We start from the raw sequence: 56,656 nt of genomic DNA on the forward strand, positions 1-56,656 counted from the left end.
CCGAGGTGGCCGCGCACGGCATCACGCTGTTCGTCGTCCCGCTGCGCACGCCGGGCGTCACCGTCCGCACGATCCCGAGCATCTCCGACGACGCCTTCAGCGACGTCAGCCTGGAGGGCATCCGGCTCACCCGGGACGACGTCCTCGGCGAGGTCGACGAGGGCTACCAGGTGATCAACCAGGTGATCCCGGTCGAGCGGACCGGCCTGGAGTTCCAGGCCAAGGCCCGCCGGCTGCTCGACCTGATCGTGCGCCGCCTCGACGAGATCGGCGAGCTGGGCGACCCGTGCGCCGCCGAACGCCTCGTCGACCTGCACGCGCAGGCCCGCGCCGCGGAGCTGTTCTCCTGGCGCGTCATCACCGAACTGCGCGAGGGCCGTCTCGACAACGTCGGGACCGCGATGGCCAAGTGGTACGCCACCGAGCTGTTCAAACGGATCACCCACACCGGGATCGACCTGCTGGGACTCGACGCGGTCCTGTCCGCCCGGGACGATCGGGCACTGTACGACGGCGTCCTGGAGCACGGTCACCGCGAGGCGACCGGCTTCACGCTCTCCGCCGGGACCTCGGAGATCATGCAGTACCTGATCGCCTCCGTCGGCCTGCAGCTGCTGACCTGACGCCCCACCGAGACGAGGAGGACCACCGTGCGGTTCGCACCGAGCGACCGGCAGCGCGAGATCCGGCAGCGCTTCGAGCGCCTGTTCACCGACGAACTGGCCCCCGCCATCCGCCGGACGGGCGGCCGGCAGGTCGGCGGCCCGCTGACCGAGCAGGACGCACGGGCCCGCCGGCTGATGTGGGAGGCGATGGTCGACCTCGGCGCGGTGCGCCTGGGCCTGCCCGCCGCCCACGGCGGCGAGGACACCGGGCTCTCGGACGCCGTCGTCCTGGCCGAACTGGCGGGCGCCGCGCTGTACCAGAGCCCGCTCCTCGACACGCTGTTCGCCGCCGACCTGCTGCGCGGCGCGGGCCCCGCCGGCGCCCGCGGCCTGGACCGCATCGCCGAGGGCGCGACGGTCGCGGTCGCGGCCCGGGACCGGGGCGACCGCACCCTCACCGAGCCCGCCCCGATGCCCACGGACGGCACCGTCGCGATGAGCCGACGGTACGTGCCCTTCGCCGCCGACGTCGACCTCCTGCTCCTCGCCGGCACGACGCCGAGCGGGCTGCGGTGCGGCCTCATCCCCCGCGACGACGCCGCCGTCACGACCACCCGGCACGAGGACATCGCCGAGGGCGACCTGTACACCGTGGACTTCGACCCCGTCATCGGGGCGACCGGAGACTGGATCGGCACGCCGGGCGCGCTCGAGGACGCCTGGGCCGCGGCGGTGTCCGCCGCCCGGATCCGGCACGCCGCCTACCTGGTCGGGCTGGCCCAGGGCGCGCTCGACCTTACGGTCTCCTACGCGCGCGAACGCCGCCAGTTCGGGCAGCCGATCGGCCGCTTCCAGTCCCTGGCCTTCCGGCTGGCCACGGCGGCCACCGACGTCGAGGCCGCCCGGCTGCTCACCCACCACGCGGCCTGGCTCGCCGACAGCGGCGGCGACGCCACGATGAGCGGTCTGGAGGCCGTCGCCACCGCCGGTGACACGGCGCGCCGCGCGGCCGCCGAGGCGGTGCAGATCCACGGCGCGATCGGCATGACCGACGACTGCGACGCCCAGCTCTTCTACCGCCGCGCCGCCATCGACGCCGCCTTCCTCGGCAGCCCCGCCCGCCACCGCCGCGAAGCCGCCCGCTTCCTCCGAGAGCAACCATCAGCCCCCGCCATCTGCCTCGACCGCGCGACGGCCTGACACCCGCCGGGGACATGGGGACCTTGCCGCCGCCGGCGACGGGCCAGATCCGACAATCCCGGCATTCAACCGGCCACACCGGCGGCAAGGTGGCAATGGCGACGGCTAGGCCGACACCCCCTCGCACCGCGTCGACGGGCTCTCACCGGCCCGGACAGCTCTCGTGGCCCTGGGCTTGAGCGGCAGTCGAACGGGCCGGTGGCGGCTGACGCGTCTGAGCACCGGCCTGATCGTGGAGCTTCCTTGCGCCTGCCCGGCCCGGGTCCCGAGACCCGGGTCGAGGCGCGCGGGGCGGTCTCGAACGTGCTGCGCACGGTCGGCCTGAAGCATCGGCCGTCCATCGAGACCGGCGACGCCGACTTCGACCGGCGATTCGCGATCGTCACCGACGACCCGGAATGGGCCGCCAAACTCTTCTCGCCTGGGCTCATCGAAGCGATCAGCGCGGACGACGTCCGCTCGTGGACCCTGCACGGTGACGAGCTGCTGATGGTCAAGGAGGAGCCGTTCGTCGTCCACGAGATCGACAGGCACACCACCGACATCGTCCGGACAGCGCAACTGATCCTGGAGTAGGAGCCATGGCGGTGGCGCCTCCCCGGCCTACAAAAGTCTCGGAGACCGCCCCAACAACCGCCCGACTTGATGCGCCTTGCCCTCTATGCGGGGCGAAACCCACGACGTTAACCGAGACTTCCGCACATCCGCCCCCGGCATCTCGGCGGCCCATATCGAAGAACACAGGACTCTGCGGCCGTTGGTGACGCGGCATATCAGACGATCCGGGCGTTCGTCCGGCCACACCGACGGCAAAGTGGCAACAGCGACGGTCGGGCCGCTCCCGAACTGGGACGCGCGGCGGCCTGACGCTCTTCGCAGTCGCCTCTACGCTCCGTTGTATGACGGAAATACGTGCAGGTGTCGACGGCCGTAGACAGTCGTGAGGCAGCGATCAGCCTGCTGAACTCGGCGGTCAAGGCGAAACTGGCCGCGTCCGGGCAGGTGTCCGGGCCGGTGGCCACCGCATTCTGGCATCTCGGCGAATTCGGGACCGGCGAGGAGTGGCAGGTCACCCTCAAGACGACCAAGGACCGCTATCCGGACCTGGAAGCGCATCTCATCGCCGCACACCCATGGGACAACCCGGAAGTCTCCTTCACTACCTTGGGAGGCTCGGAGGCGTACCTGGAGTGGGTGACCCGGGCGACGTCCTGAGAGCGCGATCGACCACGCGAGGCGTCGGTGCACACAGGGACCTCAACGTAGGGCGTCGAGCAAGACCGTGACGGCCGAATCAGTCGGCCATTTCTGGGACATTCGACTGTGAATACCGCGGAGCCTCCTCAACAGCGACTCAGAGGAAGTCGCGTGAGCGATCCTTGCCGCTTCGAGCACAGCCGCACCTGCGGCCTCGGCCTCCGACGCCTGGAAATGCGCGACTGCCTGGTGAGCGATGTACTCACCGGCCCACTCCGCGTTGCGCATTTCGGTGGGCAACTCGGCCAGGCCTCCCGTCAAATGCTCAACGGCCTGCGCGTTCCGCTTCGGATCGTTCCGGCCCAGGTAGACGTTCGTAACTCCTGCCTCGAGGGCGAAGAAGCCGGGTTCCAGGTAGTAGTACTCCCACGGCCGAGCACTCGCGGGTTCGGCGTCGGTCACGGCCGTCTGCGCCTCGCCGAGCAGCCGTTCCGCCTCACGTGTTTCACCAGCGAGGGCGTGGCCGCGTGCTTCGAGGAAGAGGTCGTACGCGTGGCCCGGACCGATGCGGTTGCGCTGCGCCGCTTGCGCCATTCCGACCATCGGGCCGATCTGTCCGATGCGTTCGGCGAGGTACGCCTTCCACGACAGCACCGTCCCGACCATGGCGGCGTCGCCGATCTCCTCGGCGTGCTCGGCCGCGCGGTCGAGGGACATGCGGGCCGCCGACGCGTCCCCTACGGCGATGTTCAGCCAGCCGGAGAACTGCGCCCATTGGGCCGCGACGTCGACCAGCTTCGGGCGTACCGGGCCTCGAGCCTCGGCGACGAGCTGCCGCACCATCGGAAGCTGCATCCGGACGACCTGCAGGACCGGTGCTGAACCGACAGCGTCTTCTAAACGGCGCTGCTCGGCCAGGATGGCGGCCAACGACTCCACGACACGCGAGTCGGGCCGTGTAGTGCGTCTCGTGGCCTGCACAAGCCGGTTCTCGTCGTCGAGCGTGAGCCGACCCGTCAGCTCAAGCTCGACGCCGGAGACGCGCCACAGTGATGCCTGCGCATTCCTGTCCTCACCGAAGAGGTCGTCTTCCGGCATGCCGTATACGGCCGCGTACAGCATCCGATAGCGCGGTCCGGGTGGATGCTCGCCCGCCTCGTGACCGCGGATGGTCCGGCAAAGGTCCTTCAGCTTAGGGAGGCGTTGCCGGTCGCGTTCGGTCGCGTGATCGCGGAACGCTTCGGCGACAGCCTGAACGGTCATCCGCCGTTTCTTGCGCTCAGCGCGCAGGCGAGCAGGGATCCGGGCGTTATCGGCTGACATTGCGTTCACCTCGGCGCGAGTCCGGGTCACGGGGGATGCGTACGTCCGCCGGACGGCACAATTCTTTGTAGGCCTCCCAAAGCTCGACCGACTCCGGGACGCCGGCGGTCTGCACCGCGCTGATGACCTCTGCGGCGCGCCAGTAGTTCGAGGGCACGAGCACGCCGCTCGTGACGGCCGTCAACGTCTCCTTCGCGGCTTCGTCCGGCCGATCGGCTGCTATCAGGGCGAGCGACAGATCCAGTCGTGCAGACGCCACACGGCGTGCCCGTACCTGGCCGTCCGCAGGTGCCTGCATCCTGGCGAGCACCTGCCGGGCATACGGCTCAGCAGCGGGATCACCGAGCCATGCCAGCGTCGTCGCGGTGTAGGCGTCGGCCTTCGCCGGGTCGTACTGATAGTGATGCTCGGGCCGGTCGGGCGCCGGCAGGTTGCTGGTCAGCACGGCGACCCGGTCGATCTGCGTATGCGTCTCACGGGCCGCTCCCAGCCGGGCCCAGGCCCGCCCCTCCTGCGCGGACGCTTGGATGTAGGCCGAGCTACCCACAGGTGCGACGGTCTGGGCGCCCTGGGCCAAGGTCACGGCCTCCCGGTAGTCGCCATCGGTGAGCGCCTGCCACGCCTGGGTCTCCAGGCACCAGGCCGCCATCTCGGCGTGCCCTGTGTTTTCGGCGAGACCGGCAGCCGTGCGCAGCCGGGCCTGGGCGGCTGAACGCTGGTGCAGGTCGATATGGCAGGTCGCCCCGAGCAGGGACAGCCAGCCGCCGACGACCAGAAGTCCTCGATGCTCGGTCAGGGTCTTGCGGGCGTCGAGCAACTGCGTGACATAGGCCAGGTGCTGTCGTATCCGCTCAAGCAACTCGGCCGGTGGCGTCCGCGGGTAGGCGACGGCCAGGCCATCAACGGCTTTCCGAAGCCGCCGGAGCGTCTCGGCACCGACATCGGTCGCCGCAGCTCTGCGCGCGAGCTCCAGCGCCTCGATCTCGTCGTCGGGTGCCCCGTCTCCGAGCGACTTCAGCCGCCCCGGGCCGGCCGGTTCTGCCCTCTTCGCCGGCTGCCTCGTACCGAACAATTCCTCTACGGGGAGGTCGAACACCGCGGCATACAGCATTTGGTACCGCGGGCCAGGTGGGTGCTCGCCGGACTCGTGGCCGCGGATCGTCCGCCGTAAATCCTCCAGCTTGGGCATGCTCCGGCGGTCGCGTTCGCTGGCGACATCGCGGAGTGCTTCGGCGAGCGCGGCGACGCTCATACAACGCTTGAGGCGTTCGGAGCGCAGGCGCGCGCCAATGCGTTTCGACTCGGCTGACATGTTGCGTGCACCTCGGCCGGGGGGATTCGCGGATACGAGCTCTCGTGTCCGTGTACGTCCCCCAGTATCACGGTGACGACGCCTGGCCCGCAGGTCTTCACTCTAAGTGACTGACCAACCACGGATTTCAGGAGGTCGGGTGCAAGCCCACACCACGCACACCCCATCGATCGACGTCATCAAGGCAGCGGTTCTACGGCTCGCACCTCTTCTCATACGGCAGGGCCTGAACGTCACCGTTGACCGAGATGGAACCGTCGAGGTGCGCAATCCTCGCAACACCCGGATGAGCCAGCCGCTTGTGCTCCGCGTGCACCAAGGCGGCCTGTGGTGGCACTGGCAGTGGTCCGGGACGACCCGCGACGCGCCATCCGAGTACGAGCCGATGGTGCCCGCAGAAGACGTCGATGAGGCGGGCCGCCGCATCGTCAACGTGCTCCGCACCGACGGGACGGCCGGAGCCGAGCAGTGATCCGGCGGATTCTCGCCGTCGTCGGCATTCTGGTTCCTGAACCCGACCGACCTGCGGCACCGCGGCCTCGTCGACGTGTGCGGTCGGACCCGTCCCCCGCCGAGCTCGCCGCGATCCAGGCCGCCGCGCCGAACTGGCTGGTCATGTGGTGCTGGTACCGGCGCGAGTACGCCGCTCTCGCCAAGTTCGGCGCGGAGCCCACCATCATCTACGACCGCGACCCACGGCAGCTTCTGCGGCACTGCCAGGAGGTTGAACTCGCCGCCGCGCACGGCGGTCCTGTGATTCCACGGACTTTCTCAGGTCCGAAATCCGCCCAGACTCCGTACGGCCGTTCACCCCCCTGAGAACGGTCGTGCGGGCAGGAAGCCTCGGGGCGGCTTGAGGGGGTCGCTCCCGAGGCCTCCATCTCCTTCACAACGAGGGCAGGGAGGAGGTGGAGTTCGTGAAGGAAGCGGTGTGGCGCAAGGCCGTGCGCCGGTGCGGTGGCTATACCGGCGAGGACGGTGAGGCCTGCGTCGAGATCGCCGTCATCGGCATGCGGTGAGTGATGGCGCGTCCCCCGAGGCGAAGTCGGGGGACGCACCCACGATCCTAAGGACTGACCAGTGCACTTCCACGCGTACCTGTACCGAGGCGCCGGCGAGGCGATCAAACCGTTCGACGACGCACGCCGCGCCGGCACCACCGAGTTCCAGACCGCCGTCGTCCCGCCCGAGGCCACCAGCGCCTGGCTCACCAAACCCGCACGGATGGTCAAAGGCACCTGGGACGACCCCACCGACGCGGTGGCCTGGCTGGCGCAGCAGTACGCCGACATCGCCGACCAGCGGATGCACCTCGAACAACAACGGCAGGCGCCGTCCCTGGAGACGATGACCGCCAACGCCCTGGACGCCTTGCACCGGGGCAACGACGTCGTGTGGGCCTGGTGGCTGCGAGGCGGCGGCTTCATCGACCTGACCGTGGCCTGCTGCCCTAATCGCGACGGCGAAGGTCGCTGTCCGCTCGGGCGCACCGATCGGCGGCCGGACGACCTGAGCCGTTGAGGTGCTGCGGCCAGGGGGCTGACGTCGTCTCGGGCGTACATAGGTCTCGGAGAACGCCAGAAGGGTCGCCCTGTTTGACGCGCTTTGTCCTTTCTGCAGGGCGGGGCGCGTGGAGTTCACCGAGCATTCCGCGCACCCGCGCCCCGTTTCACCACGGTGCACCGAAATCGGAGTGGACCGGTCCATTGACAACAAGATCGTCCGGGGCTTACTTTCCACATAAGCCACTTATATTGCTTGGCGATATAAGTGGATGGGCATGTCAACGAAAGGTGCATGCATGAAGAGACTCGCACTCTCCGCTGCGACGCTCCTGGCAGCGGGCGTCGCGACGGCGACACTGACGACCGCCGCTCACGCCGACACGTGGGTCACGGTCGGCGGGCCGTACGAGACGATTTCGTCCTGCCACGAGGCCGGGCAGGCCTATGCCGCGAAATACCACCCCCAGTACTGGACGTGTGACGGGGATTACCACACCGACTTCTACTTGAAGGTATTCGAGTAAAATTCAAGTAAAATCGGCGGTGTTCTGATAACGGCGGCGATAAGCCGGATTCCGCGTGAGCGCCGACGTCTTCTCGCCCGGCCGCGTACGCCGGGGTCGGCCCCGGCGTACGCGGCCGTTGGCTCAGGAGCGCTGGGGGGACTCGGCTTCCGAGTGATCGGTCTGTTCGTCGCCGGAGTCGCCGCGGCGGGCGGCGAGGGTGGCGAGGTAGAGGGCGACCAGGACGACCGCGCAGCCGCCGAGTTGCAGCAGCGTGGGGCGTTCACCCAGGATGACGGCGCCGAGGAGCACCGAGCCGACCGGCTGGAGCAGCAGGAGCGCCGCGCCGACCGAGGCCGACAGGCGGGGCAGCGCGCTGGCGATCAGCAGGTAGCTCGCCACCTGCCCGGCCAGGGCGATCGCGGCCAGCCAGCCGAACGCCGGCCAGCCCGGCAGCAGGTCCAGGCCGTGCCAGAACGGGCCGACGATGAGCGCCACGACACCGGAGGCGGCCGCCGACTCGGTGACGGGCACGACGATGTGGTCGGCGTCGCTCGCCTGGCGCAGGAGGAAGAGGAAACCCGCGTAGCAGAGCGCCGCGGCCGCGGCGAAGATCGCGCCCTGCGTCGGGTTCTTCCCGGAACCGCCGCCGACGATGCCCCCGGCGAGCGCCACCCCGGCGAGCATGACCGGCACCACCGCGGCGAACGCGGCGGTCGGCCGCTCCCGGAGGAAGATCCAGCCGAGGAGGGGCACCAGGATGACCTGGGCGTTCACGATGACGGTCGCGATGCCGGCGCCGCTGTCGGCGATCGCCTGGTTCCAGAGCAGGATGTCGCCCGCCAGGAGCACGCCGGCGGTGTAGGCCATCCACCGGGAGTTCGGCGGCCGCGCCGCGGCGGTCCGCGCCTCGGAGAGCGCCATCGGGATCAGGAACGGCATCGAGAGCAGGCTGCGGAATAAGGTGACCGTTCCGGTCGAGACGTGCGCGAGAGGCACGAAGACCGAGGACAGGGCGACACAGACGGCGCCCGCCAGCATGATCGGTACGGGCATCCGTGTGGCGGCCCGGTTGAGGAGGTCGACGACCGATCCGGACCGGGATCGCGCCGTGTCGGCGCGCTCCCGCGTCGCGACGTCATCGCGCCGGTCGAGCATCTCGCGGCCCTTCCGTGGTTGGGTTCGTCTGAGCACGCGCTTGCCTTACCCGCGTCCTGACAGGATTACCCGGGCGAAGTCACTGCCGGATGACCGCCTCGATGAAGTGCGGCCCCGACTCGGACAGGGCGGCTTTCAACGCCCCCGCGAGCTCCTCGGCGGTGGTGACGCGGATGGACGGGACGCCCAGCCCCTCTGCGAGCGCGCTCCAGCCGACCTCCGGCCGGTCCAGGCTCAGCAGCGACCGGGAGGCGTTGCCGAACGGCCGGTCCGCGTTCTTCATCTCCATCTTGACGATCTCGTAGCTCTGGTTGTTGCACAGCACGGTCGTGACGTCGAGGTCCTCGCGGGCCTGGGTCCACAGCGCCTGGATGGTGTACAGGGCGCTGCCGTCGGCCTGGAGCGTGATCACGGGACGGTCCGGGCAGGCGATGGCCGCGCCGGTGGCGAGCGGCAGCCCGTGTCCGATCGCGCCGCCGACCTGGGCCACCATGCAGGTGTGCTCGGGGGCGGGGATCGCGGCCTGGTGGTAGTCGAATCCGGCGGTGAGCGACTCGTCCACCACGATCGCCCCCTCGGGCTGCCCGGCGGCCACCGTGACCGACAACGTCTCGGGCGTGAGGACCCCGGAGGGGACGGTGAGCTGCCGGTCCCGCACGGTGCCGCGTGCGGGCGGCGGCCCTTCCCGGCCGGCGACCCGCTCGGCGAGGCGCTCCAGGGCGTTCACGGCGTCGTCGGACGAGTCCTGCGGGGCTCCGGCCAGCGACTGGACGGCGGCGTCGGCGGGAACGAGGCTGCTGGGCAGGCCGGGGTAGCCGAAGGAGCTGACGGGCTCGCGCGCGCCGACGAGGATGACCGTCTCCACCCCTTTGAGGGTGGCCGCGGCGTCGGCGTACACGTGCGGGAGGCGCATCGGCGCGGGCAGGCCGCCACCGCGTTCGACGCGCGCGGGGAAGGTCTCGTGCACCAGCCGGCAGCCGGTGGCGCGCGCGATCGCGTCCGCCGCCAGCAGGCCCGGCCGGGACAGCGCCCGACCGCCGAGGAACAGGACGACCGGACCGGCGCCGCGCAGCGCGTCGGCCGCGGCCGCGACGCGTTCCTCGTCGACCGGAGTCGACCCGGAGGCGCCGGCCGCGGAGTCCGGGGCCAGGACCGGCCGGGTGGAGTCGCCGGACTCGACCTGCTCGTCGGCGAGGTCGGCGGGCAGGATCAGGCAGACCGGGCCGCGCCGGGACCGTTCGACGGCTTCGGCGAGGTCGGCGGCCATTCCCGCCGCGGACGTCGACCGTCCTGTCCACGTGGAGAAGGCGGCGGCGACCGCCTCGAGGTCGGTGGTCAGCGGAGCGTCCGCGGCGAGGTGCCAGGTGGCCTGGTCACCGACCAGGGCCACGACCGGGGTGCCCGCGCGCCGCGCGTTGTGCAGGCAGGCCAGCCCGTCGGCGAGGCCCGGGCCGAGGTGCACGAGCGTCAGGGCGGGCCGGCCCGTCATCCGCCCGTACCCGTCGGCGGCACCGACGCAGACGGCCTCGTGGAGGCCGAGCACCGGCCGGATGCCGCCGACCCGGTCGAGCGCGCTCACCAGTGGTAGTTCGGTGGTTCCCGGATTCGCGAAGCAGACGTCGACTTCGTGGGCCGCCGCCGTACGCAACAGGCTCTCAGCGCCGTTCATGACCGTTCATTCCTCGTGTGGGTCGGGAAAAGTGATGACTCCGATCAGACGTGCCCTGCCCGTTATTCTCACGACCCCGCCCGCCGCGCCCAATCATTGTTTCAATGACTAGGAGAGCAGCATGTAAGCGTGATGATTACCGAAAATTCAACCCCTTAAAAACGCCGGAACGGGGCATTATCGGAACCTATGAAGGCACTACTGCTGCTTCCCCTCGCGGGAACGCTGGTTCCGGTGGTGTACGACCGCCGCGGCCCGGAGTTCTTCGGGGTCCCGTTCTTCTACTGGTACCAGCTGGCCTGGGTTCCGGTCACCATCGCGCTCATCGTGATCGTCTATCGCGCGACGAGGGATGATCCGCAATGAAATGGACCGAGCTGACGATCCTCATCGTGGTGTTCGCCCTCGTCACGGGCATGGGATTCGCGGCATCCCGGTGGCGGCGCGCGGAACACCTCGACCACCTGGACGAATGGGGGCTCGGCGGCCGGAATTTCGGTTCCTGGCTCACGTGGTTCCTGATCGGCGGCGACTTCTACACCGCATACACATTCGTCTCCGTTCCGGCCCTGGTGTTCGCGGCCGGCGCGACCGGTTTCTTCGCCGTGCCGTACTCCATCGTGGTCTATCCGATGGTCTTCCTGCTGCTGCCGCGGCTGTGGACCGTATCGCGGCGGCACGGGTACGTCACGGCGGCCGACTTCGTCCGCGCCCGGTACGGCTCGGGCCTGCTCGCGCTCGCCATCGCGGTCACCGGCATCGTGGCCACGATGCCCTACATCGCGCTGCAACTGGTCGGCGTCGAGGCGGTGCTGAAGGCCACGGGCGTGCACGGCGACTGGCCGATCGTCCTGGCGTTCGCCGTCCTGGCCGCGTACACGTACCAGTCCGGACTGCGGGCGCCCGCGCTCATCGCCTTCGTGAAGGACGCGCTGATCATCATCGTGGTGCTCATCGCGGTGCTGTACATCCCGGCCAAACTCGGCGGCTGGGGTCACATCTTCCACGCCGCCGATGCCAAGTTCGCGCACTCGAAGGGCACCGGCGACGGGACGCTGCTGCCGTCCGGCACCGCGCTCGGGTACTCGACGCTCGCGTTCGGTTCGGCGGCGGCCCTGTTCCTCTATCCCCACTCGGTCACGGGGGTGCTGGCGGCGAAGAACCGCGACGCCGTACGCCGGAACATGGCGGCGCTGCCCGCCTACTCCCTGATCCTCGGACTGCTCGCGCTCCTGGGGTACATGGCGGTCGCGGCCGGCATCAAGCCCGTCACCTCGGGCGGCAAGCCGGACGCCAACACCGTCGTCCCGCTGCTGTACGACTCGCTGCTGCCGCACTGGTTCGCGGGTATCGCCTTCGCGGCCATCGGGATCAGCGCCCTGGTCCCGGCGGCGATCATGTCGATCGCGGCGGCGAACCTGTTCACCCGGAACGTCTTCACCGAGTACGTCCGGCCGGACGCCTCCCCCGCCACCCAGGCGCGGGCGAGCAAGCTGGCGTCACTCGTGGTGAAGGTCGGCGCGGTGGCCGTCATCCTGCTCCTCAACCCGCAGTTCTCCATCGACCTGCAGCTCATCGGCGGTGTCATCGTCCTGCAGACACTGCCGGCGCTGGTGCTCGGGCTGTACGCCCGCCGGCTTCACCGATGGGCGCTGCTGGCCGGCTGGGCCGCCGGCATCGGCAGCGGTCTGTGGATGCTGTACGTCACGCCGGCCGTGAACGTCTCCACCGGACAGCAGATCCGCCCGCACTGGGGCAGCGCGCAGTACGCGCTGAGCCATCTGGGTCTGCACACCAAGCTGACGGTGTACACGGGGGTCCTCGCCGTGGCGGTCAACCTGCTCGTCGCGCTGGCGCTGAGCCCGGTCCTGCGACGCCTGGGCGCCCCGCAGGGGGAGGACGGCACGGTGGAACCGGCCGACGCCACGGACGCCGCGGCCGATCCGAAGGGGCCGGTGATCCGGCGGACGGCGGAGGCCGATGAGGCCGTTCCGGACGGCCCCGCCGCACCGGCGGAAGACCGGCGGTCTACACGCCGAGGCCCCGGCCGATGATCTCCTTCATGATCTCGGTCGTGCCGCCGAAGATCGTCTGGATGCGCGCGTCGAGGTACGCCTTGGCGATCGGGTACTCGCTCATGTACCCGTAGCCGCCGTGCAACTGCAGGCAGCGGTCGATGACCCGGTTGCACAGCTCGGTGTTCCACCACTTGAGCATCGAGGCCTCCTCCGCGCCCAGGCGGTCGGCGGCGTGCTCGACGATGCACCGGTCGGTGAAGGCGCGGGCCACCGTCAGCTCGGTCTTCATCTCGGCAAGGGTGAAGCGGTTGTGCTGGAACCGCCCGATCGGCCGGCCGAACGCCTCCCGGGTCTTGCAGTACTCCAGGGTCTGCTCGAAGGCCCGCTCCGCGCCCGCCAGCGCGCCGACGCCGATCGACACGCGCTCCCTCGAGAGGTTCTGCATGAGATAGATGAAGCCCTGGCCCTCCTCGCCGAGGAGGTTCGCCCGGGGCACCCGGACGTCCTCGAAGTACAGCTCGGCGGTGTCCTGGGCGTGCATGCCGATCTTGTCGAGGTTGCGGCCGCGCTCGAAGCCCTTCATCCCGCGCTCGACCACGATGAGGCTGATGCCCTGGTGCCCGGCGTCCGGATCGGTGCGCGCGACGACGATGACCAGGTCGGACAGGACGCCGTTGGAGATGAAGGTCTTCTGCCCGTTCAGGACGTAGTCGTCGCCGTCCCGTACGGCGGTGGTGCGGATGCCCTGCAGGTCGGAACCGGCGGCCGGCTCGGTCATGGCGATCGCGGTGATGATCTCCCCGGAGCAGTAGCCGGGGAGCCACCGCTGTTTCTGCTCGTCGGTGGCCAGGCGGTTGAGGTACGCGCCGTTGATGTCGTTGTGCACCGAGAAGCCAGGGCCGTGGATCCCGGCGCGGGCCAGCTCCTCGTTGAGGACGACGTAGTAGCGGTAGTCCGGGTCGCCTCCGCCGCCGTACCGCTCGTCCATGTCGATGCCGAGCAGTCCCTGCCGCCCGGCGGCGAGCCACACGTCGCGGGAGACGACGCCGTCCTTCTCCCACTGCTCGTGGAACGGCTCGATCTCCTTGGCGATGAACGACCGCACCATCTCGCGGAAGGCCTCGTGCTCGTCGGTGAAGATCTCGCGCCGCACTTTCGGCCTCCTCGGCTCGAACCAATCGACGTCAGTAATTTATCACTTACGCCCGAGCCGACAGAATGTGATTCGGTCCACTGCCGCTCAGGCCGGCCCGGCCTCGCCGCCCCGGTCGAGCCAGCTCTGGAGGCCGTCGAGGAGCCGCTCGACGGCGAAGGCGAACCCTTCGTCCTGCAGGCGGTCGGCGTCCAGATCCCGGTTCTCCCGCCACCAGCCACCGTAGTCCGGGTAGCGGGCGGCGACGTCGTCGATGTACGGCCGCATGTCCTCGACCGCCTCGTTCGCGGTCTTACCCGGGGCGAGCGACCTCCGCCACGCCGACTCCATCGTGGCGGAGCCGATGACGTGGGACATCAGCAGCGAACTGGCGTAGGCGACCGGCATGCCCGTGAAGCCCGCGGCGATCAGCACTCCGACCATGCGATCGCTCATGCGCATCGCGTTGGGCCCCATGGCGGGGCGGACGCCGAACAGGCCGGCGACCCAGGGATGCCGGAGGATCATCGCGCGCAGCCCGTGCGCCAGGGCGGCGGCCGCGGTCCGCCAGTCCGCGGCCCCGACCTCCGGGACCTCGATCTCCCCCATGACCTCGTCGAGGACCAGTTCGAGCAGCTCGTCCTTGGTCGCGACGTACCAGTAGGCCGAGGTCGCCCCGGCGGCCAGCCGACTGCCGAGACGGCGCATGCTGAGGCCGTCGAGCCCCTTCTCGTCGAGCAGCTCGATGGCGGTACGCACGATCTGCTCGCGGCTCAACGTCGGCTGCGCGCCGCGCGAGCGCGGCGGTCGCGTCCAGACGGAGTTCGCCAGGGGGTCAGCGTTCGACGACATTCGCGGTCCTTCAGCAGAGTCACTTGCAGCACCAGCCTATCGGCGCTCGCACGGTGTTCGAGTTTACTAGTACGCCGTTCGAGAGCAGTGGTACGGTGTGCGAGAAAAATCGAACACCGTACGAACGGACGCCCATGTCGACCTCTCATCCGCGCCGCTGGTGGATCCTCGGCGTGCTGTGCCTGAGCCTGCTGGTGCTGGTCATCGACAACTCGGTGCTCAACGTCGCCATCCCGTCGCTCATCCGCGACCTGCACGCGAGCAACTCCGACATCCAGTGGATCCTCGACGCCTACATCCTGGTCTTCGCCGGGCTGCTGCTGACCGCCGGCAGTCTGTCCGACCGCCACGGCCGGCGCCGTGGGCTGATCATCGGGCTGATCCTGTTCGGCGGCGCCTCGCTGGCCGCGTCGTTCGCCAACAGCCCCGGCCAGTTGATCGCGACCCGCGCGGCGATGGGCGTGGGCGGCGCGTTCCTGATGCCCGGCACCCTGTCCATCCTGACGACGGTCTTCGACGACGCGGAGCGCAAGAAGGCCATCGCCATCTGGAGCTCGGTACTCATGCTCGGCGCGGTGGGCGGCCCCACCTTCGGGGGCCTGCTGCTGCAGCACTTCTGGTGGGGCTCGGTGTTCCTGCTCAACGTGCCGATCGCCGTGCTCGGCATCGTGGCGGCGCTGCTCATCATCCCCGAGTCGCGTGGACCGGCCCGCCGCCCGGACCTGGTCGGCGCGATCCTGTCGATGGCCGGCGTGACCGCCCTGGTCTGGGGCGTGATCTTCTCCGCCAAGGACGGCTGGTCCACGCCACAGACGCTGGGCGGATTCGGCGTGGCCGCGGTGGCGCTCACCGCCTTCGGCCTGTGGGAGCGGCGGTGCGCGGAGCCGATGCTGCCGATGGCCCTGTTCCGCGACCGCAACTTCAGCGGCGCCAGCCTGTCGATCGTCCTGCTGTCCTTCTCCGCGGGCGGCTGCCTGCTGGCCCTCACCCAGTACCTGCAGTTCGTCCTGGGCTACGGACCGATGAAGGCCGGTCTCGCGCTCATCCCCCTCGTCGTCGCCGCGATGGCCTTCAACGGCGTCGGCGTCGTCGTGGACAAGCGGTTCGGCGCCCGTGTCGCGCTCGCCGCCGGGCTCGTCCTGGTCGCCGGGGGCTTCGCGGCGCTCGCCTCGATCACTTCCGGCGACGGGTACCTGAAACTGGCCGTCGCCCTGGTGATCCTGGGTGCGGGCAGCGGAACGGCCGGACCCGCCGCGTACGGGACGCTGCTGGCCGCCCTGCCCCCCGAGCGCGCCGGTGTCGGCTCCGCCGTCAACGACACCGTCCAGCAGGTCGGCCAGGCGCTCAGCATCGCCGTCCTGGGCAGTGTGCTCACGGCCGCCTACACGGCCGCGATGCCGGACGGCGCCGGGCCGGCGCGGCACTCGATCGGCGAGGCGCTGGCCATCGCGGCCGCCCGCGGCGACACCACGCTCGCCCGTACCGCCAAGGACGCCTTCACCCACGCCATGCAGACCACCTCGATCGTCGGCGTGGTCGGCGGGGTCGCCGCCGCGATCCTGGCCTTCTCGGTGCTCCGCCCGAAGGCCCGCCCCGCGCCGGAACCGGCTCCGGAACCCGTCACGGAGGCCGGTCACTGACCGCACCGTCGCAGACCCGTCGGATGGGCGCCGGGCCTGACCTGGTGCTGGCGGGCTTCATCTGAATCCTCCGAGGAGACCCCGCCCTTCAGGGCGGGGAGGAATCGGACCCCGGCGGAGCAGGGCAAGGATCAGCCGGATCGCCGTCACGGCGATCCGGCGTCCACCATCGGAAAACACGCGGCCGGTCACACGCTGACGCTATAGTTCACTGATTGTGACCCCCCGTGTGAAGCATGCGTTCAAGTACCGCTTCCATCCCACCGATGCGCAGGCAGCGGAGCTGTCGCGCACGTTCGGGTATGTGCGGAAGGTCTACAACCTTGCGCTGGAGGCCCGCAGCGAGGCGTGGTGGTCGCGGCGGGAACGCGTCGGTTACAACGACACCTCGGCGATGCTGACGGCGTGGAAGAAGACCGAGGACCTGGGATTCTTGAATGAGGTGTCCAGCGTTCCGTTGCAGCAGGCGCTGCGGCATCTGCAGACGGCGTTCGCGAATTTCTTCGCCAAGCGGGCGAGGTATCCGCGGTTCAAGGCGAAGAAGAAGTCTCGCAAGTCCGCCGAATATACGACCAGCGGATTCCGGTTCCGGGAGGGGGCACTCGCCCTCGCCAAGATGGCCGAACCGCTGAACATCGTCTGGTCTCGGCCGCTGCCGGAGGGGGCGAGGCCGTCGACGGTGACGGTGTCCCAGGATGCGGCCGGTCGCTGGTTCGTGTCCCTGCTGTGCGAAGACCCCGGCATCCAGCCGCTGCCTGCGAACGGCAACGCGGTCGGGGTGGATGCCGGGCTGGAGCATCTGCTGACCCTGTCCACCGGGGAGAAGATCACCAACCCCCGGCATGAGCGCCGGGACCGCAGGCGCCTGGCCCGCGCGCAGCGGGAACTGTCCCGCAAGGCCAAAGGGGATGGGGCCAACCGGGCCAAGGCCCGGCGTAGGGTCGCCCGGATCCATGCCCGGATCACCGATCGGCGCCGCGACGGTCTGCACAAGCTCACCACTCGACTCGTCCGCGAGAACCAAGTGGTCGTGATCGAGGACCTGACCGTGAAGAACATGCTGAAGAACCATGCACTGGCCCGCGCCATCTCTGACGCCGCATGGAGTGAGTTCCGCAGCATGCTGGAATACAAAGCCAAATGGTACGGCCGCGAGGTGATCGTGGTCGACCGCTGGTTCCCCTCCTCCAAACTGTGCTCGGCCTGCGGCACCGTGGCCGACACGATGCCGCTGAATGTCCGCACTTGGACGTGTGGCTGCGGCACGACCCATGACCGGGACGTGAACGCAGCGAAGAATCTTCTGGCCGCCGGGCTGGCGGTATCGGCCTGTGGAGCTGCGGTAAGACCTCGGTCGGGACTCTTCCCGGTCGGGGCTGTCGGCCTTGAAGCAGGAAGCCCTGCGGCGTGAGCCGCAGGAATCCCCCTCGTTCACGAGGGGGAGGAAGTCAAGACCCACATGTGCGTCCTTCACCGCGCAGGGCGCGTTCAACCTGGGCTACCGGCCCACCGTCGTGGCCGAGGCCTGCGCGACCCGGCCGCTGGCGGGCCCGGACGGCGCCCCGATCGCGGCGGACGCCCTGCACGCCGCCGCCCTGACCACGATCGGCGACCTGTTCGGCCCGGTCGCCGCCCGTGTGGCCGACCTGCCCGACTGATCCCGTCGCCCCCCGACCGAGGTGTTCCCGTGCGGCGCGCCGTCTCCCGCTGCCGCAGCCCCATCTCCGTCGGCTCAGCCACGGGTGGAGATCCCGGCGGACCGACGGCGCGGCTCCGGCGCAGCGCATGCGGCGCGGTCCGGTCGGCGCGTGCGGATCAGGTGGTGAGGCGGGCGACGGCGGCGTCGACGCGCTCGTCGGTGGCGGTAAGGGCGACGCGTACGTGCCGGGCCCCCGCCGTGCCGTAGAAGTCCCCGGGCGCGACCAGGATGCCCAGCTCCGCCAGTGCCTTCACGGTGTCCCAGCAGGACTCGTCACGGGTCGCCCAGAGGTAGAGCCCGGCCTCGGAGTGGTCGATGCGGAAGCCGTGCGCCTCCAGGGCAGTACGGAGGACGGCGCGCCTGCGGGCGTACCGCTCGCGCTGCTCCTCGACGTGCGCGTCGTCGCGGTAGGCGGCCGTCATGGCGGCCTGAACCGGCGCGGGAACGATCATGCCAGCGTGCTTGCGCACCTCGAGGAGCGCGGTGATCAGGACCGGGTCCCCGGTGATGAAGCCGGCACGGTATCCGGCGAGGTTGGAGCGCTTGGACAGCGAGTGCAGCGCGATCAGGCCGCGGTGGTCTCCGTCGCAGACGTCCGGGCGCAGCACCGAGACCGGCTCGGCCTCCCAGCCGAGCTCGATGTAGCACTCGTCGCTGATGACGACGGCGCCGCGCTCCCGCGCCCACGTGACGACCTTGCGCAGATGGTCGGCGGGCAGCACCTTGCCGGTGGGGTTCGACGGCGAGTTGATCCAAACGATCTTCGGAGTCTCCGGCCCGAGGGAGAACAGTCCGTCGACCGCCCGCGGCGTCGCGCCTGCGAGCCGCGCGCCGACGTCGTAGGTCGGGTACGCCAGCTCGGGAAAGACCACGGGGTCGCCCGGTCCGGCGCCCAGCAGCGTGGGCAGCCAGGCGACGGCCTCCTTGGTGCCGATCACCGGCAGGACGGCGGCCGGATCGGCCTCGACGCCGAGCTTGCGGGTCAGCCAGCCCGCCACGGCGTCGCGCAGTTCGGGGGTGCCGTACGTGGCGGGGTAACCGGGCGCGTCGGCGGCGTCCATCAGCGCCTGCCGGACGATCCGCGGCGTCGGGTCGACCGGCGTGCCGACCGACAGGTCGACGATGCCGCCGGCGTGTTGCCGCGCCTGCTCCTTGTACGGAACGAGCAGGTCCCAGGGAAAGTCGGGCAGCGTCCTGATCAAAGTGTGTCCCCCCAACGTCCGCGCGCCGTCTGCCGCTCACCGACAGACGGCGCGCCTCGGCCTGTGCTGAGCTCTCGCGTCCGGAAGCACCGGGCGGCGTGGGCTCAGGCCTCCTCGCCCTGCGGCGGCAGCGCCGCCACGATCGGGTGATCCTTCTCGATCTTGCCGACCTTGGAGGCACCTCCCGGCGAGCCCAGATCGTCGAAGAATTCCACGTTCGCCTTGTAGAAGTCCTTCCACTGATCCGGCGTGTCGTCTTCATAGAAGATCGCCTCGACCGGGCACACCGGCTCGCAGGCGCCGCAGTCGACGCACTCGTCCGGGTGGATGTAGAGCATGCGCTTGCCCTCGTAGATGCAGTCGACGGGGCACTCCTCGATGCATGCCTTGTCGAGCACGTCCACGCAGGGCTGCGCGATGACGTAGGTCACGTGCTACTCCTCAACGTCTGTGGCCATCGCCACGCTCGCAGCGGTGTCATTGCCTAGTATTGCCGCTGTCAGCCAACGCTTTCACCATGGGGGGCGTCACATCGGCCCGCGTTTCTCCGCCCGGTATGTCGTTTCGATAACTCCGTCCGATATCGGACGCCGAGTGTCCCTACGACGCCGTGTTCCCAGCGGAGCGTACAGCGACGTCGTCGGCGAGCTGCAGGGGTGGGCCGACGGCCGGCTGACCGTGCGCCGCCGCGACGGCTCCGTCGTCGAGGTGGCCGAGGCCGACCTGGTGGCGGGCAAGACCGTCCCCCCGCCGCCGCCACGCCGAGCACCCCGCTCGTAGCGTCCGGCGCCGCCGGTCCCCGACCGGGCCGGGCAGGGCGCGGACACGGGTCCCGGCCGCCGGAGGCCATGAACCGGGCTGGGTCACCTGATGGAGCCCGCCGCCAGGCGGGCGCGGTCAGGGCGACGGCCAGTCGGGGACCTCCGTGGGCAGGTCCCGGCTGACCTTCATGGGGAACTCGGCCGGGCGCTTCTCCAGGAACGACGTCACGCCCTCGGCCGCGTCCGGGGCGGAGCCCAGCGCGTACATCAGGTGGGAGTCGGCCCGGTGCGCGTCCCACGGCGAGGACGCGCCCAGCCCCGACCACATGAGCCGCCGCACGGCCGCGACGGCCACCGCGGAGGTGTTCGCCGCGATCTCCCCGGCCAGCGCGTACGCCGCGTCGAGGAGCTCGTCCGCGGGGTGGACGTAGGACACCAGGCGTCCGCGCAGCGCCTCCTCGGCGTCGAAGACCCGGCCCGTGGCGGCCCACTCCATGGCCTGGGCGATGCCGACGAGGCGCGGCAGGAACCAGCTCGACGCGGCCTCCGTGACGATGCCGCGCCGGGCGAAGACGAAGCCGAACCGCGCGCCCTCCGCGGCGAGTCTGACGTCCATCGGAAGGGTCATCGTGACGCCGACGCCGACCGCCGGGCCGTTGATCGCTCCGATCACCGGCTTGAGCGAGCGGGCGATGCGGAGCGCGACGGTGCCACCGCCGTCGCGTGGCGCGCCGTCCTCGAAGGTGTCCTCGCCGCCGAACATGTCCCTCGCGGCCTTGTAGTCGAACGTCGAGCCGCCGCGCTCCAGGTCGGCCCCGGCGCAGAAGGCCCGGCCCCGGCCGGTGACGACGACCACCCGGACGTCGTCGTCCGCGTCCGCGCGGTCGAAGGCGTCGATCAGCTCGCCGCGCATCACGAGCGTGAAGGCGTTGAGCCGCTCGGGGCGATCCAGCGTGATGGTCGCGATCCCGTCGGCGACGGTGTAGTCGATCTCGGTGTACGTCACTGCTGCTCCTCGCGCCCGCGGACGGATACAGACGAATACAGAATCGGATTCTAGAGGCGGGTCACGCTCCGCCCCCGGCGGACCGCGCGTGCGCCGTGTCCTCGTCGGCGGGGCAGCCGACGAGCGGCGGCAGGGCGGGGGCCAGCACCTCGCGGCTCCAGTCGGCCACCGTGCCGGCATAGCCGTCGGGCGGAGCCACCTCCAGGGTCCCGCCCGAGGTCGCCGTCAGCCGGGTGACCACCGGAGCGCCGTCCAGGAAGGGAGTGGCGCCCCAGAAGGCCCAGAAGTCGTCCGGCTCGATCCGCGGATGGTCGTCGAGCCTGCGCGTCGGCCGCGCCGGATGCTCCCGGCACCACCGCCACTGGTCGGTGAGCAGCCGGGACGCGACCGCGCGCAGGAGGTTGAGCGCGGGCAGGTCCTGCGTGCAGGCGACCTCGTCGATCACGAGGTCCGGCAGGCCGAACCGGCGCAGCCCGAGCAGCGTGATGCGCAGGCACGAACACCCGGCCGCGCCGCCCGGGCCGGGGCGGCGTGCCGCCTCGTCCGCCTCGTAGCGGGTGCCGAACCACTGGTCGCCCATCCGGAACCAGCCGCGCTCGGCGCGCGCCAGGCCGTCGCGCAGAAGGACCTGCCGGGCCTGCGGGTCGATGAGGACGCCGTTCGTCGCGTCGGCGAGGGCCCGGGCCACGGCGCGCGCGACCTGCTCGCGGTGCGGCTGCTCGACGGTCAGCGCCTGGTGCACGAGCAGGATCTGGTGGGAGGACTCGCGGACGCGCCGCCGGTCCTCGTCGGAGGCCAGGACGTCGTCGAGACGCCAGGTCGCCTCGCCGGCGTCGATGGTGAAGATGCCCAGCCGCGGGGTCTTGAGCGCCTCGATGGCCGGTTTCCGGAACGGCTCGGGCACGCGCCACGGGACGACCGCGTAGGGGTCGACCGGCGGCTCGCTGGTCGCGATCACATAGTGCGAGGTGACGACCTCGGGTACGGACAGCAGGAAGGGGGACATGACCGCCTCTCTGACGTTCGGGACGGATGGGGCGCCGGCTCAGGCGGCCGTGCGGCGTGGCGCCTCGGGGACGTAGGGCATGGCCAGGTCGACGACGTCGTTCCACCACAGGGCGGCGGGGGCGTCGAAGTCGGCGGGCGGCCCGGCGACGAGGTAGGGCAGGGTGTCGGCCCCCTCGGGCGGGGCGGGACTCAGGCGGACGCGCACGGGCGCACTCGCCGCGCCGGTCGGCGCGGCCGCCCAGTAACGCCAGACGTCGGTGCCGTCCACCGTCCTCTCGGCCGGGACGCGGCGGAGCCGGGCGCCGGGGTTGCAGGTCAGCCACGCCCAGTGCTCGTCGAGGAGGCCGACGGCCAGGGAGCGCAGCAGTGTGACCGCCGCGAACAGGTTGCCGCCCGGAACCGCGACGGCCTCCAGCTCGGGGAACCCGAAACGGTGCAGCCCGCACGTCACCAGGTGCAGCTCGCCGCCCTCCCCGCCGGTGACGAACGTCGCGAGCCAGTCGTCGGCCAGGCAGAACTCCGGGTGCTCGGGGCCGAACCGGAAGGCGTGCGGCAGCACCTGGTGCGACCACGCGTCGTACACGACCCCGTCGCAGGCCTCGGCGACGACCCGGGCGATCTCGCGGGCCGCCTGGGCGTGCTCGGGCTGGGAGACGGGCGGAGCCTGCCCGGTGATCACGATGTGCCGCCGCGCCTTGTCGAGGAGGTGCGCCTCGTCCGGCCGTGCCAACGCGGCGGAGCCGATGAGGTCGGCGTATCCGGACTCGGCCGCGGGCCGGTCGCGGAGCCGAAGGAGCGGCGAGCCGAGCAGCTCGGCCGCTAACGGCAGGCGCACCCGGCCGCGCGCCACCGCGGCCGGATCGTCGAGGGCATGCGCGGTGGCCACCACGAAGGGGGCGGCGACGGACGCGGGAACGGTCAGGTCGATCATGGAGCTGCCTCCGGGAGCCGGTCTTCCTCCGAATCGGTCTCCCGAAAGCCTCGCCCGGCGCGTACTCCCGCCGTAAGGCCCGTCCCCAGGTCTGTGGATAACCGCGCCGGGAGTCGACGCCGCTGCTGACGGATCGTGACGCTGATCACGGCGAGCGATCCAGGATGCGAGACGTTACGGCAGTTGGCGGCTATGTCCTATATGTTGCGCTCATGCAATGGGCCGTGGCGACGTACGACACCGCGTTCGGGTACGTCTCCGCGCACGGGGCGCCGCTGCTCGACCTGCTCGATCCTCAGCCCGACGAGCGCATCATCGACCTGGGTTGCGGAACGGGCGTTTCGACCGCCGAGATCGCCGCGCGCGGCGCGGAGGTCGTCGGGATCGACGAATCACTCGAGATGGTCAACGCGGCGCGCTCCCAGAATCCGCACCTGTCGTTCGCCGTCGGCGACGCGCACGACTTCACGCTCAGCGAGCCGTACGACGCCGTCTTCTCCAACTCGGCGCTGCACTGGATGACTCGTGACCCCTCCGCGGTCATCTCGCGGGTGCACGCCGCACTGCGGCCGGGCGGCCGCTTCGTGGCGGAGATGGGCGGAGCGGGCAACTGCGCGGAGCTGATCACCGCCGTGCAGACGGCCTGGCGCGTCTTCGGCCTGCCGGAACCGGAGCTGCCCTGGTACTTCCCCACCCCCGCCGAGTACGCGACCCGGCTGGAGGAGTGCGGCTTCGTCGTACGGCTCATGGAGTACTTCGACCGGCCGACGCGCCTGACCGAGTGCCCGGAGGGCGCCGCCGACTGGGTCCGGCTCTTCGCCCCCGAGCTGATCGCCGAGGTTCCCCCGGAGCTCGCCGGACCGCTCCTCGACCGGGTGAACGAACTGGCCGCGCCCGCCCTCCGCCGTGAGTCCGGATGGATGGCCGACTACGTACGGCTCAGGTTCGCGGCCGTGCGCCAGCCGGGCGGCGGCGACGAGCTCGTCCAGCCGCCGGCCCCGAAGGCACCGCCGACCCCGCACACGCCGCCCGACCCGACGGGACCGTCGGGGCCGCACCTGTCGGACCTTCCGCACGCGCCGTCGGCCCCCCAGGCGCCCTCGGCGCCGTACTCGCCGTCCGCCCCGCAGACGCATTCGGCACCGCAGGCCTGAGCGTCCCGCCGGCCGCACGCCGGTCACGCAACATCCCCCGCCCGCCCGGCCGCACGCCGAAAGGCAGGACGGCGACACCCCCGCCCGGCCGTACGCCGGGAGGCGGACGGCGGCAGCCCCGTCCGGCTGCCGGGAGACGGCGCAGTGCGCTCCCGGCGGACGCCCGATCGCGGCGCGACGGTGCGCTTCGCGGGCTTGTGGGTAGGGTCGTCCGCATGCTGCGCCTGTACGATCCCGGAACCGGGCGCCTCACGGAGATCGTCCCGGCTCGCCCCGGAGTCATCCGGGTCGCCTGCTCCGATGAGCTGCGCGCCCAGGTGGTCGCCGACCTGATCCGCCGGCTCGCCGTCCGCCACCGGCTGCGCGCGCTGGGGATCTGGAACACCGTGCCGGGAGCGTCGGACCTGGGCGTACGCCCGGCCGAGCTGACCTCCGGCCCCGCCGACGTGCACGTCGGCGCGACGGTCGGCCGCTGGGTCCCGGTGCCGTGGGACGGCCTCGACCCGCTCGCCGTGCGCCTGGCGCTGCTGGAGACCCACTACCGGGCGGACCTGCCGCACGGTCGTACGGACCTCGCCGCGGCGGCCGCCTCGCTCACCGAGTGGCGGCGTCGCGTCGCCGGCTGGGCCGAGTCCCCCGGGCGGCCGCCGGAGCGCTCGTACGTCACGGAGGCGGTCGCGCACCTGGACGCCGACCTCGACACACCGGCGGCGTTGGCCTGCCTGTCCCGGCTCGCCGAGGACGACTCCGTACCGCCCGGCGCGAAATTCGAGACGGCGGTCGAACTCGACATGATTCTGGGCCTCGACCTGGTCCGGCTGGTCGGTCGTCTCTAACCGGGGATAGGGCCGCGACCGATTCACCCGTTCTTGGGAACCTCTTTTCTTGCCCCTACCGCCTCAGTAAGCTCATGAGGTAATTTCCCCCGATGCCCGGGAATTGACGATGCGATTCCGCATGTGCGTCGGTTCGCTCCTCTTGGCGAGCCTGCTCACAGCCTGTGGCAGCCGCGCGACCGGTGGCTTCCACCCCAGCGGGCAGGCCCAAGGGGACGATTCCCCCGTGGCGTCCTCATCCCCTGATACGACGCCGCAGCCGGACGCGCCGGTGAACACCGCGGGCGGTCCGGCGAGCAACGGCCCGCTTCCCCGGACTCCGCAGTCCGCCGTCGTCGCCTACCGCGAGTACCAGCGGATGTACGAGCAGGCGTACGAGACGAATGACACCAGCCGGCTCGACACGGTCGCCATGGATCCGCTTTTGTCGATCATTGAGAAGGACGTCGCGAAGATCCAGCGGCAGGGCGTCTTCTGGCGATTCCACAATGTCCTCAACCCCCAGGTTCAGGGCGGCTCCAAAGACGACTCGGTCGTCGTGATCCTCGACTGTGTGCGGACCCTCGGGTCGTACCGCTTCTCCGCCAGGACCGGGAAGCGGCTCGCCGCCTGGCGTGACGGCAGTCACCTCTACCAGGCGGTCATGCGCTACAGCGACGGCACCTACAAGATCTCCGACGCGACGGAGGGCAGGAAATGCTGACCAGACGAACCTCCATCGCCGTCCTGCTGACCCTCCTCCCGGGCGCCGCCGTGGGCCTGGCGTCCGGCACGGCGGCCGCGGCCCCGCTCTGCCTGCCCAACGCCTGCGCGCACAGCAACCGCACCCTCCCCGGCGAAGGCGGCACCAGCGGTGAGAGCGGCGGCGGTGGTGGTGGAGGGGGTGGCGGGACCGGCCCCGGCATCGGCTGCCCGACCGTGGGCGGCGATCTCGCCTGCACACCCGGCACCGCCGCGCCCGCGGCCGCCCCTCACATCCCCACGATCGACGTCGCCTACGACGCGCGGGACAACCTCCAACTGCCCGTCCCCGGGATCGGCACGGCGCCGAGTCCGCGGTCCTACATCCGGATCACGACCGGCCTGTGGGTCGACGACGTGGGGAACAAGACCGCGGTGGCCGACGTGCCGGGCCAGCACGTGACCGTGACCGCCGACCAGCCGGTCGTCACGTGGAACATGGGGGACGGCAACGGCCTCACCTGCGCCGCGGCGACGGCGGGCACGCCCGGCGGCACGGACTGCGGCTACACCTACCAGAGGTCGTCGGCGAGCCGCCCGGACCACAAGTACACGATCACCGCGACCATCACCTACCGGATCACCTGGGCCTGTCAGGGCAACGACTGCGACACGGCGGGCGGCGCGTTCGGGCCCATGACGGGTCCGCCCGGAAACCTCGGCCTCGCGGTCGGCGAGGTGCAGACCCAGTCCCAGCCCGGCTGATCCACGGCCCCGAGGAGGAACGCCACGTGTACCGCCCCCGTGCGTACGTCCCCGTCCTGCTCGCCGCGGGCGTCCTCCTCGCCGGATGCGGAGGTGGCGGCGGTCACAAGGCGACGCCGTCCTCCTCGCCGCCCGGCCGTACGACGGCGAGCCCGTCGCCCACACCGAGCTACGCGGCCGATCGGGTGGCCGCGGCCTTCCTGTCGGCCCGGGACATCGACCCGCGCATCAAGGAACAGCCGCCGAGCACGCCGGCGCTCAAGGAGCACGCCGTCCCGTCCTGCTCGCTGTCGGCGATCAAGCCGGCGGGCGGCCCGGACGTGAAGGTCCGCGAGTTCAACACCAGCCAGTACTACGGCGCGAACTACGGGGAGATCGCGCTGACCTACCCGGACGCCGCCACCGCGGCGGCGATGTTCGCGACCATCCGCACGAAGGTCATGGCGTGCCCGGCGAAGAAGCACATTCCGCAGAAGCGCCTCCCCGGGAACCGGATCGCCCTGGCCCATGACGACACCTGGCACACCACCGATGAGACCACGCCCGGCTGGTCGCACGTACGCGGCTTCGAGAAGGCGCTGTACGCCCCGTCCGCCAGCATCATCAACGTCATCTACCGCTCGTTCGACTACGTGAACCGCGGCAACGTCGTGCTGGTCTCGATGTACTGGGAGCGCGTCGCGCCGAAGGCGTCCGGTGACGCGATCACCAAGAAGGGGACGTCGCTGCTGACGAAGCAGCTCGGCCGGCTGCCCTGAGCCGGACCGCCGGCCGAGGCCCGGCGGAGCCTTCAGCGGAGCGCGCCGGGTCCGGACGGCGCCCGCCGCCGGCGCGTGTCCGACGAATTCCGTCCGCGCAGCCGGACGGCGGATTCGTCCGACACTCCCCAGCCCTCAGCGGGATTCCGCATCCAGGCGGCGGCCCGCCACGACGATGCCGTCCTCGTCGGCGTACAGCCAGGCGCCGGGCCGGAACTCGGCGCCGCCGAACACCACCGGAACGTCGACCTCACCGGCGCCGTCCTTGGCGCTCTTGCGGGGATTGGAACCCAGCGCCCGGATCCCCAGATCGAGTTCGCGCAGCGCCACCACGTCACGGACCGCGCCATTGATCACGACTCCGGCCCAGCCGTTCGCGACCGCCGATCCGGCGATCATGTCGCCCATGAGCGCGGTGCGCAGCGAGCCGCCGCCGTCGACGACGAGCACGCGGCCCTCCCCCGCGGTGGCGAGCACCTTCTTGAGCAGCGCGTTGTCCTCGTGACAGCGGACGGTCGCCACCGGCCCCGCGAAGCGTGCGCGCGCCCCGTACGAACGGAACTGCGTCTCGCAGCTCGCCAGCTCGGCGCCGTACTCGTCGAAGAGATCAGCCGTCGTGAAGTCCATCTACCGGATGGTAACAACGGCTGGCTCAGACGTCCGGCCCGCCGGTCGGGCGTTCGGCCCACCGGTCAGGCGTCCGGCCCGCCGGTCGGGCGGCCGAGCAGCCGGGACAGGACGATGGAGGTCTTGGTCTGCACGATGTTCGGTTCGTTGCGCAGCCGCTCGAGGGCCTCCTCGAGGGCCTGGATATCGTGGGCACGCAGGTGGACCAGCGCGTTCGCCTCCCCGGTGACCGTGTAGGCCGCCACCACCTCGGGATGTCGGCGGATGCTGGCGGAGATCTCCGCAGGGGACGTACGGCCCGCGCAGAACAACTCCACGAACGCCTCCGTGGTCCAGCCCAGCGCCGAGGGGTCGACGACCGCGGCGTACCCCGTGATCACCCCGTCGTGCCGGAGCCGGTCGACCCGGCGCTTGACCGCCGGAGCCGACAGTCCGACCTCGTCGCCGACCTGCGCGAAGGACGCACGGGCGTTCTCCAGCAGACACGCAACGATTCGCCGGTCGATGTCGTCAAGACGCAATGATTGGACCCTTTCAAGCGCACATCCGTTATTGGTGTTGCGGACAAGCCGACCTTACGCTGCGGGTGGTGCCTCACCAACCCACTGGGCGCGTAATCGGGCCCGCATTGCCAGGAGCACAACATCGATGACGATGCAGACCCTTGCCCGCGATGGCGCGGGCATCTCGGCGGGGCAGCCGGCACGGACCTACCTGATGTGCCCGCCGACCTACTTCGACGTCCAATACGCGATCAACGCGTGGATGGACCCGACCTCCCCGGTCGACCGTGACCGGGCCCGCCACGAGTGGGAACGCCTGCGCGCGACCTACGCCTCACTCGGCCACACCGTGCACGTCCTCCCCCCCGTCCCCGGCCTGCCGGACATGGTCTTCGCCGCGAACGGCGCGACCGTCGTCGGCGGCATGGTGCTGGGCGCGAGGTTCCGCCACCCCGAGCGCGCCGCCGAGGCGGACGCGCACCGGATATGGTTCGAGGAGCACGGCTACCGGCGCATCCGCACCGCCGAGCACGTGAACGAGGGTGAGGGCGACTACGCCTTCGCCTACCGCGCGATCGTCGCGGGCCACGGCTTCCGTACGGACCCGGTCGCGCACAACGAACTGCACGACGCGTTCGGGCTGCCGGTCGTCAGCGTCCGCCTGATCGACCCGCGGTTCTACCACCTCGACACCGCGCTGTGCGTGATCGACCCCTTTACGGCGGCGTACTACCCCGGCGCCTTCGACGAGGACGGCCTGATCAAGCTGCAGGCGCTCTTCCCCGAGCTGATCGAGGCGACCGAGGAGGACGCCCTGGCGTTCGGGTTGAACGCGGTCAGCGACGGCCGGAACGTGATCGTTCCGGACGACGCCATGACGCTGATCGCACGGCTCACGGAGCGCGGCTTCCACGTCATTCCGATCGAGATGACGGAGCTGCGCAAGGCGGGGGGCGGCCCGAAGTGCTGCACCCTCGAACTACGCCCGTAGCAGGGACAATGGGACTCGGGAGACCCCGCGGGTCCGAGAAGGAGCACTGTTGAACACGCAGGAGCTGCGGGCGCTGTCGGAACTGCACAGCGCGCACAACTACCACCCGCTGCCGATCGTGATCGCCGACGCCGAGGGCGCCTGGGTGACCGACGTCGAGGGCAAGCGGTACCTCGACATGCTGTCGGCGTACTCCGCCGTCAACTTCGGGCACCGCCATCCGCGGCTGGTCGAGGCCGCGCGGCGGCAGCTCGACCGCGTCACGCTGGTCAGCCGGGCGTTCGACCACGACCAGTTCGGGCCGTTCGTCGCCGAGCTGGCCGAGCTGGCCGGCAAGGAGATGGTCCTGCCGATGAACAGCGGCGCGGAGGCCGTCGAGACCGCGCTGAAGACCGCCCGCAAGTGGGGGTACGAGGTCAAGGGCGTGCCCGCCGAGCAGGCGAACATCGTCACGTTCGAGGGCAACTTCCACGGCCGGACGACGACGATCGTCAGCTTCTCCACCGACCCGGACGCCCGCAACTCCTACGGCCCGTTCACGCCCGGGTTCCGCACCGTGCCCTACGGCGACGTCGAGGCGCTGCGCGCGGCCGTCGACGAGAACACGGTCGGCGTGCTGATCGAGCCGATCCAGGGCGAGGCCGGCGTGAACGTCCCGCCGAGCGGGTTCCTGGCGGCGGTGCGCGAGATCTGCACCGCCCGCGGCGCCCTGATGATCGCCGACGAGATCCAGTCGGGCCTGGGCCGTACCGGCACGACGTTCGCGGTCGAGCACGAGAACGTCGTGCCCGACGTCTACATCCTCGGCAAGGCGCTCGGCGGCGGCATCCTGCCGGTCTCCGCCGTCGTCGCCGACCGCGACATCCTCGGCGTCTTCAAGCCCGGCCAGCACGGGTCGACGTTCGGCGGCAACCCGCTCGCCTGCGCGGTGGGCCGCGAGGTCATCGCGATGTTGAAGACCGGGGAGTTCCAGGAGCGCTCCCGCACGCTGGGGGCGCACCTGCACGCCCGGCTCGGCGCGCTGCCGCCGGAGCACGTCCGCGAGGTGCGCGGCCGCGGCCTGTGGGCCGGCGTGGAGCTTAACGGCAAGGCGCGCCCGGTCAGCGAGCGGCTGATGGAGCGCGGCGTGCTGGCGAAGGAGACGCATGAGACGACGCTCCGGCTGGCGCCGCCGCTGGTCGTGAGCCAGGAGGATTTGGACTGGGCGCTCGACCAGCTGGAGGCGGTCCTCACCGAGGTGTGAGGCTCCCGGCGGCCGACGTGAGGCCGCCGGCCGGTCGTTCGCGGAGGTCCGGGCCCCGGGGGGTCCGGACCTTCGTCCATGTCACCCCATGTCGCCGTAAATCCGTTTGCAGCCGTCGAACCGGAGTTCTATAGTCCAAGTGGATTAATCAGTACGGACCAGAAAAGACGACGATGCCACGACCGCTCACGCCTCTCGGATTGGCAGTGCTCAGGCTGCTCCACGACGAGCCCATGCACCCGTACGAGATGCAGCAGCGCATCCGCGACCACGCCATCGACCAGGTGGTCAAGGTCGCGCACGGGTCGCTCTACCACACGGTCGAACGGCTCGCCGGACAAGGACTGATCGAGTCCGTGGAGACGACGCGCGAAGGGCGCCGCCCCGAGCGCACCGTCTACGCGATCACCGAACAAGGCCGGGACGAGGCGCATTCCCGGCTCCGCGACTTCATTCGCCGCCCCTCGCAGGAATACCCGGTCATCGGCATGGCGCTGTCCTTCCTGGCCATGCTGCCGCCGGACGACGCCGCCCACCTGCTCGACCTCCGCGCGGTCGCCCTCGAGGGCAAGCTCGCCGCGCACGACATCGTCGTCGACGGCCTGTTCAAGCAAGGGCTGCAGCGGATCCAGCTGATCGAGGTCGAGTACTGCAACGCACAGCTGCGGTCCGAGCTGGAGTTCCTGCGCGCGCTCAGCGAGGACATCAAGAGCGGCCGGCTGACCTGGCGGCCTCCCGGCCGCCCGAACGGGGAGAACAACGTCACATGAGGAAATGGCATGGCAACCCCTGGGCGATCTTGTTGACGCTCAGTCTCGGGTTCTTCATGACACTGCTGGACCTGACGATCGTGAACATCGCGATGCCCAGCATGATCGACAAACTGGGCGCATCGCTGGACGAGGTCCTCTGGGTGGTCAACGCCTACGTCCTCGTCCTCGCGGTCCTGCTGATCACCGCGGGCCGGCTGGGCGACCTGCGCGGCCAGCGGAACCTGTTCATCGCGGGCGTGACCGTCTTCACCATCGCCAGCCTGCTGTGCGGCATCTCGCAGAACCCGGCCGAGCTGATCGCCGCCCGCGCGGTGCAGGGCCTCGGCTCCGCCCTGCTGATGCCGCAGACGATGGCGATCATCATCGCCACCTTCCCGGCCGAACGCCGGGGTGCGGCACTCGGCATCTGGGGCGCCGTGGCGGGGGTCGCGACGATCGCCGGGCCTACGCTCGGCGGGCTCCTGGTGACCGCCTTCGACTGGCGATGGATCTTCTTCGTCAACCTGCCGATCGGCGTGCTCGTCCTCGTGCTGGCGTTCACGGTCATCCCCAGTGTCCGGATCGAGCGCTCCCACCGTCTCGACCTCGTCGGCGTTCTGATCGCCACGGTCGCGCTGTTCTGCCTCGTCTTCGCCCTCACCGAGGGCCAGCGGTACGACTGGAACGGCGTCATCTGGGCGCTGTTCGCGGCGGCGGCCGTCGTCTTCGCGATCTTCCTCGTGCAGCAGCGCACCCAGCAGAACCGTGACCCGCTCGTCCCGTTCGTCCTGTTCAAGGATCGCAACTTCACGGTCCTGAACTTCGTCGGCGCGGTCCTGTCCATCGGGATGATCGGCGTTTTCCTGCCCCTCACCATCTACCTGCAGTCGGTGCTCGGCTTCAGCGCCCTCAAGGCGGGTCTGGTCATGGCCCCGTCCTCGGTCGTGTCGATGTTCCTCGCGCCGGTCGCCGGCCGGATAACCGACAAGATCGGCGGTAAGTTCATCCTCATGGCCGGGCTCACGCTGTACGCGGTCGGCATGGGTTGGATCGTGCTGATCGCCGGCGTCGACTCGAGCTGGCCGACCTTCCTGCCCGGACTGATCGTCTCCGGTATCGGCATCGGCGGCGTCTTCGCGCCGATGGCCACCGAGGCGATGCGCGGCGTCGACCCCCGCATGGCCGGCGCGGCCTCCGGCGTCAACAACACGACCCGGCAGATCGGTTCGGTGGTGGGCAGCGCCGCCGCTGGCGCCATCCTGCAGAACCAGCTCGCCTCCCACCTCCGGGACGAGGCCCAGAAGCGCGCCGGCGCGCTTCCCGCCGAGGCGCGCGGCCCGTTCGTCCAGGGATTCAAGGACGCCGCCAAGGGCGGGCTCGAGGTGGGCGCCGGCCAGACCGGAGCGGCTCAGCACCTGCCGCAGAACCTCCCCCAGCAGGTCGTCCACCAGATCACCCAGGCGGCCCAGAGCGTGTTCGGACACGGCTTCGTCGACGCGATGAAGCCGACGATGCTCCTGCCGCTCGCCCTCGTCTTCGTCGGAGCCGCGTCCTGCTTCGCGGTGCGGGGCTACCGGCGGAACACCGCCGACCGCTCGCCCGAGACGGTCGAGGCGACCACCGGCTGACCTCGGCGGCGGGGATCCCGCGACCCGCGACTCACGAGCACCGAGCGCGCACGTCCACCGGGCGTGCGCGCTCCGTGCGTCCTACGGGTCAGCCGCGGGGCGTCGGCACGGACGTCGTGCCGCGCAGGATCCAGGGACGCGGCGAACGGGTCACCGCGACCGCGACGACGGCGGCGATCGACCCGCCGAAGATGAAGACGTACCCGGCGGTGGTGCCGGTCACGATGAGGTCGCCCTCCGGACGCCGGCTCGACAGCAGCACGACGACGATCAGCCACGGCACGGCCAGGGTCGCCACGCCGACCTTGCTCTCCATCGCCCACCCGGCGAGCCGGAACGCCGCGAACTCGACGAGGGACAGGAGGACGGCGGCCACCGGGAAGCCCGCGAGCGTCCAGGAGAACTGGAACGACGTGATCACGCCGAAGATCAGACCGAGCACGACGAGCACGCCGTACGCGACACCCGTCACCAGGGCTGACTCACGCGACGGCTCCTGAGGGGCGTACGGGCCCGTCCATTGCTCCACAGCGGGTCAGGCTACCGGGTGCCTCAGACCGGTCTCGCGGCCGTCCGCTCCGAGCGGGCCCGGCTCCCCGGCGAGGAGCGTGTAGTACTCGACGCCCGGGAGCGGCTGGCCGACGTCGTTGGACAGCGCGAAGTACGGCGGATCGACGGTGATCTGCGTACGGTGCGCCCGCATCGCGGCGATCTTGGCCGGCAGGTGGTCGCGGGCGTCGACCCGTGTGGTCACCTGCTCGTCCGGGACGCCGAAGCCGAACTCGGCGACCGAGGCGACCTTCTCGAACGGCCCCCGGCCCACCGCCTCCTCGAGCGTCGACAAGGGCACGGCGGTGGCGTAGAACCGCGCGGGCCGCCCCGGCTCGCCGGTACCGAAGGACGGGTCCGCCGCCCGCTCGAACGCCCGCCACGCGACCCGGTGCGCCTGGATGTGGTCCGGGTGACCGTAGAAGCCGTTCGCGTCGTAGGTGACGACGACCTGCGGGCGGACCTCGCGCATGACGGCGACGAGCTCGGCGGCGGCCTCGTCGACGTCGGCCCGCCAGAAGGCGCGCGGATGGTCGTTGGACGGCACGCCCATCATCCCGGAGTCGCGCCAGCGCCCCGGGCCGCCGAGGAACCGGTGGTCGGTCACCCCGAGCGCGGCGCACGCCTCGGCCAGCTCGCCGACGCGGTACTCCCCCAGCGCGTCGCCGCTCAGGTGACGCAGCTCCTCGGGGATGACCTCGCCCTCCTCACCGCGCGTGCAGGTGACCAGGCAGACGTGGGCGCCCTCGGCGGCGTACTTCGCCATGGTCGCCCCGGTCTCGATCGACTCGTCGTCCGGATGGGCGTGCACGAACAGGATGCGCAGGTCGGCCATGGCCCGCAACGCTATCCGGCGGGCAGGCTCGCCTTGCCGCCACCCTGGTCCTTCCCACCGCCCGTCGGGTCTCCGGTCGGCTCCTTCGGGCCGCTGGTCGTCGGCTGGTCGGTGGGCGCCGAGGTGGTCGGCTCGTGGCTGGTGGGCGCCGCCGTCGCCGTCCGGGTGGGCGACCAACGGTGCGTCGGCCGCTGGCTGTAGCTCGGCTCGGGCCGCGAGCCGCTCTGGACCGGCTGCTGCGGCTCCCCGCTGTCATCGGGCTGCTCGCTGGAGGCCTGGGCGCTCGGCGCCGGGCCGGGCGCCGGCTTGTTCCCATGGTGGCCGGCCGCCCAGACGACCACCGCGGCGAGCGCCACCGCGAGGACGAGCCCGGCCACCGCCGCCAGGACCAGCCCCGGCGACGTGCCGCGGCGGGCCGCGCCGGCCGGCTGCGTCATCCCGGCCTGATGCGGCATCGTCGGACCTCCGGCGCCCGCGCCCGCCGCCATGGCTCCGAGGCCGCCCGCCGCGATCGTGGGCGCGGCCGGCGTGACCGGCGCGGCCGGCGTGACCGGCGCGGTCGGGACGGCGCCGGCCGCCCTGGTCTCGGCGAACGCGGCGCCCTGGTCCAGGATCGCCGTCTGCGGGCCTCCGCCGACCACCGGAGCGGCCGGGGTGACGCCCTCCTCGCCCAGCAGGCGCATCAGCAGTTGCTGGGCGGTGGGCCGTACGGCCGGATCCTTGGCGAGGCAGTCGGCGACGATGCCGCGCAGCGGCTCGTGCACGCCGCCGAGGTCCGGCGGCTCGCTCAGGATGCGGTTGATCACCGCCATCACGGTGTCCTGCCCGAACGGCGCGGTGCCGGTGGCGGCGTACGCCATCGTCGAGCCCCAGGCGAAGATGTCGGCGGCCGGGGTGATCTCCCTGCCGGTGAGCTGCTCGGGCGCCATGTAGGCGGGGGTCCCGATGGCGGAGTTGGTCATCGTCGCGGCCGCGTCGAGGGCCTTGGCGATGCCGAAGTCGATGACCCGCGGCCCGTCGGGACCGATCAGGACGTTCTGCGGCTTGAAATCACGGTGGACGATGCCCGCCTGGTGGATGGCGACGAGCGCGGTGACCGTGCCGATGGCCAGCCGCTCCAGCTCGGCGCCGGACCGGGGGGACTCTCCGGTGACCAGTTGCTGCAGTGACGGGCCGGGGACGTACTCGCTGACGATGTACGGCCGGTCGCCGTCCACGTCGGCCTCCAGGACCTGCGCGGTGCAGAACCGGGCGACGCGCTTGACGGCGGCCAGTTCGCGCAGGAACCGGCCCCGCGCGGTGTCGTCCTGAGCGAGGTCACCGCGCAGCAGCTTGATGGCCACCGGGTCCCCGGTGGCCGAGCGGCCGAGGTAGACCGTGCCCTGGCCGCCCTCCCCGAGGCGGCCCGTCACTTCGTAAGACCCCAACCGGTCTGGATCACCGGGCTGTAGGGGACGGGCGTCGGGCATCAATACTCCTGGGGGAAACGGCTTATGGACGGCAACAGTCTTCCGCATGACCGGCGGGCTTGCACGGAGCATGAGCGGCCTGCTGGCAGGATCGAGACATGACGACGAGCTTTCCCCGGCAGAGCGCGCGTACACGGCGTTTCACCCTCGGAGCGCCCCGCGGTTTCCTGGTCTCCCCCGACGGTTCACGCGTCGTGTTCCTCCGCACGCGCGGCGGTACCGACCCCGTCACCTGCCTGTGGGCGCTCGACGTCCCGCGCGACGGCGCCGAGGCGAAGGAACGCCTGATCGTCGACCCGCGCGGCCTCGACCTGCCCGGCGAGGAGGACCTGCCCGCCGAGGAGAAGGCCCGCCGGGAACGCGCCCGCGAGCAGGCGGGCGGAATCGTCACGTACGCCACCGACGAGGGGCTGACGCTCGCCGCGTTCGCGCTGTCCGGGCGGCTGTTCGTCACCGACCTCGACGCCGCCGTCCGCCCCCTGGACGCCGCCGTCCCCGCCTTCGACCCGCGTCCGGACCCGACCGGCGCCCACGTCGCGTACGTCTCCGGCCGCGCCCTGCGCGTGATCGAGGTGGCGACCGGCGCGGACCGCGCGCTGGCCGAGCCGGAGGGCGAGCAGGTCTCGTACGGCCTCGCGGAGTTCATCGCCGCCGAGGAGATGCAGCGCATGCGCGGGTACTGGTGGGCACCCGACGGCACCGCCCTCCTCGCCGCCCGCGTCGACGAGTCACCGGTGCGCCGCTGGCACATCGCCGACCCCGCGAACCCGGCGACGCCGGCCCGGGAGGTCGCCTACCCCGCCGCGGGCACGCCTAACGCCGACGTCTCCCTCTTCGTCCTCGGGCTGGACGGCGCGCGGCAGGAGGTCGAGTGGGACCGGGGGACGTTCCCGTACCTCGTCACCGCCCGCTGGGACTCCCGCGGCGCGCTGCTGGTCGTCCAGACCCGCGACCAGAAGACGATGCGGATCCTGGCGGCCGACCCGTCCACCGGCCGGACCACGCTCGTCCGGGAGGACACCGACCCGGTCTGGCTGGACATCGTCCCCGGCGCGCCCGCCCGTACCGGCGAGGGCGACCTCGTCTGGGTGGCCGAAGACGGCCACGACGCGCGCGGGCTGATCATCGGCGGCGAGCGCGTCACCCCGGACGGCCTGCACGTGCGCGCCGTGCTCGACGTGGACGGCGACACCGTCCTGTTCACCGCCTCCGAGGAGCCCACCGAGATCCACGTCTGGGCGTACGGCCCCGGCGGCCTCGCCCGGCTGAGCGACGGCGCGGGGGTGTACGGCGGCCGTCGGCGCGGCGGCACGACCGTCGTCACCGGAAGCCGGCTCGACCGGTTCGGCGCCGAGACGACCGTGCTGCGCGACGGCGCCCCCGTCGGCCGGATCGCCTCCCACGCCGAGCAGCCGTCCCTGGACGTCGGCGTCACCCTGATCCGGGCGGGCGAGCGCGAGCTGCGCACCGCCGTGCTGCTGCCGACCGGCTACACCGGGGACGAACCGCTGCCCGTGCTCATGGACCCCTATGGCGGGCCGCACGCGCAGCGGGTCCTCGCCGCGCGCCGCGCCTTCGCCGAGCCGCAGTGGCTCGCCGACCAGGGGTTCGCGGTCGTCGTCGCCGACGGACGCGGCAGCCCCGGCCGGGGACGCGACTGGGAGCACGCGATCCACCACGACCTCGCCGGGCCGGTCCTGGACGACCAGATCGCGGCGCTGCGCGGGGCCGCCGAGCGGTTCCCCCTCGACCTGTCGCGGGTGGCCATCCGGGGCTGGTCGTTCGGCGGGTACCTCGCCGCGCTCGCGGTGCTGCGCCGACCGGACGTCTTCCACGCGGCGATCGCGGGCGCGCCGGTCACCGACTGGACGCTGTACGACACGCACTACACGGAGCGTTACCTCGGCGACCCCGGCGCGGACCCGGAGCCGTACGAGCGGTCGAGCCTGTTCGGCGCCGTTTCCGGCGGTGACGTGCCCGCGGACGTGACGCGGCCGCTGCTGCTCATCCACGGGCTGGCCGACGATAACGTCGTCGCCGCGCATACGCTGCGTCTATCCTCGGCATTGCTGGCCGCCGGCCGGCCGCACGCCGTCCTGCCGCTGTCCGGCGTCACCCACATGACGCCGCAGGAGGTCGTCGCCGAGAACCTCCTGCTCCTCCAGATCAGGTTCCTTAAGGAAGCGCTCGCGTGACCGTTGCCCCCGCGCCCGGTAAAGGGCACCATTCTTCAGACGGTGCGACCGGCACCCCGACCCCCGACGAGACGTGAGCGAGATAATCGAGCACTCGACCTCGGTCGTTCCCGGCGACGGCAAGCTGGAGATCCTCCTCATCGAGGACGACCCGGGTGACGCCTTCCTGTTCGAAGAGCTCCTCGACGAGGAGTTGCCCGACGCCGGCATCATCCAGGCGCGCACGCTCCGTGAGGCCCGTGAGCGCCTGCGACCCGGTGTCCACTGCGTCGTGGTCGACCTGTCGCTGCCCGACGCCGAAGGGCTCGACCTGCTGCGTCAGGTGCTCGACATGGCCCCGCGCTCGGCCGTCCTGGTCCTGACCGGCCGCAGCGACGCCGCAGTGGGCGTCGCCGCCGTCGCCGCGGGCGCCGAGGACTACCTGATCAAGCACGAGGTCGACGGTCCGCTGCTGGCCCGCGCCATCCGCTACGCCCTGGAGCGCAAGCGCGCCGAGGACTCCGAGCGCGAGCTCATGGAGGCCCAGATCCGGAGCGAGGAGAACGCCCGGATCGAGCTGGGGCTGCTGCCCGTGCCGCTGATCAGCGACCCGGCCCTGCACCACCACACGCGCTACCGGCCGGGCCGGGAGCGCGCCCTCCTCGGCGGCGACTTCTACGACACCGTGCAGACCTCCGACGGGTCGGTGCACCTCGTCATCGGTGACGTCTGCGGGCACGGGCCGGACGAGGCGTCGCTCGGCGTGCGCCTGCGGATGGCCTGGCGCACCCTCGTCCTGGCCGGGCACTCCGGGACGGACCTGCTGGACACGCTGGACACGGTCCTGTGCCACGAACGCTGGTCCGAGGAGATCTTCACGACGCTCAGCATGATCACGATCGCGCCGGACCGGCGGAGCGCGCGGTTCCACATGGCCGGCCATCCCGCGCCGGTGCTGTTCGCCGACACGACGGCCAGGGCGCTGCCCGACGAGGCGTACGGGCCGGCGCTCGGCCTGTTCCCCGGGTCCGAGTGGCCGGCCGCGGAGATCGAGCTGACCGGCGACTGGTCGCTCATGCTCTACACCGACGGGCTGATCGAGGGCCGCATCGGCGGCGGGCCGGACCGGCTCGGCACCGAAGGGCTCGTCGAGCTCGCGGCGAGCGCCCGCGCCCGGGGCCTCAGCGGCGACCTGCTCATCGACCACCTCGTCGCCGAGGTGGAATCCCTCAACGGCGAGGCGCTCACCGACGACCTCGCCGTCGTCATGCTCTCCGGAAAGGCCGCCCGGTGACCGCTCCCTCGACGCGCCGTCTGCGCCAGGCGCCGGCGCTCCAGGTCGACTCGGAGGGCGTGCCGAGGCTGGGCGTCGGCCACTGGTACAGCCTCGGCCTCGTCCTCCTGCTGCTCGCCGTCGTCGCCGTGGGCACCGCCGTCGGACTCGCGGTCCGGGACGGCAGCACCGCCCGCTCCGCGCTGCTCCGGCACGTCGACCCCGCCGTGCTGGAGTCCGGCCGGCTCAGCACGTCCGTCTCCACTGAGGGCGGCGCGGTGCGGACCTACGGCCTGACCGGTGACAAGGCCGCCCCCGCCGCGTACCGAGCCGCCAAGAACGAGACGGCGGCCTCCCTCGCCGGGCTCACCCGCCTGCTGCGGAACACCCCCGGCGCCGGCCCGGCCCGGGAGGCGGTCGCGGAGGTCGGCTCCCAGGTGGCCGCCTGGCGGCACGACTACGCCGACCCGCTCACCGCCGGGACCGCGAAGCCGTCCGCCGCCTTCGGCGAACAGCGGTTCGCCGCGGTCCGTACCGCCGTGGCGGCCGCCCGCGCGCGGCTGGCCGAGCTGCAGCACCGGTCCGCCGACCGGCTGGACCATCAGGTCGACCGGCTCTACGAGACGCTGGCCGGTGGGGCGGTCGTGCTGATCGTCGGCGCGCTCGGCCTCACCCTCCTCATCCGGCGCACCGTGCTGCGCCCGGTCTCCGCGCTCACCGGCCAGGTCCGCCGGGTCTCCCAGGGCGACCTGACGCACCCGCTGCAGGTCTCCGGGCCCGCCGAGCTCGCCGAGCTGGCGGCGCACGTCGACGCGATGCGCAATCACATCCTGGAGGAGTGGCGGGAGGCATCCGAGGCACGCGCCAAGCTCGACGAGCAGACCAGGGAGCTGCGCCGTTCCAACGCGGAGCTGGAGCAGTTCGCCTACGTCGCCAGCCACGACCTGCAGGAGCCGCTGCGCAAGGTGGCGAGCTTCTGCCAGATGCTCGAACGCCGCTACTCCGACGTCCTGGACGACCGCGGCCGGCAGTACATCGACTTCGCGGTCGACGGCGCCAAGCGGATGCAGTCGCTCATCAACGACCTGCTGAACTTCTCCCGCGTCGGTCGGGTGAACCGCGACATGACGGTCGTGAACTGCGAGACCGTCCTCGCGGCCGCCATGGACAACCTGGGGCTGGCCCGTTCGGAGTCGGACGCCGGCATCACCTGGGACGCGCTGCCCAAGGTGATCGGCGACGCGACGCTGCTCACCCAGCTCCTCCAGAACCTCATCGGCAACGCGATCAAGTTCCGCAGCGAGGAGCCGCCCCGGGTGCGGATCTCGGCCGAGCGCGCCGGCGACTACTGGGAGTTCGCCTGCAGCGACAACGGGATCGGCATCGACGCCGCGTACGCCGAGCGGATCTTCCTCATCTTCCAGCGCCTGCACCCGAAGGACGAATACACCGGAACCGGCATCGGTCTGGCGCTCTGCAAGAAGATCGTCGAATACCATGGCGGACGGATCTGGCTGGACACCGAGCCGGAGCAGCGGGGCACGACGATCCGATGGACGCTGCCCGCCATCGAGGACACCGACGACAGCGACGACAGCGACGACAGCGACGACAGCACGGAGACCTCCGAGGCATGAGCGAGCGGAGCGAGCGAATCATAAGCACAGTGCCTCTGGTCACTCCCCCGACGGAGGAGGGCGCATGAGCGAGCGCAGCGAGCGAACCATGAGCACAGCGCCTCTGGTCACTCCCCCGACGAAGGAGGGCGCATGGACCTGACCGTACGTCCGATTGAAGTCCTGCTCGTCGAGGACGACCCCGGCGACGTGGTGCTGACCAAAGAGGCGTTCGACGACAACAAGGTCAGCAACAAGCTGTCGGTCGTCAGCGACGGCGAAGAGGCGATGCGGTTCCTGCGGCGCGAGGCCGACTACGCCGACGCGCCGCGTCCGGACCTCGTCCTCCTCGACCTGAACCTCCCGCGCATGGACGGCCGGCAGGTGCTGGAGGAGATCAAGGCCGACGAGACGCTGCGCACCATCCCGGTCGTCGTCCTCACCACCTCCGAGGCCGAGGAGGACATCCTCCGCAGCTACCGCCTGCACGCGAACGCGTACGTCACCAAGCCGGTCGACTTCGACCAGTTCATCAAGGTCGTCCGCCAGATCGACGACTTCTTCGTCAGCGTCGTCAAACTGCCGCGCGGCTGAGGACCGGCTCCGTGGTCACTCCTGGCCGTGCCAGGAGCGCCACAGCGCCGCGTAGGAGCCGTCCCGGGCGATGAGCTCGTGGTGGTCGCCCAGCTCGGTGATCCGGCCGTCCTCCACCACGGCGACCCGGTCGGCGTCGTGCGCCGTGTGCAGCCGGTGCGCGATCGCCACCACCGTACGGCCGTCGAGAACGGCGGACAGGCTGCGTTCGAGGTGCCGGGCGGCCCGCGGGTTGAGCAGTGAGGTCGCCTCGTCCAGCACGAGCGTGTGCGGATCGGCCAGGACGAGACGGGCGAGCGCGAGCTGCTGCGCCCGAGCGGGCGACAGCGCCGCGTTGCCGGTCCCGACCTCGGTGTCCAGCATCGTGTGGGCCCAGGACGCGTCGACCGCGTCCAGCGCCCGCGCCAGCTCCTCGTCGGTCGCATCGGGGCGGGCCAGCTTCAGGTTGTCGCGGACCGTGCCCCGGAACACGTGGTGTTCCTGGGTGACCAGGGCGACGTTACGGCGCAGGTCCTCCAGCGGAAGGTCCACCAGCGGCACCCCGCCGACGGTGACCGCGCCGGCGCGCGGCCGCAGCACGCCGACGAGCAGCCGGCCGAGCGTGGACTTGCCCGCGCCGCTCGGCCCGACCATCGCGAGCCGCTCGCCCGGGCGCAGCCGCAGGTCCACCCCGTGCAGGACGTCCTGGCCGTCCCGGTAGGAGTAGCGCACACCGTCGACGGCCATCCGCTCGCCGTCGGGCCGCCGGCCGCTCGGCGTACGGTCCGCCGGCACCTCGGCGACGCCGAGCAGCCGGGCCAGCGACGCCCCGCCGACCTGCAGCTCGTCGACCCAGGACAGGAACCGGTCGAGCGGGTCGATGAGCTGCTGGACGTACAGCGTCGCGGCGGTGACCTGGGCCAGCGACGCCAGGCCGTGCAGGTAGAACAGGCCGCCGATCAGCAGCGTCGCCGCCACCGGCAGCACGTAACCGATCTCCACCAGCGGGAACCACACGGTGCGCAGCCCGAGGGTGTAGCGCTCGGCCTCCCACGCGACGGCGAGGTCGGCGTCCGTGCGCGCGACACGGCGGTCCTCCAGCCCCAGCGCCTCGACGGTGCGGGCGCCCTCGACGGTCTCGCTGAGGCCGGAGGTGACGCCGCCCCACGCCTGGTTCTCCCGAAGGTAGCCGTCACGGGCCCGCTTGAGGTACCAGCGGGTGCCGGCCCACAGCAGGGGCACCCCGACCACGCACGGCAGCGCCGTCAGCGGCCCGACGAGGATCAGCGCCCCGATCGCGAACGCGCCGGTGACCATCGCGATCAGCGTCTCGGGCACGGCGTGCCGGACGGTCCGCGCCAGGGCGTCCACGTCGCGGGACGTTCGGGTGACCAGGTCACCGGTGCCCGCCCGCTCCACCGTGGACAGCGGCAGCTCCAGGACCCGGTCGACGAACTCCTCCCGCAGCCGGGCCAGCACCTTCTCGCCGAGCCGCGCGGACAGGTAGACGGCGTACCGCAGCAGCACGCCCTGCACGACGACGAACGCGAGGATGGCGACCGCGATCCGGTCGACCGCCATGTGCGAAGACCCGTCGCGTACGTCCTGGACGAGCTCGCCCAGGAGCCGTGGGGCGACCAGCCCGGCGACGGCGGCGAGGCCGTGCACGGCCAGCACCGTCGCGAGCTCCCGCGGGTAGGCCAGCGTCAGCCGGCGCGCGTAGGCCCGCACCTGGGCGACCGAGGCGACCGGCAGGATCCCCGTCGCTTCGTTCATCTCGTTCGCGGCGCGGAAACTCCGGCCTTGAGGCCGGAGAGAAAGCGCCGCTCCCTCCATTCTCCTACGGTGTGTGAGTCCGCGATAACCAAGCGGATTCGCGGCCGGGCGGGTCGTGACAGCGCGGGGAGCCCTCCAGCCGTTGGGCGGGGCTGTGAACCGCGAACCACTGGCTTCTCCTTCGTGAGAGGTCGGAATCTCCCGCCTTTCGGCGGGAGAGGAGATCAAGACGCGCGCTCCTCACTGATCAGGTCCTCGCGGTTCACGGTGGCGGCGTAGGCGGGCTCGGTGCCGAGCAGTCCACGGTGGGAGCCGGTCGCCGCCGCCTTGCCGTCCTCGACGAAGACGACCTCGTCCGCGTGGTCGAGCACCAGCGGGCTGGTCGTGCACACCACGGTCGTGCGGCCGTCGCGGAACGCCCGGAGGCGGCCGGCGATCCGGGCCTCGGTGTGGGCGTCGACCGCGGAGGTCGGCTCGACGAGGATCAGCACCTCCGGGTCGGCGGCGAGGGCACGGGCGAGCCGCAGCCGCTGCTGCTGGCCGCCGGAGAACTCCCGGCCGCCCTCGGCGACCGTGGAGCGCAGGCCGTCCGGGAGCTCCTCCACGACGTCCGCCGCGCAGGCGGCGCGCAGGGCCGCCTCGACCCGGGGCGCCGCCCCGTCGCCGCCGAGTTCGTCGGCCAGCCGCCCGGAGAACAGCCGCGCCTCGTTGTCGGCGACCAGTACGGCCTCCCGAACGGCGCGCAGGGACAGCTCGCCCAGGGGGATCCCGCTCCAGGTGACCGGACCGTCGGCGAAGCGTCCAAGCCGGTCCGCGATGGCCTGCGCGTCCTCCGGCGAGGTCGCGGCGACGGCGGTGAGCCGCCCCGGCCGGACGACGACGCCGGACTCCTCGTCGACCAGGTCGCCGCGGGCCGGAGACCGGGTCCCCTCGTCGGGCAGCTCCGGTGTCATCTGGAGGATCCGGACGACCCGGCGGGCGGCGACGTGCGCCTTGGTGATCTTGTCGGCGGCCTCGGTGAGGGTCCGCAGCGGGTCGATGAGGAACACCGCGTACCCGTAGAAGGACACGAGCTGGCCCGTCGTGATCTCGCCGTTCAGCGCGAACCGCGCCCCCGCCCAGGTCACCAGCGCCACCAGCAGTCCGGGCAGCAGCACCTGCGCGCCGTCCAGCAGCGACTCGGTGCGCGCCACGCGGACGCCCGCCGCGCGGACGGCCTGGGACTCGGCGCGGTAGCGGGCCGCGACGACCTGCTCGCCGCCGATCCCGCGCAGCACGCGCAGGCCGGCCACGATGTCGCCCGCCCGGGTGGCCAGCTCGCCGTTCAGGTCCCGCTGCCGCTGCTGGTACCGGTGCAGCGGGCGCAGCAGCGGCCCGACCGCGAGGGCCAGCAGCGGCACCCCGGCCAGCACGATCAGGCCGAGCTGCCAGGAGGCCGTCAGCAGGATCACCCCGGCCACGGCGATCGAGACCACCGCCCCGCTGCCGCGCCCGACGATGTCCATCGCCGAGCCGATGTGCGATACGTCGGCGATCCCCACGCTGACCACCTCGCCGGTGGCCAGCCGTTTCGGCAGGGTCGCGCCGAGCCGTACGACCTGCCGGGTCGTCACCTGGATCGTGCGGAACGCCGCGCCCAGCCAGTTGACCGTGGAGAAGCGGTGCCGCAGCACGCCGGCCGCCGCCTGGACGAGGCCGAGGGCCAGCAGCGCCCCGGACCAGGTCACCAGCGCGCCGGCGTCGCGGGCGCTCAGGCCCGCGTCGATCGCCCGTCCGATCACGGCGGGCATCAGGGCCTGACTCACCATCCACAGAATCCCGCACCCGGCGGCGCCGACCATCGTGCCGACCTGGGCGCGCGCCGCCCACAGCAGGTAGCGCGCGGCCGACCGGTGGTCGGGCGTGCCGGGATCCGCCACTGGAAACGAGCGCATGGGAGACCCCGTTCGAGAGACGGCAGATCCCCCGACGCTACCCAGGCCTCGAGATCAGCCGCGAACGATTTTCTCGTCGGCGAAGTGGCACGCGCTCGGGTGCGACGAGCCCGTCGTGGCGCCGTCCGCGCCCTCCTCGGCGCCGTGCGCGGCCCTCACCTGCAGGAGGGGTTCGTCGGTGGCGCAGACGTCCTGGGCCTTCCAGCAGCGCGTACGGAACCGGCAGCCGGACGGCGGGTTCGTCGGGCTCGGGACGTCGCCCTCGAGCACGACCGGGGTCCCCCGCCGCGTCGGGTCAGGCACGGGCACGGCGGACAGCAGCGCCTGCGTGTACGGGTGCGTCGGGTGGTCGTAGATCTGCTCCTCGTCGCCGATCTCGACGACCTTCCCGAGGTACATCACCGCGACCCGGTCGGAGATGTGCCGGACGACGGCCAGGTCGTGCGCGATGAACACGTACGACAGGCCGAACTCCTGCTGCAGGTCGGCCAGGAGGTTCATGACCTGCGCCTGCACCGAGACGTCCAGCGCGGAGACCGGCTCGTCGCAGATGATGACGTCGGGCCGCAGCGCGAGCGCGCGGGCGATGCCGATCCGCTGCCGCTGCCCGCCGGAGAACTGGTGCGGATAACGGTTCACGTGGTCGGGATCGAGGCCGACCACCTCCAGCAGCTCCTGGACCCGGCGGCGGCGCCCGCCCTCCGGGTCCCCGTGGATCGCGAACGGCTCGCCGACGATGTCGCCGACCGTCATGCGCGGGTTCAGCGAGGTGTAGGGGTCCTGCAGGACCATCTGCACCCGGCGGCGCAGCCGCCGCAGCTCCGCCCGGGACAGCGCGAACACGTCCTGGTCCTCGAAGCGCACGGAGCCGGAGGTGGGGCGTTCGAGGGCCATGAGCAGCTTGGCGAGCGTGCTCTTGCCGCAGCCGGACTCCCCGACCAGGCCGAGCGTCTCGCCCCTGCGCAGCCCGAAGGACACGCCGTCGACCGCCTTGACCTGGCCCACCTGGCGCTTGAACACGACCCCCTGGGTGAGCGGGAAGTGCTTGACCAGGTTCTCGACCTGAAGGATCTCGTCAGCCACCGAGCACCTCCTCCGCGTAGTGACAGGCGCTCCAGTGCGCGGTACCGGTCGCGTCGCGCAGCGCGGGCACCTCGTCCGGGCAGCGCTCCTCCCGCGCCCTCGGGCAGCGCGGATGGAACGGGCAGCCCGCCGGGATGGCCGCGAGGTTCGGCGGCGACCCCTTGATCGGGGTCAGCGCCCGGTCCCGTACGTCGACGCGCGGCACCGACGCCAGCAGGCCCTCGGTGTACGGGTGCGCGGGCCGGGCGTACAGCTCCTTCACCTCGGCCTGCTCGACGACGCGGCCGGCGTACATCACGACGATGCGGTCGGCGACGTCGGCGACGACGCCGAGGTCGTGGGTGATGAGGATCAGCCCCATCGCCATCTCGTCCTGCAGGTCCCGCAGCAGCTTCATGATCTGCGCCTGGACCGTGACGTCGAGGGCCGTCGTGGGCTCGTCGGCGATCAGCACGTCCGGCTCCAGGGCCAGCGCCATCGCGATCATCACGCGCTGGCGCATGCCGCCGGAGAACTGGTGCGGATAGTCGCCCGCCCGCGCGGCGGCCGAGGGGATCCGCACCCGGTCCATGAGCTCGATCGCCCGCTTGCGCGCGTCGCCGCGGGACATCCCCCGGTGCACGATCAGCATCTCGGCGATCTGGTCGCCGACCCGGTGCACCGGGTTCAGCGCCGACAGGGCGTCCTGGAAGATCATCGCGATCTTCGCGCCGCGGTAGATCCGGCGCCTCTTCTCCGGCAGGCCGAGCAGCTCCGTGCCCCGGAACCGTACGGCGCCTCCCGTGACGTACGCCGGCGGGGTGTCGAGGATGCCCATCACGGCCTGCGCGCTGACGCTCTTGCCGGACCCGGACTCGCCCAGGATCGCGAGGGTCTCGCCCTCGGCGAGCGTGTAGGAGAGCCCGTTCACGGCGTTCACCGTCGAGCCGCGCATGCGGAACTCGACGTGCAGGTCCTCGACCTGGAGCAGCGGTGTCCCCGGAGCGGGGTCGGGTGTTTTCATCTGTTGTACGGCATGGCGACCCTGGCCTTCAGGCCAGGGAAGGAACGCCGCTCCCCCCTCGGACTGTCGGTGGTGGTGGTCAGGGTGCGGGCATGCGGTTCCGGCTCGCGCCCACGCCCGCTCAAGAGCAGGCGCTGCTGGACCACTGTCGCGCCTGCGGGCATGCCGATCACGCGGATGTGAACGCGGCCAAGAACATCAGAGACATCGCCGTCGGACGGACGATGACAGCGCGAGGAGCCCTCCAGCCACCAGGCGGGGCCGAGAACCGCGAACCTCAACCTGTTCTCACCTCCGGGTAGAAACCGGGTTGGAATCCCCCGCCTTCAAGCGGAGGGAGGACGTCAACGCAGTTTCGGGTCCAGGGCGTCGCGTACGGCGTCGCCGAGCAGCAGGAAGCTCAGCACGGTCGCCGTCAGGAGTACCGCGGGATAGATCAGGAGGTACGGGTAGTCGGTGAAGACGTCCTGAGCCTGGCTGAGCTGCAGCCCCCAGGAGACGGTGGGGTACCGCAGGCCGACACCGAGGTAGTCGAGCGTCGCCTCGTACCCGATCACCACGCCGACGTTCAGCATGGCGTAGACGAAGACCGGCGCGACGGCGTTCGGCAGGATGTGCCGGACCATGATCCGCACGTCGCCCGCACCGAGCATCCGGGCGGCCTGGACGTAGTCGGCGTCCCGGACCGCCAGCACCTGCCCGCGCATGAGGCGGGTCATGGTCGGCCACCACAGCACGCCCAGCACCAGGGACATCGACCAGACACCGTGGTCCGGGAAGGCGGTCAGGATGACCAGCGCGCCGAGCACGAGCGGCAGCCCGAAGAAGATGTCGGTGATCCGCGAGATCAGCGCGTCCAGCCAGCGGCCGAAGTAGCCGGACAGCGAACCCAGCGTGATCGACAGGGTCAGCGCGATCCCGGTCACGACGAAGCCCACGATCATCGGGGCGCGGGCACCGTGCACGATCTGCGCCCAGTAGTCACAGCCGTGGGTGTCGTAGCCGAACGGGTGGCCACCGGCCCCGAAGGGGTTCCACGACGACGGCTTGTGCTTGGCGAACCGCACGTCGCACCGGTCGTTGACCCCGCGGCCGGTGAACAGCCCCGGGAAGACCGCCATCAGGCCCATCACGAACAGGATGGCCACCGACACCCAGAAGATCACCCGGCGGCGCAGGTCACGCCAGGCGTCGCTCCACAGCGACGCGGACGCTCCCACGACCTCCGATCCGGTCTGGGCGACGGCGAGCGTGTCGGTGCTCTCGCTCACGCGCCCTCCTTCCTCGGCAAAGCGACCAGAGACGCTGCGCCATCGATTCGCTCGCCGCGCTCACTCATAGCGGATCCTCGGGTCCAGGGCGCCGTACAGGATGTCGACCACCAGGTTGGCCAGCAGGAAGATCAGCACCAGGAAGGTGGAGATGCCCACGACCGTCGGGCCGTCCTTGATCTGGACCGCCTGGAAGATCTGCTGGCCGATCCCGGGCAGGTTGAAGATGCCCTCGATGACGATCGCGCCGGCGAGCAGGTTGCCCAGGTCGACGCCCAGGTAGGTGACCACCGGGATGAGCGAGTTGCGCAGCGTGTGCCGGACGATGACCCGCCGCCGCGGCAGACCCTTGGCCCGCGCGGTGCGCACGTAGTCGGCGCGCGTGTTCTCCACCAGGCTGGTGCGCGTCAGCCGGGCGATGTAGGCCAGGCTCAGCGAGCCGAGGATCATTCCCGGCAGCAGGTAGCTGTACGGCCAGCCGTCGTCGGTACCGGCCGTCGGGAACCAGCCGAGCTTCAACCCGAAGATCAGCTGCGCCGAGTAGGCCAGCACGAAGGCCGGGATGGCGATGACGAACGTCGTGCCGCTCAGCACCAGCGAGTCGATGATCCCGCCCTTGCGCAGGCCGGCGAGCACGCCGAGCCCGATGCCCACGACCAGTTCGAAGATCCAGGCGGTGAGGGCGAGCTGGACCGTGACGGTCCAGCCCGTCGCCATCAGGCTGGCGACGGACTGGCCGTTCAGCGTCTCGCCGAAGTCCCCGCGGGCGATGCCGAGCAGATACCGGCCGTACTGCGTGATCAGCGGCTCGTCGAGGTGGTAGTGGTGCCGGAGCGCCTCGTAGACCGAGGGCGGCATCGGCTTGTCGCCGCCCAGTGCCCGGATCGGGTCACCGGGCAGCGCGAACACCGCCACGTAGATCAGAAACGTCGTGCCGATGAGCACGGGCACCATCTGCAGCAGGCGCCGGAGGACGAAACGCCACACGCTACTTGACCGTCACCTGGTCAAGGTGGACCAGCGGGTTGACGTACGGGTCGACGTGCACGTCACCGATGTGGCTGGAGTAGCCGGCCTGGTCCTGCCAGTTCCACAGCGGGGTGAGCGGCAGGTCCTTCAGGATGAGGTCCTCGGCCTGCTGGTAGTACTTCTGGCCCTCCTCGGGCGTGCTCGCCGCGTTGCCCTTCTGGATCAGCGCCTCGCACGCCGCGCCGTCGTACCCGCTGCGGGTCGGCTTGGCGCACCGGGGCGTGAGGTAGTCCTCCGCGCTCGGGTAGTCCATCGTCCAGTTGCTGCGGTACGGGCCGGTGGCCTTGTGGTCGACCAGCTTGGAGATGTAGTCCGACGCCTGGATCTTGTCGAACGTGATGTCCTTGATGCCGAGGTTCTGCTTGAGCTGGTTGGCCACGTCGGTCATCCACTGCTCGTACGTCGGGTCGGCGTTGGAGAACAGCAGGTGCAGCGTGCCGTTGAAGCCGCCGGCCTTGTCGAACAGCTGCTTGGCCGCCGTCGGGTTGTACGTGCAGGCCTCCCCGCACGCGCCGGCCCGGTAGCCCGGCACGATCGGCGCCAGCAGCGAGCCGGTGGGCTTGTAGATCCCGTTGAAGACGGCGTTCACGATCGACTGCCGGTCGATCGCCATCGAGATCGCCTTGCGCAGGTCCGGGTTGTTGAACCGGCTGTCGTAGAGCGGGAACTCCAGGAAGTCCATCGTGCCGCTCGGCACGCTGAGGTACCGGTTGCCCAGCAGTCGCTTCGCCTGGGGCACCTGGGCCGCCGGGATCTGGGTGTCGAAGTCGACCCGGCCGGCCCGCAGGTCGGTGTAGGCGGCGTCGCGGCTGGCGTACGTCTTGAAGATGACGCCGTCGGACTTGGCCGGCCGCGGCCCCTTGTAACCGGGGAACTTCTTGGTCTTGATCTGCCGGTTGTGCTCCCAGGAGCCGTCCATCATGAACGGGCCGTTGCCGATCGGCTTCTCCTCGTACGCCTTCAGGTCCGTGAAGGCCGCCTTGGGCATCGGCGCGGTGCCGAGGAACGACAGGATGTACGGGAGCTGGCTGAACGGCTGCGACAGCGTCACCTGCAGCGTCTGCGGGTCGACGACCTTGAGGCCCTTGAGCGTGTCGACCTTGGGCTTGCCCTTGTCCGGGTTGAGGTCGGCGTAGCCGTCGATGGCGGAGAAGTAGTAGTTGTTGCCCCAGCCGTTGGCGCCGTTCGCGGTGTAGTTCCACGCGTCGGCGTAGCTCTGCGCGGTCACCGGCTCGCCGTTGTGGAACGTCAGGCCCGGCTTGATCTTGATCGTCCAGACCTTCTGGTCGGTCGAGTCGACCGACGCCGCGTCCTGCGGAACCGGCTTGCCGTTCGCGTCCAGCGTCATCAACGTGTCGAACAGCGCGCTGTCCACGTTGAGGCCGTACGCGTCATTGGTGTTGCCGGGGATGAGGTGCTCGGGCTCGATGTTGGCGAAGGTGAAGACCTTCGGCTTGTCACCGCCACCGCCACCGCCGCCGCAGGCGGACGCCGCGAGCGCCACCGCGGTCAGGGAGATGAGCCAGCGGCTCTTTTTCACGGTCATCAGGCCGTCCACCTCCGGGATCGTACGGGGATCGGCCCTAGCCTGGAGCAATACGGCCACGCTCCGGTAGATGTTAACGTCAACCGTTTCGATATTGAAATATACCTACCAACATGCACCCTCGGTGACCGCCAGGTCGGCCGTTGGCCGAACGCACGCCTCCTGTCCCGGACGGAAAGCGCGCTGTGATCTTCCTCTCCGCAACCCGCCGGGGCCTCCGGACAAGAAAGGGGGAAGGCATCCGCTGACGAAAGGACACCGAAGAATGCCTGGCCCTTACGAGACCGAGGGTGACGCGAGCGCCGACGTGCGCGACATCTACGCGGCCTATCACAAGCGAGGTGTCATGGCGGCGAAGACCCTCGACCGGCTGACCACCGTGTGCGCCGAACACGGCGTGAAACTCGGCGAGTTCGACCGCGACGTCCTGCGGTGGCTCGCCCGGCAGAAGCCCGAAAGAGCACAGGTGATCGTCGGCCTGGTCGAGCGGGCCACGGCCGGGAACGGCGGGGCCGTCACCGGGCCGGTATGAGGAAGAGGGAGGGAGCGTCGGCCCGGGAGCCCGGGCTGACGCCCGCCCCGGCACGGGCGTCCGACCGGCTGGCGTGGCTGGACGCGCTGCGCGGGCTGGCGGTGCTGTCCGTCGTCATCGATCACCTGACCTACCACCTGCTCACCGGGCTCAGGCCCAGCGTCCTGCCCTGGTTCGACAACGGCGCCTACGGCGTGATGATCTTCTTCTTGGTCAGCGGCTACATCGTGCCGGCGTCGCTGGAACGCCGAGGAGACATCAGGGGTTTCTGGCTCGGCCGCTTCTTCCGGCTGTACCCACTGTGGGGACTCGCCCTGACCGCGACGTTGGGGCTGGCGGCGGCCGGCGTCGGCGCACTGCGCCAAGGCCTCGCCGATCGTCCGGCGCAGGCCGCCATCGCCCACCTCACGATGTTGCAGGACCTGCTGGACGTCACCAATGCGATCAACGTGTTGTGGACGCTGTCGTACGAGATGGTGTTCTACCTTCTGACCACGGCGTTGTTCGTGTTCGGGCTGCATCGCCGCAGCAGCGGTGTCGCGCTCACGTTCATCCTGGCCGCCTGCGGGGCCGGAGGCGTGCTGTCTCCCCTGTGGCTGTCCCGATCCGTCGGCACCGGCACCGTCATCCTCCTGGCGACCGCCGCCCTGGCCGCCGGGCTGGCCGGTGTCGTCCGCCGATCACGAGCCGCCCGTGTGGCCGGGGCGGCGATTCTCACCGCCCTCTCACTCTGCCTCGTGACGGTCAACAGCCGGCTCCCGGTCTGGCACAGCCTCGTCATCCTGGCGACGATGTTCTCCGGGACCGCGCTGTACCGGATCGAGCAGCACCGGCCCCGCTGGTGGGGACTCGTGGCCCTGGTGCCGCCGCTGTCGATCGCGTGCGGTCTCGCGTACGGGCCGCCCGCCGAGCGATGGCGGTGGGCGCTGACCGTGGCGGCGGCCTGGGCGACCTTCGCCGTCGCGATGCTTCTCCGGCATCGGCGCCTGCCGCCGATCCTGCCCTGGATCGGGGTCCTCAGCTACTCGATCTACCTGCTCCACCCGCTGCTGCTGGACCTGCTCGACGCCGCCTGCGGCGACCGCCGCGACGACACGCTGCTCCTCCAACTCGCCTGGGTCGCGCTCTTCCTCGCCGCCCTCCTCGGCGCGAGCCACCTCGCCCATCGGTACGTGGAAGTACCCGGGCAGCGACTCGGTCACCGGATGAGAGCGGCCGGTCCCGCGGCGAACCCTGCGGCCGGAACGGTCCTGCGGAGCGCGGACCGCCAGTGCCCGGGCCCTTCCCGTCCGGTCGACGCACCGTAGTCCGCGAAGATGTCCACGGCCCGGGAGGAGAAGGGGGGACGTACCTTCTCTCCCGGGCCGTGAAGCCTGTTCGGGGCGGTGATCAGCCTCGGGACGCCTTGAGCAGGTCGGCGTTGAGGCGGGAGATGGTCTCGAAGGGGATGCCCTTCGGGCAGACCGCGGTGCACTCGCCGGTGTTCGTGCAGCCGCCGAAGCCCTCGGCGTCCATCTGGTCCACCATCGAGGTCACCCGGTCGTACCGCTCGGGCTGGCCCTGCGGCAGCAGTCCGAGGTGGGTGATCTTCGCGGCGGTGAACAGCATCGCGGAGGCGTTCGGGCACGCCGCCACGCAGGCACCGCAGCCGATGCAGGTGGCCGCGTCGAACGCGTCGTTGGCGTCGGCCTTCGGCACCGGAATGGCCGCCGCATCGGGCGCCGAACCGGTCGGCGCGCTGACGTAGCCGCCGGCCTGGATGATCCGGTCGAACGCCGACCGGTCCACGACCAGGTCCTTGATGACCGGGAACGCCCGCGCCCGCCACGGCTCGATCGTGATGACGTCGCCGTCCTTGAAATGCCGCATGTGCAGCTGGCAGGTGGTCGTGGCCTTCTCCGGGCCGTGCGGCGTGCCGTCGATGACCAGCGAGCACATGCCGCAGATGCCCTCGCGGCAGTCGTGGTCGAACGCGACCGGGTCCTCGCCCTCGAGGATGAGCCGCTCGTTGAGGACGTCGAGCATCTCCAGGAACGACATGTCCGGCGAGACGTCGTCGACCTCGTACGAGGCCATACGGCCCCCGTCGGCGGCGTTCTTCTGCCGCCAGATCTTCAGCGTGAGCTTCATTACTTGTACGACCTCTGGGTCATCTTGACGTACTCGTACTCGAGGTTCTCCTTGTGGAGGACGGGCGCGTGGCCCGTGTACTCCCAGGCCGCCACGTAGGCGAACCTCTCGTCGTCACGGAGCGCCTCGCCGTCCGGGGTCTGCGACTCGGCGCGGAAGTGGCCGCCGCAGGACTCCTCGCGGTGCAGGGCGTCGATGCACATCAGCTCGGCCAGCTCGAAGAAGTCGGCGATGCGGCCGGCCTTCTCGAGGTTCTGGTTGAGCTCCTCGTTCTCACCGGGGACCTTGACGCGGGTCCAGAACTCCTCGCGCAGCTCGCGGATCCGATCGAGGGCCTTGCGCAGGCCCGCGTCGGTCCGCTCCATCCCGCAGTACTCCCACATCACCGCGCCGAGCTCACGGTGGAAGGAGTCCGGCGTACGGTCGCCGTCGATCGACAGCAGCTTCTCGATGCGGCCCTCGACCGCCGCGCGCGCCTCGGCGACGGCCTCGTGGTCCTCGCCGATCTTCTCGAACGGGCCCTTGGCGAGGTAGTCGCTGATGGTGTTCGGCAGCACGAAGTAGCCGTCGGCCAGGCCCTGCATCAGCGCGGACGCGCCGAGCCGGTTGGCGCCGTGGTCGGAGAAGTTCGCCTCGCCGACCACGAACAGGCCCGGGATCGTGGACTGCAGGTCGTAGTCGACCCACAGGCCGCCCATCGTGTAGTGCACCGCCGGGTAGATGCGCATCGGCACCTCGAACGGGTCCTCGCCGGTGATGCGCTCGTACATCTCGAAGAGGTTGCCGTACTTGGCCGCGACCGCGTCCCGGCCCAGCCGCGCGATCGCGTCGGCGAAGTCCAGGTAGACGCCCAGACCGCCGGGGCCGACGCCGCGGCCCTCGTCGCAGACGTTCTTGGCGGCGCGGGAGGCGATGTCCCGCGGGACCAGGTTGCCGAAGGACGGGTAGATGCGCTCCAGGTAGTAGTCGCGCTCGCCCTCGGGGATGTCGGCCGGCCTGCGGGTGTCGCCCTTCTTGACCGGCACCCAGACCCGGCCGTCGTTGCGCAGCGACTCCGACATCAGCGTCAGCTTGGACTGGTGCTCGCCGCTCTGCGGGATGCAGGTCGGGTGGATCTGCGTGTAGCAGGGGTTGGCGAACAACGCGCCCTTGCGGTGCGCCCGCCAGGTCGCGGTGACGTTGCAACCCTTGGCGTTGGTCGACAGGAAGAAGACGTTGCCGTACCCGCCGGAGGCCAGCACGACGGCGTCGGCGAGGTGCGTCTCGATCTCGCCGGTGACCATGTCGCGGGCCACGATGCCGCGCGCCACGCCGTCCACGACGATCAGCTCGAGCATCTCGTGCCGGGAGAACATCGTCACCGTGCCGGCCGCGATCTGCCGCTCGAGGGCCTGGTACGCGCCGAGCAGCAGCTGCTGGCCCGTCTGGCCGCGGGCGTAGAACGTCCGGGAGACCTGCACGCCGCCGAACGACCGGGTGTCGAGCAGGCCGCCGTAGTCGCGGGCGAACGGCACGCCCTGCGCCACGCACTGGTCGATGATCTCGACGCTGACCTGGGCGAGACGGTAGACGTTCGACTCGCGGGACCGGTAGTCGCCGCCCTTGACCGTGTCGTAGAACAGGCGCTGGATGCTGTCGCCGTCGTTGCGGTAGTTCTTCGCCGCGTTGATGCCGCCCTGCGCCGCGATGCTGTGCGCGCGCCGCGGACTGTCCTGGTAGCAGAACGACTTGACCTGGTAGCCCAGCTCGCCCAGCGTCGCGGCGGCCGAGCCGCCGGCCAGGCCGGTGCCGACCACGATGACCGACAGCTTGCGCCGGTTGGCGGGGTTGACCAACTTGCCGCCGAAGCGCCGCTTGTCCCAGCGCTCCTCGATCGGGCCGGCCGGCGCCCTGGTGTCCTCGATCGGGGCGCCCTCGGTGAACAGTTCGCTCATGGCTAGTTCAGCACTCCGATCGTGACCATGACGGGAACGGACACGAAGCCGATCACCAGCAGCGCCGCGACGACGTCGGCGACCAGCCGGACGGCGGGGTACCGGCGCTGCCGTCCCCACCCGAGCGTCTGGACCGCGCTGAACAGGCCGTGCCGCAGGTGCAGGCCCATGAGGATGACGGCGACGACGTAGAAGAGCGTGATGTACCAGCGGGACGGGTCGAAGTCCGCGATGACCTTGTCGTACGGCTGGGCGTCGCCGCCCTTCGGGTTCACGGCGCCGAACGTCAGGTCCAGCAGGTGCCAGATGACGAACAGCAGGATGACGATTCCGCCGTACCGCATGACGTGCGTGGCGTACCGGTTCTCGTGCGCCTTCGGCCGCGCGGCGTACCGGACGGGACGGGCCTGCCGCGCCTGGCGGGCCAGGGACACCGCCGCCCAGATGTGCAGGAGCACGGCGACGGTGAGGACCACCTCGAGGATGGTCAGGAAGACGCGGTGCGGGATCGCGGGCTCACCGACCGACCGCAGCCAGTGCGAGTAGTGGTTGAAGTCCTGGCGACCCAGGAAGACCTTCAGGTTGCCGATCGCGTGGGCGATGAGGAACAGGACGAGGATGGCGCCGGTCACCGCCATGACGGCCTTCTTGCCGACGGAGGAGCGGTACCGCTTCAGCGGACCGGTCGCCGGCGAGGGCGTCTTGGGGCGAGGGCGGGTGGCCACCGGCGTGGATCGAGACACGGACGACACATCGCGGAAGTTATGTCCGTTTCCATGGTGGCGTCCAAGACATGATGACGCTCGTTTCCATAGCCGTAGGCTATAGACGTGCAGTTGCAGCAGCTTTCGTACTTCGTCGCGGTGGCGGAGGTGAGGCACTTCACACAGGCGGCGGAGACGCTCCGGGTCGCCCAGCCGTCCCTGTCCAAGCAGATCAGGACGCTGGAGGCGGAGCTGGGCGCACCGCTGTTCAGCCGGGCCCGGGGCAACATCACGCTGACGCCGGCCGGCGAGGCGCTGCTGCCCCTCGCGCGGCGGATCCTCGCGGACGTCGAGACCGCCCGGCGGGAGATCCAGGATCTGACCGGCCTGCGCCGCGGGCGCGTACGGCTCGGCGCGACCCCGTCGCTGTTCGCCGGGCTGCTCGCCGACGCGCTGATGCGCTTCCGCACCCGCTACCCGGGCATCGAGCTGCGCGTCGAGGAGGGCGGCTCCCGGGACCTCGTCCGCGACCTGGCCCGCGGCCAGCTCGACCTGGCCCTGATCAT

At 71.0% G+C, this 56,656-nt stretch carries 55 protein-coding genes and 1 pseudogene (2 of these 56 cut by a window edge); 30 read left to right on the forward strand and 26 right to left on the reverse strand.

Going from position 1 to position 56,656, the window contains the following annotated elements:
* The 4 genes from ABD978_RS15790 to cutA all read left to right on the forward strand — a co-directional run.
* Positions 1 to 623 carry the 3' portion of an acyl-CoA dehydrogenase family protein gene (locus tag ABD978_RS15790; protein WP_345354209.1) on the forward strand. The gene continues 535 nt to the left of window position 1, outside the view, so 623 of the gene's 1,158 nt are visible here — the last part of the coding sequence; its start codon lies off the left edge, out of view; its stop codon occupies positions 621 to 623.
* A 27-nt stretch (positions 624 to 650) separates the two neighbouring features.
* Positions 651 to 1,805, forward strand: coding sequence for an acyl-CoA dehydrogenase family protein (locus ABD978_RS15795; protein ID WP_345354211.1), 1,155 nt, complete (start codon positions 651 to 653; stop codon positions 1,803 to 1,805).
* Positions 1,806 to 2,048: 243 nt separating this feature from the next.
* On the forward strand, positions 2,049 to 2,381 hold the full coding sequence (locus ABD978_RS15800; RefSeq protein ID WP_345354213.1) for a hypothetical protein: 333 nt from the start codon (positions 2,049 to 2,051) through the stop codon (positions 2,379 to 2,381).
* A 336-nt stretch (positions 2,382 to 2,717) separates the two neighbouring features.
* A complete protein-coding gene (gene cutA, locus ABD978_RS15805) occupies positions 2,718 to 3,020 on the forward strand; it encodes a divalent-cation tolerance protein CutA (RefSeq protein ID WP_345354215.1) in 303 nt (100 codons plus the stop codon).
* A 42-nt stretch (positions 3,021 to 3,062) separates the two neighbouring features.
* On the opposite strand, the gene ABD978_RS15810 is transcribed toward cutA, so the two are convergent.
* Positions 3,063 to 4,325 carry an NsdA family TPR-like regulatory protein gene (locus ABD978_RS15810; protein ID WP_345354217.1) on the reverse strand — a complete coding sequence of 421 codons (1,263 nt, stop codon included), beginning with the start codon at positions 4,323 to 4,325 and terminating at the stop codon, positions 3,063 to 3,065.
* Positions 4,312 to 5,637: an NsdA family TPR-like regulatory protein gene (locus tag ABD978_RS15815; protein WP_345354219.1), complete on the reverse strand. Its 1,326-nt coding sequence runs from the start codon at positions 5,635 to 5,637 to the stop codon at positions 4,312 to 4,314. Before ABD978_RS15815 ends, ABD978_RS15810 begins: the two co-directional genes overlap by 14 nt.
* A gap of 286 nt (positions 5,638 to 5,923) precedes the next feature.
* Here ABD978_RS15815 and ABD978_RS15820 point away from each other — a divergent pair, with 286 nt between their 5' ends.
* The 4 genes from ABD978_RS15820 (at position 5,924) to ABD978_RS15835 (ending at position 7,666) form a co-directional block, all read left to right on the forward strand.
* On the forward strand, positions 5,924 to 6,109 hold the full coding sequence (locus tag ABD978_RS15820; RefSeq protein WP_345354221.1) for a hypothetical protein: 186 nt from the start codon (positions 5,924 to 5,926) through the stop codon (positions 6,107 to 6,109).
* 77 nt (positions 6,110 to 6,186) lie between these two features.
* A complete protein-coding gene (locus ABD978_RS15825; RefSeq protein WP_345354223.1) occupies positions 6,187 to 6,456 on the forward strand; it encodes a hypothetical protein in 270 nt (89 codons plus the stop codon).
* Between the two features lie 261 nt (positions 6,457 to 6,717).
* Entirely contained in the window at positions 6,718 to 7,158 is a 441-nt protein-coding gene (locus ABD978_RS15830; protein ID WP_345354224.1) for a hypothetical protein, read from the forward strand.
* Positions 7,159 to 7,438: 280 nt separating this feature from the next.
* Entirely contained in the window at positions 7,439 to 7,666 is a 228-nt protein-coding gene (locus ABD978_RS15835; protein WP_345354225.1) for a hypothetical protein, read from the forward strand.
* A gap of 123 nt (positions 7,667 to 7,789) precedes the next feature.
* On the opposite strand, the gene ABD978_RS15840 is transcribed toward ABD978_RS15835, so the two are convergent.
* Together ABD978_RS15840 and ABD978_RS15845 are read right to left on the reverse strand one after the other, a co-directional pair.
* A complete protein-coding gene (locus tag ABD978_RS15840) occupies positions 7,790 to 8,839 on the reverse strand; it encodes a DMT family transporter (protein WP_345354226.1) in 1,050 nt (349 codons plus the stop codon).
* Positions 8,840 to 8,882: 43 nt separating this feature from the next.
* On the reverse strand, positions 8,883 to 10,472 hold the full coding sequence (locus tag ABD978_RS15845; protein WP_345354228.1) for an acetolactate synthase large subunit: 1,590 nt from the start codon (positions 10,470 to 10,472) through the stop codon (positions 8,883 to 8,885).
* Positions 10,473 to 10,661: 189 nt separating this feature from the next.
* Between ABD978_RS15845 and ABD978_RS15850 the strand changes: the two genes are divergently transcribed.
* Complete coding sequence (locus ABD978_RS15850; protein WP_345354229.1) at positions 10,662 to 10,838, forward strand: DUF3311 domain-containing protein; 177 nt, start codon at positions 10,662 to 10,664, stop codon at positions 10,836 to 10,838.
* Complete coding sequence (gene mctP / locus ABD978_RS15855; RefSeq protein WP_345354230.1) at positions 10,835 to 12,526, forward strand: monocarboxylate uptake permease MctP; 1,692 nt, start codon at positions 10,835 to 10,837, stop codon at positions 12,524 to 12,526. The genes ABD978_RS15850 and mctP overlap by 4 nt, the downstream gene beginning before the upstream one ends.
* Here mctP and ABD978_RS15860 read toward each other — a convergent pair.
* Positions 12,501 to 13,643 (reverse strand): acyl-CoA dehydrogenase family protein, encoded by a 1,143-nt coding sequence (locus ABD978_RS15860; RefSeq protein WP_345354232.1) that lies wholly within the window; start codon positions 13,641 to 13,643, stop codon positions 12,501 to 12,503. The genes mctP and ABD978_RS15860 overlap by 26 nt on opposite strands.
* An 87-nt stretch (positions 13,644 to 13,730) precedes the next feature.
* The gene (locus ABD978_RS15865; RefSeq protein ID WP_345354234.1) at positions 13,731 to 14,474 is read right to left on the reverse strand and encodes a TetR/AcrR family transcriptional regulator; all 744 of its coding nucleotides are present in this window, start codon (positions 14,472 to 14,474) and stop codon (positions 13,731 to 13,733) included.
* 134 nt (positions 14,475 to 14,608) lie between these two features.
* Here ABD978_RS15865 and ABD978_RS15870 point away from each other — a divergent pair, with 134 nt between their 5' ends.
* From ABD978_RS15870 to ABD978_RS15880, 3 genes and pseudogenes are all read left to right on the forward strand, one after another.
* On the forward strand, positions 14,609 to 16,114 hold the full coding sequence (locus ABD978_RS15870) for an MFS transporter (protein WP_345354236.1): 1,506 nt from the start codon (positions 14,609 to 14,611) through the stop codon (positions 16,112 to 16,114).
* 229 nt (positions 16,115 to 16,343) lie between these two features.
* A pseudogene (locus tag ABD978_RS15875) lies at positions 16,344 to 17,520 on the forward strand (RNA-guided endonuclease InsQ/TnpB family protein); the annotation flags it as partial.
* Entirely contained in the window at positions 17,500 to 17,772 is a 273-nt protein-coding gene (locus ABD978_RS15880) for a cysteine hydrolase family protein (protein WP_345355967.1), read from the forward strand. The pseudogene ABD978_RS15875 and the gene ABD978_RS15880, both read left to right, overlap by 21 nt.
* A gap of 157 nt (positions 17,773 to 17,929) precedes the next feature.
* Here the strand turns inward: ABD978_RS15880 and dapC are convergent, their stop codons facing one another.
* Together dapC and fdxA are read right to left on the reverse strand one after the other, a co-directional pair.
* A complete protein-coding gene (gene dapC, locus ABD978_RS15885) occupies positions 17,930 to 19,012 on the reverse strand; it encodes a succinyldiaminopimelate transaminase (RefSeq protein ID WP_345355911.1) in 1,083 nt (360 codons plus the stop codon).
* Positions 19,013 to 19,119: 107 nt separating this feature from the next.
* Positions 19,120 to 19,446, reverse strand: coding sequence for a ferredoxin (fdxA, locus tag ABD978_RS15890; protein WP_345354238.1), 327 nt, complete (start codon positions 19,444 to 19,446; stop codon positions 19,120 to 19,122).
* A gap of 151 nt (positions 19,447 to 19,597) precedes the next feature.
* Here fdxA and ABD978_RS15895 point away from each other — a divergent pair, with 151 nt between their 5' ends.
* Positions 19,598 to 19,795, forward strand: a complete 198-nt coding sequence (locus ABD978_RS15895) for a putative acetyltransferase (RefSeq protein ID WP_425550733.1) — start codon at positions 19,598 to 19,600, stop codon at positions 19,793 to 19,795.
* A 117-nt stretch (positions 19,796 to 19,912) separates the two neighbouring features.
* Here ABD978_RS15895 and ABD978_RS15900 read toward each other — a convergent pair whose 3' ends face one another.
* From ABD978_RS15900 to ABD978_RS15910, 3 genes are all read right to left on the reverse strand, one after another.
* Positions 19,913 to 20,782 carry an enoyl-CoA hydratase-related protein gene (locus tag ABD978_RS15900; RefSeq protein WP_345354242.1) on the reverse strand — a complete coding sequence of 290 codons (870 nt, stop codon included), beginning with the start codon at positions 20,780 to 20,782 and terminating at the stop codon, positions 19,913 to 19,915.
* 61 nt (positions 20,783 to 20,843) lie between these two features.
* Positions 20,844 to 21,788: a hypothetical protein gene (locus ABD978_RS15905; protein WP_345354244.1), complete on the reverse strand. Its 945-nt coding sequence runs from the start codon at positions 21,786 to 21,788 to the stop codon at positions 20,844 to 20,846.
* A 39-nt stretch (positions 21,789 to 21,827) separates the two neighbouring features.
* Positions 21,828 to 22,721 (reverse strand): hypothetical protein, encoded by an 894-nt coding sequence (locus tag ABD978_RS15910; RefSeq protein ID WP_345354246.1) that lies wholly within the window; start codon positions 22,719 to 22,721, stop codon positions 21,828 to 21,830.
* A 212-nt stretch (positions 22,722 to 22,933) separates the two neighbouring features.
* On the opposite strand from ABD978_RS15910, the gene ABD978_RS15915 reads away from it, so the two are divergent.
* From ABD978_RS15915 to ABD978_RS15935, 5 genes are all read left to right on the forward strand, one after another.
* The gene (locus ABD978_RS15915) at positions 22,934 to 23,875 is read left to right on the forward strand and encodes a class I SAM-dependent methyltransferase (protein WP_345354248.1); all 942 of its coding nucleotides are present in this window, start codon (positions 22,934 to 22,936) and stop codon (positions 23,873 to 23,875) included.
* A 215-nt stretch (positions 23,876 to 24,090) separates the two neighbouring features.
* Positions 24,091 to 24,711: a hypothetical protein gene (locus ABD978_RS15920; protein ID WP_345354249.1), complete on the forward strand. Its 621-nt coding sequence runs from the start codon at positions 24,091 to 24,093 to the stop codon at positions 24,709 to 24,711.
* Between the two features lie 226 nt (positions 24,712 to 24,937).
* Positions 24,938 to 25,414 (forward strand): hypothetical protein, encoded by a 477-nt coding sequence (locus tag ABD978_RS15925; RefSeq protein ID WP_345354251.1) that lies wholly within the window; start codon positions 24,938 to 24,940, stop codon positions 25,412 to 25,414.
* Entirely contained in the window at positions 25,408 to 26,157 is a 750-nt protein-coding gene (locus ABD978_RS15930) for a hypothetical protein (protein ID WP_345354253.1), read from the forward strand. The genes ABD978_RS15925 and ABD978_RS15930 overlap by 7 nt, the downstream gene beginning before the upstream one ends.
* A gap of 26 nt (positions 26,158 to 26,183) precedes the next feature.
* Positions 26,184 to 26,915, forward strand: a complete 732-nt coding sequence (locus ABD978_RS15935) for a hypothetical protein (RefSeq protein WP_345354255.1) — start codon at positions 26,184 to 26,186, stop codon at positions 26,913 to 26,915.
* A gap of 135 nt (positions 26,916 to 27,050) precedes the next feature.
* Here ABD978_RS15935 and rraA read toward each other — a convergent pair whose 3' ends face one another.
* Positions 27,051 to 27,542 carry a ribonuclease E activity regulator RraA gene (gene rraA / locus ABD978_RS15940; RefSeq protein ID WP_345354257.1) on the reverse strand — a complete coding sequence of 164 codons (492 nt, stop codon included), beginning with the start codon at positions 27,540 to 27,542 and terminating at the stop codon, positions 27,051 to 27,053.
* A 65-nt stretch (positions 27,543 to 27,607) separates the two neighbouring features.
* Positions 27,608 to 28,063 carry an Lrp/AsnC family transcriptional regulator gene (locus tag ABD978_RS15945; protein ID WP_345354259.1) on the reverse strand — a complete coding sequence of 152 codons (456 nt, stop codon included), beginning with the start codon at positions 28,061 to 28,063 and terminating at the stop codon, positions 27,608 to 27,610.
* A 127-nt stretch (positions 28,064 to 28,190) separates the two neighbouring features.
* On the opposite strand from ABD978_RS15945, the gene ddaH reads away from it, so the two are divergent.
* From ddaH to ABD978_RS15965, 4 genes are all read left to right on the forward strand, one after another.
* On the forward strand, positions 28,191 to 29,036 hold the full coding sequence (gene ddaH / locus ABD978_RS15950; RefSeq protein ID WP_345354261.1) for a dimethylargininase: 846 nt from the start codon (positions 28,191 to 28,193) through the stop codon (positions 29,034 to 29,036).
* 49 nt (positions 29,037 to 29,085) lie between these two features.
* Entirely contained in the window at positions 29,086 to 30,279 is a 1,194-nt protein-coding gene (gene rocD, locus ABD978_RS15955; protein ID WP_345354263.1) for an ornithine--oxo-acid transaminase, read from the forward strand.
* A gap of 206 nt (positions 30,280 to 30,485) precedes the next feature.
* A complete protein-coding gene (locus ABD978_RS15960) occupies positions 30,486 to 31,049 on the forward strand; it encodes a PadR family transcriptional regulator (RefSeq protein WP_345354266.1) in 564 nt (187 codons plus the stop codon).
* A complete protein-coding gene (locus ABD978_RS15965; protein WP_345354268.1) occupies positions 31,046 to 32,659 on the forward strand; it encodes a DHA2 family efflux MFS transporter permease subunit in 1,614 nt (537 codons plus the stop codon). Before ABD978_RS15960 ends, ABD978_RS15965 begins: the two co-directional genes overlap by 4 nt.
* 88 nt (positions 32,660 to 32,747) lie before the next feature.
* On the opposite strand, the gene ABD978_RS15970 is transcribed toward ABD978_RS15965, so the two are convergent.
* From ABD978_RS15970 to ABD978_RS15980, 3 genes are read right to left on the reverse strand one after another with little or no spacing between them, the layout of a single operon-like run.
* The gene (locus ABD978_RS15970) at positions 32,748 to 33,188 is read right to left on the reverse strand and encodes a DUF6113 family protein (protein ID WP_345354270.1); all 441 of its coding nucleotides are present in this window, start codon (positions 33,186 to 33,188) and stop codon (positions 32,748 to 32,750) included.
* 6 nt (positions 33,189 to 33,194) lie between these two features.
* Positions 33,195 to 34,043: an N-acetyl-1-D-myo-inositol-2-amino-2-deoxy-alpha-D-glucopyranoside deacetylase gene (gene mshB / locus ABD978_RS15975; protein WP_345354272.1), complete on the reverse strand. Its 849-nt coding sequence runs from the start codon at positions 34,041 to 34,043 to the stop codon at positions 33,195 to 33,197.
* 11 nt (positions 34,044 to 34,054) lie between these two features.
* A complete protein-coding gene (locus ABD978_RS15980; protein ID WP_345354274.1) occupies positions 34,055 to 35,470 on the reverse strand; it encodes a serine/threonine-protein kinase in 1,416 nt (471 codons plus the stop codon).
* A 140-nt stretch (positions 35,471 to 35,610) separates the two neighbouring features.
* Here ABD978_RS15980 and ABD978_RS15985 point away from each other — a divergent pair, with 140 nt between their 5' ends.
* The 4 genes from ABD978_RS15985 (at position 35,611) to ABD978_RS16000 (ending at position 41,169) form a co-directional block, all read left to right on the forward strand.
* Positions 35,611 to 37,707 carry a S9 family peptidase gene (locus ABD978_RS15985; protein WP_345354276.1) on the forward strand — a complete coding sequence of 699 codons (2,097 nt, stop codon included), beginning with the start codon at positions 35,611 to 35,613 and terminating at the stop codon, positions 37,705 to 37,707.
* 73 nt (positions 37,708 to 37,780) lie between these two features.
* Complete coding sequence (locus tag ABD978_RS15990) at positions 37,781 to 38,980, forward strand: PP2C family protein-serine/threonine phosphatase (RefSeq protein ID WP_345354278.1); 1,200 nt, start codon at positions 37,781 to 37,783, stop codon at positions 38,978 to 38,980.
* Positions 38,977 to 40,596 (forward strand): sensor histidine kinase, encoded by a 1,620-nt coding sequence (locus ABD978_RS15995; RefSeq protein WP_345354280.1) that lies wholly within the window; start codon positions 38,977 to 38,979, stop codon positions 40,594 to 40,596. The genes ABD978_RS15990 and ABD978_RS15995 overlap by 4 nt, the downstream gene beginning before the upstream one ends.
* Before the next feature lie 132 nt (positions 40,597 to 40,728).
* The gene (locus ABD978_RS16000; protein WP_345354282.1) at positions 40,729 to 41,169 is read left to right on the forward strand and encodes a response regulator; all 441 of its coding nucleotides are present in this window, start codon (positions 40,729 to 40,731) and stop codon (positions 41,167 to 41,169) included.
* Between the two features lie 15 nt (positions 41,170 to 41,184).
* Here ABD978_RS16000 and ABD978_RS16005 read toward each other — a convergent pair whose 3' ends face one another.
* The 7 genes from ABD978_RS16005 to ABD978_RS16035 all read right to left on the reverse strand — a co-directional run bounded on the left by ABD978_RS16005 (position 41,185) and on the right by ABD978_RS16035 (position 50,802).
* Entirely contained in the window at positions 41,185 to 42,924 is a 1,740-nt protein-coding gene (locus ABD978_RS16005; RefSeq protein ID WP_345354284.1) for an ABC transporter ATP-binding protein, read from the reverse strand.
* 224 nt (positions 42,925 to 43,148) lie between these two features.
* Positions 43,149 to 44,858: an ABC transporter transmembrane domain-containing protein gene (locus tag ABD978_RS16010; RefSeq protein WP_345354286.1), complete on the reverse strand. Its 1,710-nt coding sequence runs from the start codon at positions 44,856 to 44,858 to the stop codon at positions 43,149 to 43,151.
* Between the two features lie 54 nt (positions 44,859 to 44,912).
* Positions 44,913 to 45,941, reverse strand: coding sequence for an ABC transporter ATP-binding protein (locus ABD978_RS16015; RefSeq protein ID WP_345354288.1), 1,029 nt, complete (start codon positions 45,939 to 45,941; stop codon positions 44,913 to 44,915).
* Positions 45,934 to 46,944 (reverse strand): ABC transporter ATP-binding protein, encoded by a 1,011-nt coding sequence (locus tag ABD978_RS16020; protein WP_345354290.1) that lies wholly within the window; start codon positions 46,942 to 46,944, stop codon positions 45,934 to 45,936. The genes ABD978_RS16015 and ABD978_RS16020 overlap by 8 nt, the downstream gene beginning before the upstream one ends.
* A gap of 344 nt (positions 46,945 to 47,288) precedes the next feature.
* Positions 47,289 to 48,215, reverse strand: coding sequence for an ABC transporter permease (locus ABD978_RS16025; protein WP_345354292.1), 927 nt, complete (start codon positions 48,213 to 48,215; stop codon positions 47,289 to 47,291).
* A gap of 60 nt (positions 48,216 to 48,275) precedes the next feature.
* Positions 48,276 to 49,202, reverse strand: a complete 927-nt coding sequence (locus tag ABD978_RS16030; RefSeq protein ID WP_345354294.1) for an ABC transporter permease — start codon at positions 49,200 to 49,202, stop codon at positions 48,276 to 48,278.
* Position 49,203: 1 nt separating this feature from the next.
* Positions 49,204 to 50,802, reverse strand: coding sequence for a peptide ABC transporter substrate-binding protein (locus tag ABD978_RS16035; protein ID WP_345354296.1), 1,599 nt, complete (start codon positions 50,800 to 50,802; stop codon positions 49,204 to 49,206).
* Between the two features lie 253 nt (positions 50,803 to 51,055).
* On the opposite strand from ABD978_RS16035, the gene ABD978_RS16040 reads away from it, so the two are divergent.
* Together ABD978_RS16040 and ABD978_RS16045 are read left to right on the forward strand one after the other, a co-directional pair.
* Positions 51,056 to 51,322 (forward strand): hypothetical protein, encoded by a 267-nt coding sequence (locus ABD978_RS16040; protein ID WP_345354298.1) that lies wholly within the window; start codon positions 51,056 to 51,058, stop codon positions 51,320 to 51,322.
* Positions 51,319 to 52,629, forward strand: coding sequence for an acyltransferase family protein (locus tag ABD978_RS16045; protein WP_345354300.1), 1,311 nt, complete (start codon positions 51,319 to 51,321; stop codon positions 52,627 to 52,629). Before ABD978_RS16040 ends, ABD978_RS16045 begins: the two co-directional genes overlap by 4 nt.
* A gap of 82 nt (positions 52,630 to 52,711) precedes the next feature.
* Here the strand turns inward: ABD978_RS16045 and ABD978_RS16050 are convergent, their stop codons facing one another.
* From ABD978_RS16050 to ABD978_RS16060, 3 genes are read right to left on the reverse strand one after another with little or no spacing between them, the layout of a single operon-like run.
* On the reverse strand, positions 52,712 to 53,452 hold the full coding sequence (locus ABD978_RS16050; protein ID WP_345354302.1) for a succinate dehydrogenase/fumarate reductase iron-sulfur subunit: 741 nt from the start codon (positions 53,450 to 53,452) through the stop codon (positions 52,712 to 52,714).
* Positions 53,452 to 55,386, reverse strand: a complete 1,935-nt coding sequence (locus tag ABD978_RS16055; RefSeq protein ID WP_345354304.1) for a fumarate reductase/succinate dehydrogenase flavoprotein subunit — start codon at positions 55,384 to 55,386, stop codon at positions 53,452 to 53,454. The genes ABD978_RS16050 and ABD978_RS16055 overlap by 1 nt, the downstream gene beginning before the upstream one ends.
* A gap of 2 nt (positions 55,387 to 55,388) precedes the next feature.
* A complete protein-coding gene (locus ABD978_RS16060) occupies positions 55,389 to 56,129 on the reverse strand; it encodes a succinate dehydrogenase cytochrome b subunit (protein ID WP_345354306.1) in 741 nt (246 codons plus the stop codon).
* A gap of 87 nt (positions 56,130 to 56,216) precedes the next feature.
* Between ABD978_RS16060 and ABD978_RS16065 the strand changes: the two genes are divergently transcribed.
* A protein-coding gene (locus tag ABD978_RS16065) for a LysR substrate-binding domain-containing protein (RefSeq protein WP_345354308.1) crosses the window boundary here: on the forward strand, positions 56,217 to 56,656 show its beginning. The gene runs 487 nt beyond the window's last position; the window shows 440 of its 927 coding nt (coding positions 1-440); its start codon is at positions 56,217 to 56,219; its stop codon lies off the right edge, out of view.

This window comes from Actinoallomurus liliacearum, from assembly GCF_039542035.1.
GTDB lineage: Bacteria > Actinomycetota > Actinomycetes > Streptosporangiales > Streptosporangiaceae > Actinoallomurus > Actinoallomurus liliacearum.

What these genes read in the sequence shown, in the direction of transcription:
- ABD978_RS15985 (WP_345354276.1), top strand. Translation starts at nt 35,611, where the DNA reads ATGACGACGAGCTTTCCCCGGCAGAGCGCGCGTACACGGCGTTTCACC.
- ABD978_RS15930 (WP_345354253.1), top strand. Translation starts at nt 25,408, where the DNA reads ATGCTGACCAGACGAACCTCCATCGCCGTCCTGCTGACCCTCCTCCCG.
- ABD978_RS16000 (WP_345354282.1), top strand. Translation starts at nt 40,729, where the DNA reads ATGGACCTGACCGTACGTCCGATTGAAGTCCTGCTCGTCGAGGACGAC.
- ABD978_RS16055 (WP_345354304.1), bottom strand. Translation starts at nt 55,386, where the DNA reads ATGAGCGAACTGTTCACCGAGGGCGCCCCGATCGAGGACACCAGGGCG.
- ABD978_RS15820 (WP_345354221.1), top strand. Translation starts at nt 5,924, where the DNA reads ATGAGCCAGCCGCTTGTGCTCCGCGTGCACCAAGGCGGCCTGTGGTGG.
- ABD978_RS15905 (WP_345354244.1), bottom strand. Translation starts at nt 21,788, where the DNA reads ATGTCCCCCTTCCTGCTGTCCGTACCCGAGGTCGTCACCTCGCACTAT.
- ABD978_RS15835 (WP_345354225.1), top strand. Translation starts at nt 7,439, where the DNA reads ATGAAGAGACTCGCACTCTCCGCTGCGACGCTCCTGGCAGCGGGCGTC.
- ABD978_RS15815 (WP_345354219.1), bottom strand. Translation starts at nt 5,637, where the DNA reads ATGTCAGCCGAGTCGAAACGCATTGGCGCGCGCCTGCGCTCCGAACGC.
- ABD978_RS16050 (WP_345354302.1), bottom strand. Translation starts at nt 53,452, where the DNA reads ATGAAGCTCACGCTGAAGATCTGGCGGCAGAAGAACGCCGCCGACGGG.
- ABD978_RS15910 (WP_345354246.1), bottom strand. Translation starts at nt 22,721, where the DNA reads ATGATCGACCTGACCGTTCCCGCGTCCGTCGCCGCCCCCTTCGTGGTG.
- ddaH (WP_345354261.1), top strand. Translation starts at nt 28,191, where the DNA reads ATGACGATGCAGACCCTTGCCCGCGATGGCGCGGGCATCTCGGCGGGG.
- ABD978_RS16040 (WP_345354298.1), top strand. Translation starts at nt 51,056, where the DNA reads ATGCCTGGCCCTTACGAGACCGAGGGTGACGCGAGCGCCGACGTGCGC.
- ABD978_RS16005 (WP_345354284.1), bottom strand. Translation starts at nt 42,924, where the DNA reads ATGAACGAAGCGACGGGGATCCTGCCGGTCGCCTCGGTCGCCCAGGTG.
- ABD978_RS15915 (WP_345354248.1), top strand. Translation starts at nt 22,934, where the DNA reads ATGCAATGGGCCGTGGCGACGTACGACACCGCGTTCGGGTACGTCTCC.
- ABD978_RS15920 (WP_345354249.1), top strand. Translation starts at nt 24,091, where the DNA reads ATGCTGCGCCTGTACGATCCCGGAACCGGGCGCCTCACGGAGATCGTC.
- mctP (WP_345354230.1), top strand. Translation starts at nt 10,835, where the DNA reads ATGAAATGGACCGAGCTGACGATCCTCATCGTGGTGTTCGCCCTCGTC.
- rraA (WP_345354257.1), bottom strand. Translation starts at nt 27,542, where the DNA reads ATGGACTTCACGACGGCTGATCTCTTCGACGAGTACGGCGCCGAGCTG.
- ABD978_RS16045 (WP_345354300.1), top strand. Translation starts at nt 51,319, where the DNA reads ATGAGGAAGAGGGAGGGAGCGTCGGCCCGGGAGCCCGGGCTGACGCCC.
- ABD978_RS16010 (WP_345354286.1), bottom strand. Translation starts at nt 44,858, where the DNA reads ATGCGCTCGTTTCCAGTGGCGGATCCCGGCACGCCCGACCACCGGTCG.
- ABD978_RS15850 (WP_345354229.1), top strand. Translation starts at nt 10,662, where the DNA reads ATGAAGGCACTACTGCTGCTTCCCCTCGCGGGAACGCTGGTTCCGGTG.
- mshB (WP_345354272.1), bottom strand. Translation starts at nt 34,043, where the DNA reads ATGGCCGACCTGCGCATCCTGTTCGTGCACGCCCATCCGGACGACGAG.
- ABD978_RS15870 (WP_345354236.1), top strand. Translation starts at nt 14,609, where the DNA reads ATGTCGACCTCTCATCCGCGCCGCTGGTGGATCCTCGGCGTGCTGTGC.
- ABD978_RS15845 (WP_345354228.1), bottom strand. Translation starts at nt 10,472, where the DNA reads ATGAACGGCGCTGAGAGCCTGTTGCGTACGGCGGCGGCCCACGAAGTC.
- ABD978_RS15865 (WP_345354234.1), bottom strand. Translation starts at nt 14,474, where the DNA reads ATGTCGTCGAACGCTGACCCCCTGGCGAACTCCGTCTGGACGCGACCG.
- ABD978_RS16020 (WP_345354290.1), bottom strand. Translation starts at nt 46,944, where the DNA reads ATGAAAACACCCGACCCCGCTCCGGGGACACCGCTGCTCCAGGTCGAG.
- ABD978_RS15965 (WP_345354268.1), top strand. Translation starts at nt 31,046, where the DNA reads ATGAGGAAATGGCATGGCAACCCCTGGGCGATCTTGTTGACGCTCAGT.
- ABD978_RS15810 (WP_345354217.1), bottom strand. Translation starts at nt 4,325, where the DNA reads ATGTCAGCCGATAACGCCCGGATCCCTGCTCGCCTGCGCGCTGAGCGC.